The sequence below is a fragment of the Catonella sp. genome, from assembly GCF_052173895.1.
In the GTDB taxonomy this organism is placed as follows: domain Bacteria; phylum Bacillota; class Clostridia; order Lachnospirales; family Lachnospiraceae; genus Catonella.
Window position 1 is genome coordinate 1 of the sequence record NZ_JBQMXS010000006.1, and the last position, 57,671, is coordinate 57,671.

Consider the following 57,671-nt stretch of genomic DNA (forward strand, 5'->3'; position numbering starts at 1 on the left):
TAGGCTCATTAACAACAGCAGGAGTATTAAAAGTATTATCCTCAAACCACTCATATTCGTTAACAGCGAGAGTATCAACTAGTTTTTTAGAGAATTCAAAACCGGTACCCATAGGAACAACAACATCCTGCTTATTATTCTCATTAACAAAGAAAGTAACCTTAACTTTTTGTGTTATTAATCTACCGTAGTAAGTTTTCTCTGCAAGAATAGGTTCATTAACAGCCGGTTTTTTGAATTCTTCATCCTCAAACCACTCATACTCGCTAACATCAAAAGTCTTAACTAGTTTTTTAGAGAATTCAAAACCAGTACCCATAGGGACAACAACATCCTGTTTAGTATTCTTATTAACAAAGAAAGTAACCTTAACTTTTTGTGTTATTAATCTACCATAGTAGATTTTCTCTTCAAGAATAGGCTCATCAACAGCCGGTTTTGTGAATTGTTCATCCTCAAACCACTCATACTCACTTGTATCAAAACCATTCTTTACAGCTGCAGCGTTTGCATCAGTAAAAGTCTTTCCTTTTTCAATTGTAACGGTTTCATTCTTTGTGTCATTTACATAGAAAGTAACATATACTTCTTTTATCTTTAAGTCACCATAATAAATAGTATTTTCATTAATTTCTTCGGTTTCATTTACTTTATTTTGAAAATCAGATTCCTTGTACCAGTCATACTTATCAAAATCATCAAAATTCTCCAACAAACCTTTCGCATCCGTAAAAGTCTTTCCTTTTTCGATTGTAACATTTCCTTTTTCTTCACTACCTACTTGGAAAGTAACTTTTACCTTTGTTGTAGCATAGTAAGTTGTATTACTGTTTATTACTTCATCATCTACTTTATTTTCAAAATTACTATCCGTATACCAATCATACTCCATGGCATCAAACTTATTCGTAACGTACTGCTCACCCATTTTCTTCAGGTCGTTAAATCTGATGCTTTGATCATTTCTGGCATCACTGAACTTATCACCCTTGTAAATAATAACTTCTTCGGATTTATCATCTAATTTAAATGTAACGGTTACATTTTCTTTATTCTCTTCTTCCTGTTGCTCGCCATTATTTATATATTCATACTTAGCCACAAGCTTAACATTATCTGTTATAGGTTTTGTAAAATCAAATTTATCATTAGTACTTTTATCATACCAACCGATAAAGTTCTTACCCAAAATAGTTGGAGCATCCAGTTCAGGAACATTAGCATTCCAATCTAATTTTTCAGTCTTATAAAGCTGTTCCTTGCCATTTTCATCCTCAAGATAAAACTCAGCTTTTAACTTTAATTTGTATTCAAGAGAGCTGGATAAGATAATTTCATGATTAACAATTCCTGTTTTTCCTTTTGCTAATATATAATCACTTATTTTACCAAATTCATCAGGAGTAGATTCTTCCCCTGCGACAAAGTCAAACTTTACATCAGTTGAATTTTTAGAGAATACACTTGTAATCAATTTGCCAAAACGAGTCTTTTCTATACCATTACGATAAACTATAATTTCTCCATTTTTAACGGTTATTAACATTTTAGATAATCCGGTACCTGGTTCATCCTGATATCCGAGCCTTACTTTTAAGGTATATTTTTCTCCCTTGAAAAGTTCAAGCGAATCGCTTGCAGGCTTGTTACGATACCCCCCCCCGGTAATATCCACAAGAGTCATCTCTAAATTAGCTCCTGATCTTATCTGATCAGGTATTACTTCAGCATTAATAGGTGTACGATTAAAGAAGACAGATGTAAATGCTAAGACAAGCACCATCAAAAAACTTAGTCCCTTCTTCAAAAATTTCCCACTCTTTTTCATAATAATCCTCCTTAAAATATTTAATGAGGATATGGCATCCTAACATTCATAGTTCATAAGAACCTTAGATTTAGGCTTTGCGCCCTGCAGTTTCCAAACAGTTAGCTCTTTTCACTATCCTTTTAAGTAAATTTTATAATAAGTGTACTCCTTAAAGGTTACAAATTGGTTACAAAAAGGTAATAAATATACTATGAATTTCTGGGACATACAATTCCCATAAGATTTTCAATCATGCAGTGTAAGAGTCTACTTCTTTCGTTATCAGCAGCCTTATAAAACATTTCTTTGCCGTTTCTTCGACCGGTGATAAGACCACCGGCTTTTAATTGTTTTAAGTGATGGGATACGGCAGGGCTTGACATATTTACCATAGCAGAGATATTGAGTACACAGTCTTCACAGTGGCAGAGCAGCCAAAAAATACGAAGTCTACTTCCATCTCCCAGTAGTTTAAATACATCTGCAACAAGATTAAAATCATCAATAACGGCAAGTTTTGCGAGAGCGTATTCATGATGCTTGTCATGATTATGCTCATGTGGTAAATGAAATTCTGACATATATGCTCCTTAACACTGATTTAAAAATATTTTTAATTACTATAGTGATAATAAAATAGTTTACAAAAGTATAGCATATTATAAAAAAATCTACAAATAATTAAATTTCTTGACTTTCAAAAAGCGAAGTGCTATTATTTTAATAATTAAATATATACTTAATTGTTTAATAAACCTATTATGAAAGGGAGAATGATTATGAAAAAAACATATGAAATTGAAGTTGACTGTGCAAACTGTGCCAATCTTATGGAAGATGTAGCAAAGAAAACTACGGGAGTAAAAGATGCAGTAGTGAATTTTATGGCTCAGAAGATGGCTGTGGAGTTTGAAGATGGACAGGATGCAAAGGCTGTTATGAAGGAAGTATTAAAGGCTTGTAAGAAGGTTGAGCCTGACTGTGAAATAGAACTCTAAATTCACATCTTGGAAAAAGAGGCCGGTATGAACAAAAAACAGAAAAAAATGCTTATAAGAATACTAATTTCTACTGTATTGCTTATAACCTTAAATCTTATACACTTAAGGGGAATAATCAACTTAGGAACTTATTTAATAACCTATATAATAATAGGTTATGATATCCTAAAAAAAGCAGGTAAGGGAATTTTAAACAGACGAGTTTTTGATGAGAACTTTCTTATGGCAGTTGCAACCATAGGAGCTTTTGCTCTTGCACTTTATGAAAGAAGTGGAGACTATAATGAGGCGATTGCTGTTATGCTCTTTTATCAGATAGGAGAGCTGTTTCAAAGCTATGCCGTAAGAAAGAGTCGTAAAAATATAAGCGAGCTTATGGACATTCGACCTGATTATGCGAACATAGAAAAAGATGGAAAACTTGAAAAGGTTGCTCCGGACGAAGTACCCATTGGCAGCATAATTATAGTTCAGCCGGGAGAAAAAGTACCTTTAGACGGTATTGTTATAGAAGGAAGTTCTACTCTTAATACCAGTGCACTTACAGGAGAAAGCCTCCCAAGAGATGTTAGCGAAGGCAACGAGATTGTAAGTGGATGCATCAACATAAATGGATTGCTTAAGATCAAAACTACTAAAGATTTTGGAGAATCAACTGTTTCAAAGATACTTGAACTTGTGGAAAATTCGGGTGCAAGAAAATCAAAATCTGAAAAGTTCATATCCAAATTTGCGAAGTTTTATACTCCGTTTGTGTGTTACAGTGCTTTAGCTCTTGCAGTACTCCCTCCTTTAATAAGAATATTATTTATGGGGCTTAGTCCTAATTTAGATGTATGGGTGTATAGAGCACTTACCTTCCTTGTAATAAGTTGTCCCTGTGCCCTTGTAATAAGTGTGCCTCTTAGTTTCTTTGCAGGAATAGGTGGTGCAAGTAAAGAAGGTATACTAATAAAAGGTTCAAATTACCTTGAAACTCTGTCACAAGCAAAATTTATAGTTTTTGACAAGACAGGAACTCTAACAAAGGGAACATTTGAAGTAAGTGATATCCATCATAGTGAATTGAAAAAAGAAAAACTTATAGAGTATGCAGCCTTAGCTGAATGTGCCTCATCTCATCCTATAAGCAAAAGCCTTCGTACAGCATATGGCAAGGAAATTGACAGGAAACGTGTACATAATATAGAAGAAATTAGTGGACATGGGGTTAAAGCTATAGTTGATGGAAGTTTTGTCGCAGCAGGTAATGGAAAACTTATGAAAATGTTAAATATTCCTTATCAGGAGTGTCGTTCATCCGGAACAATAGTACATATGGCAATAAACGGCGAATACGCAGGACATATTGTGATATCCGATGTTATAAAGCCTGACTCCAAGCTTGCTATAACGGAATTAAAAAAAGCAGGTATTACAAAGACCATAATGTTAACAGGTGATTCTAATAAAACTGCCTGTCAGGTTGCATCTACTCTTAGTATAGATGAAGTATACAGCGAACTTCTCCCTGTAGATAAAGTGACTAAGGTTGAGGAACTGCTTTCCTCAAAGCCGGTACAGGCTAAACTTGCTTTTGTAGGGGATGGAATCAACGATGCTCCGGTTCTTACTAGAGCAGATATAGGAATTGCAATGGGGGCTATGGGTTCTGATGCAGCTATAGAGGCAGCTGATATTGTACTTATGGACGATAACCCTCTTCAGATTGCTAAGGCAATCAAAATTTCTAAAAAATGCCTCAGAATAGTGTATCAAAACATAGTATTTGCCCTTGTGATAAAGTTTGGCTGTCTGTTCTTAGGTGCGATAGGTATAGCAAATATGTGGCTTGCTATCTTTGCAGATGTGGGAGTAATGGTGATTGCTGTGTTAAATGCAATACGGGCTTTAAGAGTGAAAAATTTGTGAAATATTTGATTATTCTCCGAATTATTATTATAATAAACAATAAAGTAAAACAAGGAGATAAGAAAGAATGAAATTATTTAAATTTGTAAAACAGTCAAAAATGGTGGCAATCATCTTTGTAATGGCATTTTTTATAAGTAATGTAGGACAAACATATACTTCTTATGCATCAGAAACTATCTCAAATTATGATATACAAACTATATATAAGTTAAGAGCAGAACCGTTTTTAAATGTAATAAAGACTCAATATTACAAGCCTGTTGATACTTCTGTAATGTTGGAAGAAACTATGAAAGAGGTTAAGCAGGATACATCATTTGACCAATTTATGAAGATTTTGGTATCAAAACTCAATGATAAATATTCTGAATATTTTACAAAAGAGGAGATGAAGAGCTTTTCAACAGCACTGAGTGGTAAGTTTTATGGAATAGGTGTTGAAGTTAGCAAGGATAAGAAGACAGGTGGAATACTTGTAAATAGGGTTTTTGAGAAGAGTCCTGCTGAAACAGCCGGCCTAAGAAATAATGATGTTATAATTAAAGTGAATGGATATGATATATCTACATTAAGTCTTACAGATGTCACTACACGCATGAAGGGAGAAAAAGGAACTGAGGTAGAAATTACTGTATTAAGAGATGATGATGAAATAAAGTATACAGTTGTAAGAGATGAAATTAATGTAGAATCTGTTAAGTCAGATTTTAATAAAAAAACTAAGATAGGTTATCTACATATTAGTAGTTTTTCGGATAATACGGATGAAGTCTTTGATGAAAAAATTTCAGAATTTGAAAAAAAGGGAATGAAAGGACTTATTATAGATTTAAGAAATAATGGTGGAGGTACAGTTGATTCTTCTTACAATATGGCAAATAGAATCCTTAAAGCAGGTAAAAAAATTTACGGATTTGAATATAAAAATGGAACTAGGAAAGACTTTTTAGCTGAGGATAAGTCCGGTGAAATAGATAAGATTGTAAATATTCCAATTTATATCTTGCTAAATAGATACTCTGCAAGTGCCTCTGAACTTTTTACCGGTGCTCTTGTAGATAATAAGGTAGCTAAGACAGTGGGCGAAAAAAGTTTTGGAAAGGGCGTTGCACAGTCTATTTTTGAATCTCGTGATATTTTTAACAATATAATCAGTGGACTTAAAATAACTACTTTTAAGTACTATCTTCCTAATGGAGAAAGCATAAATGAAGTGGGAATTACACCACAGTATAAAGTTAAAAATTCTTTATCCGAAGAGGGCGTATTAAAAGAAGACAAGCAGTTGAAAAAAGCTGAGAATCTTTTACTAAAGGATATTAAAAATAATTCAAAGAAGAAAAAGAAAAAATAAGTGTAAACAGGGGCAGACAAATTATAGTCGCCCCTGTTTTTTTATCTTGATAAGAGCGAGTATTAGTATCATTATAGCATATTTATGTTACTTTTTATATTTTTTCAGAAACTGAGTAGTATGCCTATCATCAGACACTCCATTTGCCACAGATTTCCCACAGATTTCCCACACTTTTTCCTAAAACTCCTTACATTTTGAGGGAGATTTTGCCTAACTTTAAGAGTTATACTATACACAGATAAAACAACAAGACATTGTTTATCAAAATAAAAATTAAACATAAACCTAATAATGAAAGGAAGGTATTTAGTATGAACAAATTAGCAGTTTTATTTATGGTAGGAAGTTTAGTAGTTTCAGGAGCTACAATGGGCTTAAACACAGTTAAGGCAGAGGACAAAAAGCCGGCAGAAACAAAAATCATTGATAAGGATAAGGATTTAAAAGAAACAAACAAGGATTTCTTTGCTTATCCGGGAGATACTGATTTTAAGGAAGTGGATAAAAATTTCTTTGCAACTCCGGACAAAATTCTTCCAAAGACAGGTGGAGATAAATTACTTTCTCAAATTCTCAAAAAAGATAAAAAGCTTACAAAGGCAGAGAAGAAAACAGTTAAAGAGAAGTATAAAAAGATTGTAAAGACTCGTAAGGAGATTGAGGCTACAGCAAATAAGGTAGAAAAGATAACAAATAAAATCACAGATAACTGGGCTATAGAAGGTGAGCTTAATAAGATTAATAGTGAAAATCAGTCGATTTGGGATAAGCTTTATGAGAAAGCAACTGATAAAGACTTGGAAATAAAGGATATGGTAAAATTTATTCAGTCTTCAAAGGCTCTTACAGATGAAGAGAAAGCAACTCTTATAAAGCAGCAGGAAGAGCTTACCAAACTTAGTGAGGAGTATAATAAGCAGTATAAGAAAGTTCAAAAAGCTACTAAAGACTTACTAGATAAGCTTGATGGTCTGTATAAAGATATTGAGAACCTTATGGATGAAATGAAACCATTAGCAAATAAGCTAGGTAAGAAGTTTAAGGAGAATTTTGGTTTTGCTGATATGATGGCATATTAAAATAGAGTATCACCTGTAAATAAAATATATTAGGGGCTGTCGGATAAAACGGCAGCCCCATTTGTAAGAAAAATACCGATGTCCCCATATTTTAAATAAACAATAATGCAATTAACAACTTTCTATGGTAGAATGATAAACCGTAGGAAGTTTTTTATATGAAGAAGGTAAGTAAGGATTGGATGATAGAAATAGAGGAGAGAAGTAATGTCTGAAAAACAGAAAATATTAGTAGTTGATGATGATGAGGATATATCTGAACTTATATCCCTATATTTGATAAAAGAGTGTTTTGATACTAAGAGGGCAGAAGATGGTGATACGGCACTTAGACTGTTTAATGAATATAAGCCGGATTTAATTCTTTTAGATATTATGCTGCCGGGAAAAGATGGATATGATGTGTGTAGGGAAATAAGGAAGACTTCAAAAGTGCCTATAATTATGCTTTCTGCAAAGGGAGAGATTTTTGACAAGGTACTGGGACTGGAACTTGGAGCAGATGATTATATGATTAAGCCGTTTGATTCTAAGGAGCTTGTGGCAAGGGTTAAGGCAGTACTTAGAAGATTTACTCCGGATGAAACCGGTGTTCATAATGTAGAAAATACTGTAAATACAGAGGAAACAGTAAATATAAACAGAGTTCGTTATTCTGATTTGGAAATAAACCTCACCAATTATGCAGTTACTTACTATAATGAAAGGGTGGAAATGCCTCCGAAAGAGTTGGAATTATTTTACTTTTTGGCATCACACCCTAATCAGGTATTTACAAGGGAGCAGCTCCTTGATAGAATTTGGGGATATGAATATATAGGTGATACAAGGACGGTAGATGTCCATGTAAAACGCCTTAGAAAGAAGATAAATGACCATGCAGAGTGGAGGCTTTCTACGGTATGGGGAGTAGGATATAAATTTGAAACATTGACAAGGAGTTAACAAATGAAAAATTTGATTGTGGCACAGTCGGGAGGTCCGACAGCAGCTATAAATGCTACTCTTTCGGGAGTTATAAAAGAGTGGTTAAGCAATAATAATGGAGCTAAGGTTTATGGTGCAAAATTTGGAGTAGAGGGTATACTTAAGGAAAATATTATTGATTTAGGGAATCTTTCGGAAGATGAATTGGATAAACTTATGAGGACTCCGTCCTCTGCTCTTGGTTCTTGCAGATACAAACTTGCAGACCCTAAGAAAGATGAAACTGATTTTAAGAGGGTTTTAGAGGTATTTAGAAAATATGATATAGGGCATTTTGTTTACATAGGTGGTAATGATTCTATGGACACTGTATATCGCTTTTCAGAATATTTTAATGAAAATGGTATAACTGACATTACAGTAAACGGTGCTCCTAAGACTATTGATAATGATTTAAATGGAATAGACCATTGTCCGGGGTTTGGCTCTACTGCAAAATATATAGCTACGGTTTGTAGTGAACTTGCGAGAGAAGTAAGGGTTTATGATAAGGAAAATATACTTATTGTGGAGATTATGGGAAGGAATGCAGGCTGGCTTACAGCGGCAGCAGCCCTTGCAGCAGAGAAGGACGAAGAAGTTCCTTACCTTATTTATTTAAGTGAGGTTAAACTTTCGGTAGATAAATTTGTAGCCGATTTAAAAGAAGTTATGAAGAGGTCAAAGAATGTAATAGTTGCTTTAAGTGAAGGAACTGTAATTGAAACGGCAAGTGGAACGGATTCTAATGGTGAGATTGATGCGTTTGGTCACAAACAGCTTGGGGGCAATGGAAGGATTCTTGAAAAGGTGCTGAAAGAAGAGCTTAAGTACAAGGCAAGATATATAGAGTTAAGCCTTGTACAGCGTTGTGCCGGACATTGTCTTAGTGAGACGGATATACTGGAGTCGGCAGAACTAGGCAAGGTGGCAGTAAGGCTTGGACTTGAGGGAAAGTCAGGTAGGATGGCAAGGCTTACAAGAGTTTCAGACAATCCTTATAAGGTGGAATATTCATCTGTAGACATTAAAGAGGTAGCAAACAAAGAAAAAACAGTGCCTTCTGAATGGATAAATGACAACCAAAACGGTGTTACAGAAGAAATGCTTAGATATTTAAGACCACTTATTAAGGGTGAGATGAGTTGTAGATATGAGGATGGTGTGCCGGAGTTTTTTGTGATTTAAGTTGAAAAATATAAAAAATCCATAGTAAATAAAATACATGATAAACTGGGGAAAAAATGCCGCAACCCTAAAAAGGGATTGTGGCATTTTTAAGTTTAGTTTATTGAGTTATTTAGGTAAATTATAAATCGGATTTTATTTCTTTAGTTTCAATATTTTCTCTAGCAGGAGTTTCAACCTTTACATCAATAGAAGAACCAATAGCCTTACCGGTAAGAGTTGCTTTTACTAACTCTCTTATATCTATGCCCAGTCCATTAGTAACCTTATCTAATGAAGTCATAATATCACCGACCATTTTTCCGCTGTTGCCATCACCATACATTGTAATAGAATCAACATTATTAAGAGGTTCTGCAACTGCCTTTGCAATATCAGGAAGAACCTTGACAAGCATTTCAATAACTGCGGCATCTTTCATTTTAAGCATAGCCTCAGCTTTCTTATCTAAACCTTCTGCCTCTGCATTAAGCTTCAGTCTAATAGCCTCAGCTTCAGCCTTACCCTTTGCTTCAATAGCCAAAGCCTCTTGTTCGGCGGCATATTTTTTGGCTTCTGCGGTAGCCTTCATAGCTTCTGCTTCCTGTACTTTCTCATATTTCTCAGCTTCAGCCTTATTCATTTTTTCTATTTTTTCAGCTTCAGCCTGTTGCTGCCTCTTATATTTCTCAGCTTCAGCCTGTTTCTTGACTTCGGCATTAAGCATCTGTTCCTTAACACGAACTTCTCTTTCCTTAACTTCGGCTTCTTTCTCCTGCTTAACAATATTAGCCTCAGCACTCATTCTTTCGATTTCTTTTCTCTGAGTTTCTTTTTCAATAGCATAAGCAGCATCAGCCTTTGCCCGTTTAAGTTCAGCTTCAACCTTAAGCTCTGACTGTCTTATTTCAAGTTCATTATTTTTCTGAGCAATTTCAAGGTCGGCTGCAACTCTGGCATCATTAGCCGCCTTATCTGAACGTGCCTGTTGTTCAGCTATTTCCTGTGTTGCTATAGCTTTAGCTTTGGCAGCATCTTTTCTGATTTTTTCTGTATTGTCAATTCCGAGATTTGTGATAACACCATTCTCATCAACAACGGACTGAATGTTAAAGGCTACAATCTCAAGTCCCATTTCTTCAAGGTCTTTAGTAGCATTTTCCTGAACTTTTTCGGAGAACATGGCTCTTTCTTGAACTATAGCCTTAAGTTCCATCTGTCCGATAATAGCCCTAAGATGTCCTTCAAGGGTATCTCTTGTTTCATCAGCAATCTGCTCAGTCTTTTTGTATAAAAAGTTTCTTATGGCTGCGAGAAATACTTCTTGTTTACTTGTACATATACGTACTTTAACAGCGGCATCTACTTTAACATTAATAAAGTCATAAGTAGGCACATAGTCACTGGTTTTAGTATCTATGGCAACCATTTCAGCAGTCATTACATCAACTCGTTCAAATACAGGAACTTTCCAGCCGGTACGTCCATGAATTATTCGTTGTCCTCTAGGTCCTGAAACAACCTTAATTTCACTTGGACTGGCAGATACAAAACCTGCAAAGAATAAGCCTACAATACCTATAAGAACAAGTATTAAAATGATAATAGTTACAGTAAATTCAGGCATATTTTAATCTCCTTTGGTTTATTTCTACATATATTTTCTCAAAAAATTATCAAAAAATCAATATATTTTGGTAAAAAGAATAAAATATGCCACAAATCTGTAAATATAAGGATTGTGGCACATGATTATTTGGTTGAATAACAAGTTATATGAAAGCTTGTTGAATCATAATGTGACTTAATTGAGAAATTTTACTATATCAAAATAATAATTTACAATCCGACCTGTCAATTTCTTTCATAATATCAGTACCAAATTCTCCGTTAGAAACAATTATATCGAAATCGATAAAATCAGCTAACTTAAAGTACCCGTCTTTAAATTCTTTGCTGTTATCAAGAAGAAGGACTGATTTATAGGAGTTTTTAATCATTTCTTTTTTGCAGAGGGCTTGAGAATCATCTCCCTCAAATATTCCTTCATTTGTAACTGCTTTGCTTGACATAAAGGCTATATCAGCACGAAAATTGCTTATAAAAGCAGAGGCATACTCTCCAATAATGGAAAGACTGCGATTTTTAAGTACACCCGGACAAATATAGCATTTTATATTAGAATAATTGTTCAGCTGGCTGGCAATATTAATTCCGTTTGTGACTACAGTGAGGTTGCTGTAAGGCTTTAAATATGGAATAAATAAACTGACTGTTGATGATGAATCAAGGAAGATTACCATATTATCTTGTAAAAGGGTACGGGCTTTCTTGACAAGCATCAGTTTTTTATCTGTATTTTCCATTTTTCGTATGTTGATAGAATTTTCAGAAGAACTTGGAGAGATGAGGCTTATGCCTCCATGATGTCTTTTGATTATACCCTCTTCTTCAAGCATAATAAGGTCTCTGCGTAAAGTAGACCTAGATACATATAGTCTTTTGCACATATTGGTGATATCCCCAACACCATTTCCATTTGCAAGGTAAGATAAAATCTGTTTTTTCCGTTCTAAATACTTCATAAATAAATCCCCATATTATAATATATCTTTTAGTAACTATTAATAGTATAACACTTTTTCTCAATAAATAAAGAAGAAATTAAAGCTAAATGAACATTTTAGAACAAAAATGAACCAAAAAGGATACTTTTAAAAACTCAAGCCAAATTATTTTCCAAGTATAGATAAAATGTTCATAATATGATATTATCTACTCAATAAGATTTAGTTAAATATCACAAATGTTTTTTGTAAATACATATAACATTTAATAAAAATATTTAAAAAAGACTGAAAATATCTGTATATTTGTCTAAGGAGCATATATGAAAAAAGCACTGGCAATAGACATGGGAGCTACCTCAATAAGGGGAATCTTAGGATATATTGAGGATGGAGAGGTAAAACTCGAAGAGGTTATGAGGTTTTCACATGAAATAAAAAGTTCAAATGGACGCTTGCGTTGGGATTTTGATGAACTTTTGAAGAAAATTGCTCAAACTATAAAAGAGAATTCAGACGAAATTTCATCTGTAGGTATAGATACTTGGGGAGTTGATTTTGGGCTTATAGATGAAGAAGGCAAGCTTGTTGAACCCCCTGTCTGTTATAGAGACCCAAAACATCAGCAGGGCTATGATGAGGCAGTAAAGGCTCTTAGTGAAAAAGAAATCTTTGCTGAAACAGGAACTCAGATTATGAGTATAAACACTTTGTTCCAGCTTTTAGCACTTAAGAAAGTAAATCCTAAGGGATACAAAACAGCAAAGAAACTGCTTATGATGCCTGATTTAATCCAGTATCTGCTTACAGGAAATATGGTTGGAGAGGAAACAATCCTTTCTACAACTCAGATACTTAATCTTAAGACAGGAGATTATAGTGAAAAATTGCTTGAGGCTTATGGACTGGATAGAGAGAAACTTCCAAAGATAGCTAAGGCAGGAACTATAACGGGTAATGTTAAAAATGGGCTTATAAAAGAACTTAAGGATTTTGATGTTGATGTGGTTTCAGTTTGTGGACATGATACGGCAAGTGCAGTGTTGCTTACCAAAGTAATGACAGATGAAGATACAATGTTTTTAAGCTGTGGAACTTGGTCACTGTTTGGAGTAAGGACTGCAAGTCCTGATTTATCTGAAAAGGCTTATGAAAAAGGTCTTACAAATGAGTTAGGTTATGATTCTACACCACTTTTGTTCAAAAATCTTACAGGATTGTATCTGCTTGAAAAATATAAGACAGCTTATGAAAAGGTACTTGGAAAGAAACTTGGTTTTGATGAAATTACAGCCTATGTAGAGAGATCCATTCAGGAAGAAGAAACTATAAAAAATCTGATAGATATGGAAGATCCTAGATTTGGAAGTGAAGAGTCTGATGCAAAGGAAGTTATAGATGAATTCCTTAAAGAAAAAGGTTTGGAACTTCCTGAACATGATATGGATTATTTTAGGGTAATATACGAGAGTATGGTTAAAAAATACTCAGAAGTAAAGGCTGCTCTTGAGGAAATCTCAGGCAAGACCTATAAGAAAGTCCATATGATAGGAGGAGGAGCAAAATCTTCACTTCTCTGCAAGCTGATAGCTAAGAGACTTGATGTGGAGATAACAGCCGGACCTTATGAGGCGTCTGCACTTGGCAATATCTTAGTACAGCTAAAAGCACTCGGAGAAATAAAAACTATCGAAGAAGGACTTGAGGCAGCTTATAAATCACAGGAAATAAAAAAATATTAAACATATAAATATTTTCGGATTACTTATGAATATAGATTTAATTGAAACATTTTCAAAGATTTATAAATTATAGACAATTCGAGAATACACATTAAGGAGGAAAAGAATATGAGTTATCCAAAAATCGGTATCAGACCAACTATTGACGGACGCTGGGGTGGTGTTAGAGAGTCTCTTGAAGACCAGACTATGGGTATGGCTAAGAGGGCTAAAGACCTTATCGAGAGTGAACTTAGATATCCTGACGGAACACCTGTACAGTGTGTAATTTCACCTTGTACAATAGGTGGTGGCGGTGAGGCTGCTAAATGTGAGGAATATTTTTCAACTCAGAATGTAATCGGTACTCTTACAGTAACACCTTGCTGGTGCTATGGTACAGAGACTATGGACTTAAATCCTAACACAATCAAGGCTGTATGGGGCTTTAACGGAACTGAAAGACCGGGTGCCGTTTACCTTGCAGCAGTTATGGCGGCTTATGCACAGAGAGGACTTCCTGCGTTCTCAATTTATGGACATGAAGTTCAGGATAAAGATGATACAACAATTACAGAAGATGTTAAGAAGAAAATTCTTGATTTTGCAAGAGGTGCTATCGCAGTAGGTCTTATGAAGAATAAGTCTTATGTAAACCTTGGTTCAGTATCTATGGGTATTGCAGGTTCTGTAGTAAATGTGGATTTCCTTCAGAAATATCTTGGAATGAGAACTGAATGGGTAGATATGACAGAGATTTTAAGAAGAATTGAGCTTGAAATCTATGACCACGAAGAATATGAGAAGGCTCTTAAATGGGTTCGTGAGAACTGCAAAGAGGGTTATGATACAAATGCGGGTAAGGACTTCCCAGAGGTAATCAAGAAGTCCAGATGGATACCTGACGATAAGCAGTGGGAGTTCTGCGTTAAGCATGCGCTTATTGTTAGAGATATACTTAAAGGCAATCCAAAGCTTGCAGAAATCGGCTGGCACGAAGAGTCACTTGGAAGAAATGCTATAGCAGGTGGTTTCCAGGGACAGAGAATGTGGACAGACTGGCTTCCAAATGCAGACTTTACAGAGGCTATTACAGCTTCAGGCTTTGACTGGAACGGAAAGAGAGAGCCTATTCCATTTGCAACAGAAAACGACACACTTAACGGTGTATCTATGATGCTTGGATGGCTTGTAACAAATAAGGCTGCAATTTTTAGTGATGTAAGAACTTACTGGTCACCTGATGCAGTTAAGAGAGTGACAGGAAAAGAACTTACAGGTAAGGCTGCAAACGGAATTATTCATCTTATCAACTCCGGTGCAAGCTGTTTAGACGGTTCAGCTGCTGCAAAGAATGAAAAGGGCGAAGGCTGCATGAAGGAATGGTGGAATCTTACTGATGAGGATATTAAGGCTTGTGCAGATGCTACCGACTGGTGCAGAGCTAACTATGAATACTTTAGAGGAGGCGGTTTCTCATCACACTTTAAGACAGCAGCAGAAATGCCTGTAACTATGATAAGAACAAATATTGTTGAGGGTGTAGGCCCTACTTTACAGGTAATTGAGGGTTATACCTGTGTACTAGATGATGATGTACATAAGGTTCTTGATGAAAGAACAGACAGAAGTTGGCCAACAACTTGGTTCGCTCCAAATCTTACCACAAAGTCAGCAGACAGTGTTTACAATGTAATGGCTAAGTGGGGTGCTAACCACGGAGCAACAGTTTACGGTCATGTAGGTGATAGACTTATAACTCTTGCATCTATGCTTAGAATACCTGTTGCTTTCCACAATGTAACAGAAGATAGAATTTATAGACCACATTCATTCAATGGATTTGGAACTACTGATTTAGAGAGTCAGGATTTTAGAGCTTGTGCTTATTATGGACCACTTTACAGATAAAGTGTAGAAATTTGATTACAAACTGATTACAAGTTAGAAGTTGTCGCTTTCAAGTATTTAGCAAAATTGACACTCCGAATGATAACATTTCAGACTCGCTCCGGCATCCGCTTCGCTACGCCTAATGCGCTCGCTTAGAAATTTATCATTCGGAGTTGATACCTGAAAAATAAGGATAAAATAGTAAAGCCTTAAAAGATATAAAAAGAAAATAGAAGCGTCTTAACAAGACAGCGGAGGATGAGATTATGTTAATGGAAAAAGCAAGAGAGGAGCTTGTGAAATATGGTAAGAAGCTTGTAACAGCAGGACTTACCAAGGGAACAGGCGGAAATTTAAGTGTATTTGACAGAGAAAATAAAATGGTGGCTATTACACCTTCAGGAATTGACTTTTTTGAAATTCAGCCTGAAGATATCGTAATTATCGACCTTGACGGAAATACAATAGAGGGAACTCGTACTCCTTCATCAGAGTGGGAAATGCATCTCATGCCTTATAGGACAAGAACAGACATAGATGCAGTTATTCATGCTCATGTTATGTATACTACAGTTCTTGCTTGTCTTAGACAGGATCTCCCTGCAACACATTATATGATAGCTGTAGCTGGTCCTACAGTAAGATGTGCTGAGTATGCAACCTATGGTTCACATGAACTCGCTGTAAATGCGTCTAAGGCAATGGAAGACAGAAAGGCGGTTATTTTAGCAAATCATGGTGTGCTGGCAGGAGCAAATGATCTCCTTAATGCGTTTAACATAGTTGAAGAGATTGAGTATTGTTCTGAAGTATATGTAAAGGCTAAGAGTATTGGTGAGCCGGTAGTACTTCCAGATGAAGAAATGACACTTATGGCAGAGAAATTTAAGACTTATGGGCAGAAGAAGAGTATAAGAGAATAGCGTTTGCTAAGGAGTAAATATGGGTGATTTAATACTTTCAATGAAGGGAATTACCAAATCCTTTTCAGGTGTTGCTGCACTTAAAAATGCAGCACTTGACCTGAATGCAGGTGAGGTTGTAGCTCTGATGGGAGAAAATGGAGCCGGCAAATCTACTCTCATGAAGATTTTGACCGGTATTTATTCAAAGGACTCAGGCGAAATTAAGTATATGGGGCAGGAGGTCTGTTTTAAAGGACCTGCTGAGTCTGAAGAAGCAGGAATTTCCATTGTTCACCAAGAGCTGAACATGATGAACGATTTAACTGTAGCCCAGAACCTTTTTATTGGACGTGAGGAAATGAATGGATTCTTCATTGATGATAAGAAGATGAATGAGAAGGCTAAGGAATTGTTCAAGGTCTTGAAAATAGACATCAATCCGGCTGAAAAAATTGGAAATCTTACTGTAGGAAAACAGCAGATGGTAGAAATTGCGAAGGCTATTTCTTCTAAAGCCAAAGTTATTATTTTTGATGAGCCTACTGCGGCACTTACAGATTCTGAGATAGAAGAACTTTTTAAGGTAATAAGGGATTTGAGAAAGCAGGGAACTGCTATGGTTTATATCTCTCACAGAATGGATGAAATTAATGTTATTTCAGATAGAGTTATAGTAATGAGAGATGGTGAATATGTAGGAACTCTTATTACTAAAGAATGTAGTAAAGATGATATAATTAAGTTGATGGTTGGAAGAACTATCTTAGGCGAGCCTAAGATGGTTTCAAATGTAGCTAAAGATGCTCCGGTAGTACTTAAATGTGAAAATCTTAACAGAGGTAAGGCTGTTAAAAATGTAAGCTTTGAGCTGAAAAAGGGAGAAATACTTGGTTTCTCCGGACTTATGGGAGCAGGGCGTACAGAGGTAGCCAGACTTATCTTTGGTGCAGATAAGAAAGATTCAGGAAAAATATTTATAAATGGTAAAGAAGTTACTATAAATACTCCAGAGGATGCAGTAGCACATGGTATAGGCTATCTTTCCGAGGATAGAAAACGTTATGGTCTTATAGTTGAGAAGTCCATAGAGGAAAATACAGTTATTGCCTCATTAAATGACTTTGTAAAAGGAATGTTTATAGATAAGGCAAAGAGCAAGGAAGTTTCGCAGAAATATGTAGAGAGCCTTAAAACTAAGACTCCTAGCGTATCACAGCTTGTTAAGAAGCTTTCCGGCGGAAATCAGCAGAAGGTAGTTATAGCCAAATGGTTAGTAAGAAATTCAGATATCCTTATATTTGATGAGCCTACAAGAGGTATAGATGTAGGTGCAAAGAGCGAGATTTATTCACTTATGGAAAGCCTTGCTAAAGAAGGAAAATCTATAATTATGATATCGTCAGAGCTCCCAGAAGTACTTCGTATGAGCGACAGAATAGTTATTATGTGTGAAGGAAGAATAACAGGAACTCTTGATATCTCAGAAGCTAATCAGGAAGTTATTATGGAATCTGCTACAAAACGGTAAGGGAGATCAACAATGGATATTAAAAAAATATTTTCTAATCAGCGTACAATAGTTATTGCTGCATTGATTTTAATTTGTCTTGCTTTCTCGGTGATTACACCGGATAAATTTCTTCAGATAACCACATTTACCAATATTGCAAAGTCTGCTTATTATGTAGCATTTATGGCAATCGGTGTTACTTTTGTTATCGGTACCGGAGGTATCGACCTTTCTATAGGAACCATAGCCATCTGTTCAGCACTTATAGGTGGAACACTTATGGAAAAAGGTCTTCCTATGGGGCTTGTACTTCTTGTAATACTTTTAAGTGGTGCTGTATTTGGTCTTATAAATGGCTTTATGGTTGCTAAAATGGGATTGCCTGCCTTTATAGCTACCCTCGGAACGATGATGATGTCAAGAGGTCTTGGCTCAATAGTGTCAGGAACTAAGACAATTTCTTTCCCACAGGGAGATTCAGCAGGAGCATGGTTTAGAGAGTTCTTTATGATTACTAAAGATGGTGGTATATTGCCTAAGAACTTCCCAACAGGTTTTGTACTTCTTGCAGTAATAGCAGTAATTATGGCACTTGTATTAAATAAGACAAGAACAGGTCGTTATATCCTTTCGATAGGATCTAACAAGGAAGCTACAAGGCTTTCAGGTATCAATGTAGTTAAATATGAAACACTTGCTTATGTATTTTCAGGTTTTTTTGCAGCACTTGCAGGTATTGCTTATGTAGCTGTATTTACAACAGCACAGCCAAATACAGGTGGTGGTTTTGAGCTTGATGCTATTGCAGGTGTAGTTATTGGAGGAACATCACTTGCAGGTGGTGTAGGTACTATACTTGGAACCATAGTCGGTGTATTTATTATGACGGTATTAAAGATTGGTTTCCCTTATATCGGGGTACAGTCACATTATCAGCTCTTTATTACAGGTATAATCCTTATATTTGCGGTATATATGGATGTACTTAATAGAAAAAGAGGGAAATAAGTGATATAATAAAACTATAATAGTAACGAATCTGTTAATTCCAAATAGATACTCAAATATTTAGGGGTATCAAAGAATTTGGATTAATATATTAAAGGAGGAAAAACAGATGAAAACAAGGAAACTTATGGCAGCACTTCTTAGTACAGTTATGGTAGTATCTGCTCTTACAGCCTGTGGAGGTGGCTCAAAGCCAGCCAGTACACCTACTACAAAGACAAACAGCACAGCTACAACAGCTAGCACACCAGCTAGTACCCCTGCAAGCACACCTGCAAGCACACCAGCTACAACAGATGGTGGTGCAAAGCACATCGATGTTATAGCTAAGGGATTCCAGCATCAGTTCTGGAAAGCAGTAGAGCTTGGAACAAAGAAAGCTGCTGAAGAGTTTGGTGTTGATGTTACTTTCCAGGGTCCTGATAATGAGTCAGCTATCGCACAGCAGGTAGAGTATTTAAATACAGCTATAGCTAAACAGCCAACAGCTATCTGCCTTGCAGCTCTTGATACTCAGGCTAGTATTCCATCAATTCAGTCTGCAATGGAAGCAAATATTCCTATCATTGGATTTGACTCAGGTGTTCCAAATGCTCCGGAAGGTGCAATTAAGGCTAATGCGTCTACAGATAATACAGCAGCAGGAGCACTTGCAGCAGAAGAGCTTTATAAGTTAGTAGAGTCAAAAATTAAGGATGCAAAAGAGCCTGTAAGAATAGGTGTAGTAGCTCAGGAGTCTAACTCACAGTCTATAGTATCTAGAACAAAAGGTTTTGTTGACAAAATGACAGAACTTTGTGGAGTAGAGAATGTGTCTGTTGAAGGACATGATAGCTTAAAGAACGAAAAAGAAGGTGCAAAGGTTATTCTGGATGTAGGTATTCCGGCTGAGGTTAAGGATGTAGATGCTGCAGCAGTAGCGTCTTCAATACTTGAGAAGGCTGACCTCATTGCTATCTATGGTTCAAATGAGTTCGCAGCTAATGCTATAATTACAGCTAATGAAGGTCTTGATAAGGTTGGTGAAGGAAAAGTAGTTGCAGTTGGTTTTGATGCAGGTAAGAAACTTCTTGATGCAGTTAGAAGTAAACTCTTTGCAGGTGCTGTAACTCAGGATCCTGTACAGATTGGTTATCAGGCAGTTAAGCTTGCAGTAGAAGCAGCAGATGGCAAGGAAGTATCTGATGTGGATACAGGTGCTAAGTGGTACAATGCTGACAACATGGATGCAGACGATATTAAGCCTTGCTTATATGAATAATTTATCATTATAAAAGGATGATTAAGAGGCTTACGGCTTAAAATACAAATAAGCAGACGCCAGAAACAGGAGTGCCGGTACTTTAGGCACTCCATTATATAAAACATAATATGTTAAAACATTCACAAATAGAAAGAGGATGCTTATGTTAAAGAATATTCCTAAAATCTTATCTCCTGAACTTTTGGCAGCTCTTTGTGAAATGGGGCATTCAGACAGATTGGTAATCTCGGATGGAAATTTCCCTGCACATACAATGGGAAAAAATGCAAAGGTTATCAGGCTTGACGGACATGGAGTTCCTGAGGTGCTTGATGCTGTACTTCAATTATTTCCACTTGACTGCTATGTGGAGAAATCAGTTTCTCTTATGGAAAAAGTACCCGGTGATACAGTAGAGACTCCAATTTGGAAAGAGTTCGAGGAGATAGTGGCAAAACATGATGACCGTGGTGCTAAGACCATCGGTTTCATTGAGAGATTTAAATTTTATGAGGAGGCTAAGACCTCTTATCTCATAATAGCAACCTCTGAAAAAGCATTGTATGCAAATATAATGTTACAAAAGGGTGTAGTTACAGATTAAGAAAGTGAGGGTAAAAATGGCTAACAAAATTGTATTAAATGAGACTTCCTACCATGGAGCAGGAGCAATTAAGGAAATTACTACTGAGGCTAAGAACAGAGGATTTAAAAAGGCATTTGTATGTTCCGATCCTGACCTTATTAAGTTCAATGTTACAAGCAAGGTAACAGATTTACTTAAGGCTGAAAATATGGATTTTGAGATTTATTCTGAAATTCAGCCAAACCCAACTATTGAAAATGTACAGAGTGGTGTAGCTGCATTTAAGAAGGCGGCAGCAGACTATATTATAGCTATAGGTGGCGGTTCTTCTATGGATACAGCTAAGGCTATCGGTATCATCATTACAAACCCTGAGTTTGAAGATGTAAGAAGTCTTGAGGGACTTTCAGCTACAAAGAAGCCTTGTGTACCTATTTTTGCAGTTCCTACAACAGCAGGTACAGCAGCAGAGGTAACTATCAACTATGTTATTACTGATGTTGAGAAAAAGCGTAAATTTGTGTGCGTAGACCCACACGATATTCCGGTAGTAGCATTTGTTGACCCTGAGATGATGAGCTCTATGCCTAAGGGACTTACAGCGTCAACAGGTATGGATGCACTTACACACGCTATTGAGGGTTATACAACTCTTGGTGCAAATACAATTACAGATATGTTCAACTTAAAGGCTATTGAACTTATTGCAAAGAGCCTTAGGGGAGCAGTTGAGAATACAAAAGAAGGCAGAGAGGGTATGGCTCTTGGCCAGTATCTTACAGGTATGGGATTCTCTAACTGTGGTCTTGGTATAGTTCATTCTATGGCACATTCTTTAGGTGCTGTATATGATACACCACATGGTGTGGCTAATGCTATCCTCCTTCCTACAGTAATGGAGTACAATGCAGAGGCTACAGGCGAGAAATTAAAAGATGTTGCTATCGCTATGGGTGTTGAAGGTGTAGAGAAGATGAGTAAAGAAGAGTATAGAAAGGCAGCAGTTGATGCTGTTAAGAAGTTGTCTCAGGATGTAGGTATTCCTGCTGACCTTAAGGCTATAGTTAAGCCTGAGGATCTTGACTTCCTTACACAGTCTGCTATGGATGATGCTTGCAGACCTGGTAACCCAAAGGAGCCTACATTTGAGGATATCAAGAACCTTTATCTTAAGCTTATGTAATTTGGCGTAAATTGTCGTAAATGAGATGATTTAGGTTTATATGAATAATTTGTCCCCTGCTGAAATGAAATATTTCAGTGGGGGATTTTGACATGTATGGCTTATCATACTAAGTGTTTGTAAAGCATGCGTTTTTGCAAGGATTGCGGGAGGTGAAGCCGAAGAAATCCTGTATAATTGGGTGTCAAATACTTTTGACACCCACATCATATGGTGATAAAATTACGATAAGTAGACTGATTGTTAGGGAGGTGACTATGCAATTCGATTATGCACTTCTAAGTAATAAGGGAGAATTTACAATATTTCATTATGGAGACTATGTTATAAGATTTAAAGCACCATATTCATTAGAAAAATATACAGAGATAAAAGAATGGGACAGAGGATATCTGGTTGTTATGGCTAAATATAAACATAATAAAGAAAGTGAAGAAGAGTACATTGACTTGGTTCCGATACTGGAGAAACTGTATATTACACCGGATGAATTTTTAAGACCAATTAAGGGGGTGAAAATAGAAAATGCTTGATATTATCGAAATAGCAGATGAGGCAGATATGATTGTTAATGGCTATGCATTTACCAGATGTGATGAGGGCTTTATAAAGGATAATTATAAAGCTATGTATATGAAATGGTCTGAATATAGCAGAAAAGGATATTACAAAGGAAATAATTAAAGTAATTTGTCTATACCAAATCCGGACAGAAAAAAGTCCACTTTTGGTATAGATATTTTTTTGATTTACCGATAGTTATATACTTTCTTATAATATAGTGATAAACTTATGATAAATAGATGGATTATTATGGAGGTATTTATGACAGAGGATAAAAATCTTGTCATAGTTGACAATAGAGAAATACAGAGTATGATTTACACATTCAGGGGCAGGCAGGTAATGCTTGATAGTAATCTTGCAAGGTTGTATCAGGTGGAGACTAAAGTTTTTAATCAGGCGGTTAAAAGAAATATAAATAGGTTCCCAGAAAGTTTTAGATTTCAACTAACTGACTCTGAGTATGAAAACTTGAGGTCACAAATTGTGACCTCAAGTTTAAGTGGTGGTCATGGCGGTAGAAGATATATGCCTTATGTTTTTACGGAACAAGGTATTGCTATGTTATCTGCGGTGCTTAAGAGTGAGATTGCGGTAGAAGTAAGCATTAAGATTATGAATAGTTTTGTTGAAATGCGAAAGTTTCTGCTTTCCAATCAGGAGCTTTTCTCAAGGCTTGATAAAGTTGAACTTAGACAGATTGAGTTTGAGAAGAAAATTGATTCAAAGAATGCTGATACTGATAAAAAGCTGGAAGAAGTCTTTGACTACATAGCCACAACAAAAGAGGTGAAACAGAAAATCTTTTTCAACGGTCAGATATATGATGCTTTCAGCATTATGGTAGAAATTGTAGAAAAAGCAAGGGAAGAGCTTATACTGATAGACAACTATGTGGATGTAAATACCCTTAATATCCTGAGCAAGAAGAGAAAAGAAGTTGATGTGCTGATTGTCACATCTGGAAAAGGAAATCTTACAGAGAAGGATATTGCTAAGTTCAATTCACAGTATCCGAAGCTTATGGTGAAAATAAATAAGGACTTCCATGACAGATTTATTATCATAGACAGAAAAGAGGTTTATCATATAGGAGCATCTATAAAGGATGCTGGAAAGAAGAGTTTTGGAATTACAAAGCTGGATGTAGAAGATCTAACTAAAAGCCTGTTAGATAAAGTTTTGTAGGGATATAAAAGTCTGATGGGTTATATATAGGACTAAAATATAAAAACAAAGTGGACGAAATGAAACCAAGTTAGAATTATTATAACATTTTAAACTCACACATTAAAAGGTCGGTAAACTATGGATTTATATAAGATAATGTTAGTAGATGATGAAGAGGAAGTTCGTACAAGCATCATTAAGAAGATGGATTGGAGAGCGAATGGCTTTGAAGTAGTGGGTGATGCGGAAAATGGCAGGGATGCACTTGAAAAAATAGAAGTTCTAGAACCCAATGTAATCATTACGGATATAAAGATGCCTTATATGGATGGGCTTGCACTTACGGAAAGCCTAAGGCAGAAATTTCCGTCTATTAAAGTTATCATTTTTTCAGGCTTTGATGATTTTTCATATGCAAAAGAGGCTATAAGGCTCGGTGTTACAGAGTATATTTTAAAGCCTGTCAATGTAGATGAACTTACAGAAATTTTAAAAAAAGTCAGGGCAAAACTTGATGAAGAGATAGAGTCGGTAAGAAACATAGATATTTTAAGGGAGAACTACAAAGCAAGCCTTCCTGTACTTAGAGAACAGTTTTTAAATAAGCTGATTATTAAAAAGGGACTTTTTGATGAGGACTCAATAAATGCTTATCTTAGAGAATATAACATGGACATTGGTAATGCAAACAAATGGGTAGCCTGCATTGTAAACATAGAACTTGAAAATGCTAATATAAGGGGAGAACTTCTAAAAGAAAAGGAACTGATTCCTATATATGTGAAAAAATTTATAGAAGAAAAACTTACTCCTTATTATAGAAGTGTAGTCTTTGACTCCATTCAGGATACAGAGCCTGTAATAATTGTAGCGATAGATGATGAGAATAGCCAGACAGGGCTTACAGATGTGATGAGAGATGTGTGTAAGAGTGCAAAGAGGGTGCTTGGAGTAGGGATTACAGTGGGAATAGGACGCAGTAGCCAAACCCTTTCAGAGATTTCAGCCTCGTACAAGACTGCCGTAGATGCAGTAGGATATAAGAAAATAGTCGGAACAGAAGATGTAGTCTATATTCATGACATGGAGCCTGTAAGTACAGGTGTACTCAGATTTGAAGAAAAAGATGAGGAAGAACTTGTTTCGGCAATTAAGTTTGGTGGAGAAGATAGGATAGCAGAAGTAGTATCCGGTCTTGCAAATAAACTGGATGAAGTGAAGGTACATTCCAGACAGTATCAGGCATATATGCTAAGGATAGTGACCTGTATTATGGATTTAATGCAACAGTATGAAATAAGCCTTGCAGGAATTGAGAACTATATGGAAATAGTTTCCAAAATTAAAGAGGGTGACAGTTTTAAAGATTGGCTAATAGGTATATGCAATAATATTAATGAAGGTCTTCAACAAAAAAGAGAATCAACTTCAAAGCAGATTATTAATGAAGCTAAAGAATATATTTTGGAAAACTACACCAACGCAGAACTCTCTCTTGAAATTATCTGCCGTCATCTTCACCTTAGTCCTGCGTATTTTTCAAGCCTTTTTAAGAAAGAAACAGGACAAACCTATATAAATTATCTTACTGATATAAGGCTTAATAAGGCAGTAGAACTTCTAAGTACAACTGATGAAAAGACATATATGATAGCTGAGAAGGTAGGATATTTGGAACAGAATTATTTTAGCTATGTATTTAAGAAAAAATTTGGAGTATCACCGACTAAATACAGAACAGGAAAATAAAAGATGCAGGCTGAAAAAAAGAAAATTACTTACAACAGGAGTATAAGAAATTCAATATTCATTTATTTTACTATTTCTTCGCTAGTTGCAGTATTTTTGATAGTGATATCTATATATTCAAGGCTTTCTTCTCAGCTTGCGGATACCGTAAAGCAGGAGAATATAAGCCTTATTAATCGTGTAAATGCATCTATGGAAGTTTATTTAAGAAATATAATGAAACTTTCAGATACTATTTATTATGGAATAATTAAAAATGTTAATCTTTCTGAAACATCTATTAATGAGGAAATGACTCTTTTGTACAATAACAATAAGGAACAGGTGCTAAATATTGCATTGATTTCAAAGGATGGAAAGCCGATTAGTGCAGTGCCTGCATCAAGATTTAGAAAGAATTTTGAGGTGGGGCAGGAAGAGTGGTTTATAAATGCTCTTAACAAGACGGAAAACATACATTTTACCCTTCCACATGTACAAAAACTCTTTGAAAAGGGAGACAATAGTTATAGATGGGTGGTGACTATGTCAAGAGCAGTTGAAGTCACCATGGGAGGAAGTACGGAGCAGGCGGTGCTTTTAATAGATATGGCATATCAGGGACTTGATGAGGTATTAGATGAGGTTTCACTTGGAAATGGTGGTTACATTTATCTTATGGATTCAACCGGTGAAATAATCTGGCATCCGAAATTTGAACTTATTGCCTCAGGCAGGGTTAAGGAAAATAATCTGTTTGCCACAAAATATAGTGATGGAAGTATAGAAGAAGAATTTAATAATACAGCTCGGACTGTGGTAATAAAGACGGTAGGATATACAGGATGGAAACTGGTCGGTGTTATAAAGGGAACAGGAATTTCGCTAAATACTATCAAAACCAGATTGTTTATTGTATTTGTAATTTTTCTCATTATTTTCATAGTGGTACTTATAAATTCATATATTTCGTTTAGAGTGACAGACCCAATTAGAGAACTTGAAAAGTCTGTAAAAAAGCTTGAAGAGGGCAATTTGGATGCAGACATATACATGGGAGGCTCCTATGAAATCCAACATTTGGGCAAGTCTGTACAGGACATGAAACATAGGATAAAGGGGTTGATGCAGGATATTGTAACGGAGCATGAAGAGAAGAGAAAGAGCGAATTTGATTCGTTACAGGCTCAGATTAATCCACATTTTTTATACAATACACTGGATATTATAGTTTGGCAGATAGAAAATGAGAAACAGTCAGAAGCAGTACATACTGTTACTGCCCTTGCAAGATTTTTCAGGCTTTCCCTTGGAAAGGGGAAAAATATAGTTACTGTCAAAGCTGAAATAGAGCATATAAAAAACTATCTTATGATTCAGCATATGCGTTTTAAAAATAAATTCGATTATGAATTTGAGATAGAAGAGGATGTGCTGGAGCTTTCATCTCTTAAGCTTATGCTCCAACCTTTGGTTGAAAATGCTATTTATCATGGCATGGAATTTATGGATGGGGACGGACTTATCAAGATAAAGGCTTGGCGTGAAGTTGATGAACTTTATCTGTCTGTAACTGACAACGGTCTTGGTATGACAGAGGACAAGGTAAGCTTGGTGCTTTCAGGCAAAAGTAATTCCGGTAACGGCAGAGGCTCAGGCATAGGAGTTAAGAATGTAAATGAGAGGATAAAACTTTATTTTGGTGATAAGTATGGGCTAAAAATAGACTCAGAGCCGGATGTAGGTACTACTATTATTATACATTTGCCGGCGAAGGAGTATGAGGAGGAAAATATATAGAGATAAGTTTTGGACTTGTAAGTTGGGAAAAATGTTAAAATATAAAGTTTCAGACCTATAGGTCAGAAAGTTTATTAAAATGTAAAGTTTCAGACTTGGAAGTAAGAAAAAGCTTAAACTATACTGCAATTATACTTGATTAGCCTTAATAAAACATATATAATCTGAATTAGATTTTGCAAAAAATCTGCAAAATGGAGGTGATTATATGCTATTGGAATTTAGAGCAAAGAACTATAAATCATTTAAGGATGAACTTGTATTTTCGATGATACCTGCTCCTAAACAAAAGGGACTTGATTATAGTATTTTATCTGAAAAAATTAGAAAGAAAGAATATAAGGGTTTAAGTTCTGCGGTAGTGTATGGTGCTAATGCATCTGGAAAAACTAACATCATAGGGGCTATGGATACTTTTAAAAGAATAGTGCTTAGGGGAAATATCCACAATGCTGAAAATAGTTCTCCGAATATGGCGGCATATAAACTTGAACTCATTCCTAATAACAGTGATGAGTGTGAAGAGCCTGTGAGTTTTTTTATCAAATTTATTGAAGAAGGATATATCTTTGAGTATTCATTTTCAATTTATATTGGTAAATTTCTGGATTTAAGCTCTAAGAGAAAGGTGATAAAAGAATGTCTTAAAATTAATGATGTGATTTCATTTGACAGAGAAGATAGTGTATTGAAAGTAACACCAAGTCAAGACTATATAGGTAAATTTGGAGAAAATATAAAAGATATTATTGACAATATCGTTAAGAAAAACTTGAATGATGAAGAACTTTTTTTGACAAACGGTTTTAAGAATATATTTGATTCTAAAGTGGCTAATATTATAATAAATTGGTTAAACGCAGAATTTAATGTGATTTATCGGGCTGATAATATGCAGTTTATTCCACCAAAAACAGCTAAAATAGAAGAAATATCATTTATAAATGATATTATAAATGAGGGAGCAAAGCTGTTTGGTATAAATTCGAATGGGCTTATCTATGCTTCGGATGATAATGGGAAAATAAGTCTTGGTTCTTCTTTTATGGATAATAAAGGTAAAGAGGCAATAATACCGGCAGAGATATATGAATCCTATGGAACAATTCGTTTTGCCAATATATTTCCGTTAGTAATTGTGACACTTGTAACTGGAGGGGTATTGGTTGTAGATGAATTTGATGCATCAATACATCCTATGGTATTGATGAATATTATAAATATTTTTCATAATGATGAGCTAAACAAAAAACACGCTCAGTTAATATTTAATACACACAATCCTATTTTTTTGAACTCAAATTTATTTAGGCGTGATGAAATAAAATTTGTTGAAAGAGATGATGATACTCATTGCAGCACATTATATTCTTTATCAGATTTTGGGACAGCGGGTAGAGGAGGAGTGCGTAAAAATGAGGATTATATGAAAAATTATTTTGTAGACAGATATGGAGCAATAAGAGATATTGATTTTACACCCATTATTGAGCGGTTTTTGAAAGAGGAGAAAGAGGTATAAGAATGAGGAAGGAAACGAAAAAATACTATTTTTCAGTAGAAGGAGAAACTGAAAAATGGTACTTGGACTGGCTTCAAAATACAATAAACTCTGTATATGACTCAAAATATAAGGTGAAATTAGAATCTAAAGTAGAGAAAGATCCTTGCTCTTATGCTAAAAGAATAACTATTCTTGGAGAAACAAATTTAACACATATATTTGATAAAGAAAGTGAAGAGCTTAATCATAAAAAGCAGTTTAATAACACTTTAGATAGTATGAAAAAGGCTGAAAAAATTAAAACCGGAATAAGATATAAATTAGGATACAGTAATTTTACATTTGAATTATGGATGATTTTACATAAAATAAACTGTAATGGTGTAAAAACTGACCGTAGCCAATATTTGAAGGATATTAATAAAGCATATGGTGAAAAATTTAGAGATTTAAAAGAATATAAAGAAGAAAATAATTTTAAGCGTATATTGGAGAAACTTACCATTAGTGATGTGAATGAGGCTGTAAAGAGAGCTAAGTTAATTATGGATAGAAATAAGGAAAATAATAAATTGGAGAAATATAAAGGTTATAGTTTTTATAATGAAAATCCGTCACTTTCAGTAGGGGAGGTTATAGGCAATATCTTAAAGGAGTCCCTATGAATAAAAAAACAATAATTTTCTGGCTCATATATGCAGCTATTCTTATCTTCCTATACATTTTCTCTGCCACAGACCTTATCATAAAAGAAAATGAGGCAAGGGTATATCCTATATCAGTGCTTGTAGATGGAATTTCCGGAGAAAACTATGCAAACATGAAAAAGGGAATGGATGAGGCTGCTTATGAGAATAATGTAGACATGAGATTTCCTGCTGTTGCAGAGAATATAACAATGGAAGAAAAACTTGAAATAGCTGAAGATGAGATAGAGGCCGGAGCTGTGGCAATAATTATAGGCAATAGATGGAAAGATGAGATTGCAGACAAAATAAGAATGAGACATAAAGATTTTCCAGTCTTGATATTAGGGAGTTCAAAGAAAAATGAAAGCATTTACATAGATTATGATAAGATTGTGAAAAATTTATCAGAAAATATAATAAAGGTGGAAAGTAAAGATAACAAGTTATGTATTGTTTCGGAAGACTTTTCTGATGAAGACTTTGAAAATGTCAGACGAGAATTGAAAAGACAGCTTGAACCCATTGGATATAAGTTTGAGTTTGCAGAAGGAGAAGGTCCTAAGCTTGAAAAACAGCTTAAAGCTTTTGGAAAAAGCCATGTAGCTTTTGTGTCATTAGATAAAGAAAGTACCGTAAGGGTGGTTAAATATGTAAGTGACAATAATTTTAATACTGCAATCTATGCTACAGGAGCTACTACTTATCTGTTAGGTAAGCTTGAAGAGGGAGAAATAAAGGGAATTGTGGCTTGGAATGAGTATGATATGGGGTATTTTATGATAGACAAACTTATGAGAATGTTGACGGATAAAGGCAAGATAACTAAAGATGAAATAGCAGTATTTTATATTACCACTGAAGATTTAAAAAATGAAGACTATATAAAGATGCTTTATCCAATTAATGGGTAGGGAGGCATTAAAGTAATGAAGAAAGAAATGATTTGTAGGCTGATTTTAGCTATTTTTATTATTATAGTAATTATTGGGGTGATATTATTTAATAAAAATGAAAATGAAGTAGCCGAAAAAAAGAATATAAGAATAGGTGTAAGCTTATATCGTTTTAATGATACATTTATATCAAGTATTAAGAAAGAAATGGAAACTTATGTAAAGTATTATGAAAAGGGTAATGGAATAAAACTTAACATGGAAATAGTGGATGCAGGAGGAAGTCAGTTTACCCAAAACAAGCAGGTGGATCGTTTTATCTCGCTAAACTACGATGTAATATGTATCAATCCGGTTGAGAGGGCAGATGCCTCAGTTATTATAGACAAGGCTCTTGTAGCAGGTATTCCGGTAGTTTTTTTTAATAGAGAGCCTGTAGAAGATGATATGAGGCGTTCTGATAAATTCTGCTATGTAGGGGCAGATGCAAAGGAGTCGGCTATCCTGGAGGGACAGATTTTAGTGGATGCCTATAATAAGGATAATTCACTGCTAGACCTGAATGGAGATGGTGAGGTAAGTTATATTTTGCTTGAGGGAGAGGCGAGTCATCAGGACTCTATAGTAAGGACGGAATGGCTGATAAATACCTTAAAATCAGGAGGAGTTCCTATAAAAAAGCTGGCAGGCGATATTGCCAACTGGGACAGGAGTCAGGCAGCTGCCTTAATGGAAGGCTTTGTAAAAAAATATGGAGAAGAAATAGAACTGGTTTTGTCTAATAATGATGATATGGCACTGGGAGCGATAGATATAATAAAAGGTGAAGAGAAATTAAAAAATGTAAAGATAGTTGGTGTAGATGCGACAGCTCCGGCACTGGAGGCTATAAAAAAGGGAGAACTTTTTGGAAGTGTTTCAAGCGATAAGTCGGAATATGCAAGGGCAATAATTGAATTTGCAATAGCCAAGGCTACAGATAGAGAGTTGCCGGAGGATATAAAGAATAAGTCTGTAGATGAAAAATACTATAATGTAAGCCAATATGTAGTAACTGTAGAAAGCTTATCGAAAAATATACATTAAAATTGGTTAAAAAATTAAATATTTATTAATTAAATGTATAAATATTGTAACCATGATAAATTATTGTTATAATATATGTATACAATGTAGGGCTTTAGAGATACGCTCTAAAACATTGATATTATAACAGTAAAAGGAGGATGTGTATGAGAAAAAGTTTCATTTTTAGGAGAATTTGTGTTATTGCTATGGTACTTGCAATATGTTTGGTATCTTGGCAGGGGCAGTGGTGGATTACAGCAGAGGCGGCTGATAGCGGTGCAGAGGCACTTGTAAAACCGGACGATATAACAGCTAAAGTAACATTGGATGACCAAACTCCTGCAGAAGGTAAATTTACATTTGAACTGATTGATGAAAATAATAATGTGCTTGAGGAAGTTAAAAATGATGCAAATGGAAATATAAAATTTACAAAAAAGTTTTTAGCGAAGTTAGATGGCAAATACCAAATAAAACAGAAGAAAGATGAGACTGTATCTGATATTGAATATGGAGAGGATTCAAAAGCTCTTAAAATAAAGGTTGAAGAAGAAACTGTACCGGGAGATGAAGGTAAGTTTGATAATGCAATAAAGTTTGTAGGTAATGCTGATGCACATGGTAAGATAACAGTAGACTATTGGATAAATGGAGAAACAGAAAAACATCAGACAGATGCATATTGTATAAATACAGACATTGAGTTACAAGCTAATACAAAATTTGAAGATATAAAAGATCCAACTACAGAACAGCTTGCACAGTATATAGTGAAGGATTTTTATAATGCTGAAAGTGAAGTTATTAATAAGGGTAATACTTTTGTAAGACACTCTTATGAAAAGAATACAGACAGTGTTATTGATGAAATTCAATATATGTATGGCGAGGATCCTGTAAAGGTATTGAAAAAGACATTGTATTATTTAGAAAAGATTCCTCTTAATGCTGACTATACTCCATCTGGAATACATAATGGGAATGATTATAAGCAGAATGCCGTATGGGCGGCCTGTGGCGGTACTTGGGGTACAAAACGCCAGTATGTTTATAAAAGGAATGGAGAAAATGAAGAGATAACATCTAATTCATTACCACAAAAAGCCTTTGATTATATTAAAGCTAATAATAGAGTTTCTCAAATTACAGATGAGAATATAAAAAATTATCATGTAATCATATTCGTTTCTGATGGAAATTATAGCCAGCCTGTAGCCTTTGGTTATGAAACTGTATATAACGCAGATAGAAAAGTAAAGAAAACAGTAATAGAGCCAATTGAGTTTAAGAATACAACTAAGAATAAACAAGGTGTTCCTAATATAGTTCCTATACAGAGTAATGAAATACCTGAAGAACCTAAAGAAGTTCCTCAAAAGCCTGAAGAAGTAAAGGAAGAACCTAAGGAAACTCCAAAAAAGCCTGAAGAAGTAAATGAAGAACCTAAGCAGACAGATGAGACAGTAGAGAAGGACTTTGAAGAGGAGTCAGAAGAGGAGTCAGAAGAGGACTCAGAAGGAGAAAATGTTTCTGAAACAGATCCGAGGGAAACACCTGAACCGGAAGAAGTACCGGAAGTTACAGAGCCAAATAGAGAGAACAGCATTCCACAATATCCGGTAAATGCAATGCCGGATGCTAATGATCCTAACAGTCCGGATGAGTTTATAGCTGTAAATGCTGATGGAACTCCACAGGGAAAATATATAAAGAAAACATTGCCGGATGGAAGTAAGGAGTATGTGCTTGTAGATGACGATGGAGTGCCTAGAGGTGTTGCAACTTTACCTAGAACAGGTGCAAGAGATAGTATGGCTTATTATATGGGAGGGACTGTTTTGTTAGTCCTTGCGGGTTTCGTAATAAGGAAAAAATATGATTAAAAATACTATAATGTAAGCCAATATGTAGTAACTGTAGAAAGCTTATCAAAAAATACACATTAGTATAGTGAAAAATAGCTAAAAAAATCTTATAATTACAGAAAAAAATTCTATATATTAACTTAATGATTTTTGATATACTGAACGAGTGAATGATTGAGTCAAAGGACTCGTAAAAAAAGGAGGAAGTATAATCATGAAAAAGAGAGCATTATCACTTATGTTAGTTGCTGCTACAGCAATTTCATTATCAGCTTGCGGAGGCGGTGGCTCAAAGCCTGCTTCTGACACAAAGACATCAAGTGCAGCAAAGAGCAATACAGCAGCTTCTGCTTCTAAAACATCATCAGTAGCACAGACTACAGGTGAAGTAGAGAACGCAAAAAAACCTTTAGTATGGTTCAACCGCCAGCCATCAAGCTCAGCTACAGGAGAACTTGATATGGCAGCCCTTAGTTTCAATGAGAATACATACTATGTAGGTTTTAATGCTACACAGGGTGCTGAATTACAGGGTAAGATGATTAAAGATTATATCGAGAAGAATGCAGATATGATTGATCGTAATGGAGATGGAGTTATCGGTTATGTACTTGCTATCGGTGATGTTGGTCATAACGATTCTATCGCTCGTACAAGAGGTGTTCGTAGTGCACTTGGTACAGCAGTTGAGAAAGATGGCAATATCGTAAGTGATCCTGTTGGAACAAATACAGATGGTTCAGCTACAGTTGTTAAAGATGGTGAGCTTGAAGTTGGTGGAAAGAAATTTAAGGTTCGTGAGCTTGCTTCTCAGGAAATGAAAACAGCAGCAGGTGCTACTTGGGATGCTCCTACAGCAGGTAACGCAGTTGGTACTTGGTCAGCTTCTTTCGGTGAGCAGATAGATATAGTAGCTTCTAATAACGATGGTATGGGCATGGCTATGTTCAATGCTTGGTCAAAAGAGCAGAAAGTTCCTACTTTCGGATATGATGCAAACAGCGATGCAGTTGCAGCTATCGGAGATGGATACGGCGGAACTATCAGCCAGCATGCAGATGTTCAGGCTTACTTAACACTTCGTGTACTTCGTAATGCGCTTGATGGTGTAGATGTAAATACAGGTATTTCTACTGCTGATGAGGCAGGTAATGTACTTAAAGAGGGTGAGGACTATGAGTATAATGCAGAGCAGAGATCTTACTATGCATTAAACCTTGCAGTAACAGCTGATAACTATCAGAACTTCCTTGATGCAACAGTTCCTTTTGCTCCTGTTGCAAAGCAGCTTGATGCAGCTAAGAGTCCAGAGAAGAAGGTATGGCTCAATATCTACAACTCAGCTGATAACTTCTTAGGTGCTACATATCAGCCACTTCTTCAGAAGTATGACAAGTTATTAAACCTCAATGTTGAGTATATCGCCGGTGATGGACAGACTGAGTCTAACATAACAAATAGACTTGGTAACCCTAGTGAGTACGATGCATTTGCTATCAACATGGTTAAGACAGACAATGCAGCTTCTTATACAGCTCTTCTTAAATAATTTTAAGAACAGATATAAAAGCTTTAAAGCATTAGGTGGCGGCTTATGCCGTCACCTTTTTTAACAGGAAGCATACACAAGGTATTTGAATAAGATATAGCAGGGGTATTAATTATGGAAGATAAAAACAATGAGACTATCTTATCGATACGCGGCATGAGTAAGTCTTTTGGCAGGAATAGAGTTTTACAGCATATTAATTTAGATGTAAAGCGTGGCACGGTTATGGGACTTATGGGTGAGAATGGCGCAGGCAAGTCCACTATGATGAAGTGCCTCTTCGGTACTTACCAAAAGGATGATGGAGTCATTATATTAGATGGGAAAGAAGTAAACTTTTCAGGTCCCAAAGATGCACTTGAAAATGGAATAGCAATGGTTCATCAGGAGCTCAATCAGTGTCTGGAAAGAAGTGTGGTAGACAATTTATTTTTAGGCAGATGCCCTGTAAATTCGTTAGGAATAGTAGATGAAGCAAGAATGAGAAAAGAGGCGTCAGAGCTTTTTCGCAAATTAGGTATGACTATAAACCTAACTCAGCCTATGGGTAAAATGTCAGTTTCACAGCGTCAGATGTGTGAGATTGCGAAGGCTATATCCTACAATTCAAAGGTAATTGTACTTGACGAGCCTACCTCTTCGCTGAATATTCAGGAAGTAAATAAATTATTTGAGATGATGAGGATGCTGAAAGAAAAAGGTATTTCTCTTATTTACATATCTCATAAGATGGATGAGATATTTGAAATTTGTGATGAAATTTCAGTTCTTAGAGATGGTAATTTGGTTATGACTAAGCCATCAGCCGAGACAAATATGAATGAACTTATTACAGCAATGGTAGGAAGAGTGCTTGAAAACCGTTTCCCTCCTGTAGATAATGAGCCGGGTGAGCCTGTACTTTCTATTAAGAATCTTTCTACAAAGTTTAAGCCGCAGCTTCAGGATATAAGTTTTGATGTAAGAAAAGGAGAGATATTCGGACTTTATGGACTTGTAGGAGCAGGAAGAACAGAGCTTCTTGAAACTATTTTCGGTGTGAGAACCAGAGCTTCAGGTAGAGTTTATTTTAAGAATAAGCTGATGAACTTTGATAGTGCTATAGAAGCTATGGAAAGTGGTTTTGCTATGATTACTGAGGAAAGAAAGGCAAACGGACTGTTCTTAAAGGGAGATTTAACCTTTAATACAACCATAGCTAACCTTCACCAGTATATGTCAGGTGCCATCCTTTCAGACCAGAAGATGGTTAAGGCAACTGCTAAGGAAATTAAGATAATGCGCACTAAGTGTATGGGTCCATCGGACCTTATTTCCAGCCTTTCAGGAGGAAACCAGCAGAAGGTTATTTTTGGAAAATGGCTTGAACGTCAGCCACAAGTATTTATGATGGATGAGCCTACCAGAGGTATTGATGTTGGAGCAAAATATGAAATCTATGAGCTAATAATAAAGATGGCTAAAGAAGGAAAGACTGTAATAGTTGTATCTTCTGAAATGCCTGAAATCTTAGGTATTACTAACCGTATCGGAGTTATGAGTAATGGTAGACTTTCGGGTATAGTAAATACTAAAGAGACTGATCAGGAAGAGCTGCTTAGATTGAGTGCAAAATACCTATAAATGAGGGAGATTAAGGTTATGAGTAAAATATTAACAGTGGAAGAAGAGAATAAGCTGTGTAAGCCTATAGATGATTTCGTAGGTAAGATTCAGGAAAAAATCGATGCACTGAGAGCCGATGGAACTGATAAGGTTATATCTCTCCAGAGCTTGATAGAAAGTGTAAAAAGAGATAAGACCCTTTCAGCAGATGAGAGAAATAAAGAGATTTCAGAGCTTCAGGCAGAGCTTAAAAAGGCTGAGTCAGTCGAAAATGCAAATAAAGACCAGATTGCAAAATATATAAGTGAAGCAGAGGCTTATATAGATGCACATTTTGACAAAGAATACTACAAGCCTTTAGTTGCAAGCTGTGAAGAGGCTAAAAAAGAGGCAAAGGCTGAGTATCAGTCAAAACTTGGTAAATTAGCCGCAGAGCATAAGGAAAATCTATCAAAGCTTTCAGACCATCAGGAAATAAAAGATGAGAACTATGTATATAAAAATCGTCTTTTTGATGCAAAACTTGAGTATGAAAAGCATATTCAGGACATAAAGGATAGAAAGATGGAGGCATTCAGCCATAAGTACCATCTTATTGATTTACTTAGAATGTCTAAGTTTACCTTTATGCAGAATCATAAGATTAAGGTAGAGAATTATAAGTACAGTTTCAGTATTAAGAAATATCTTTTGCAGAACGGTCTGTACATCGCAATTATCCTGATATTCATAGGACTTAGTATAATTACGCCTGTGTTAAAGGGACCACAGACACACCTGCTTACTTATAACAATGTACTTAACATTTTACAGCAGGCATCTCCTAAGATGTATCTTGCTCTTGGAGTTGCAGGTCTTATCCTCCTTACCGGTACCGACCTTTCTATCGGTCGTATGATAGGTATGGGTATGACGGTGGCGACTATAATCATGCATCAGGGTGCAAATACAGGTCAGGTATTTGGCCATGCATTCGATTTTACGGGACTTCCTGTTGGAGTGAGAGTTGTACTTGCTTTAGTTGTTTGTATAATACTTTGTACTTTCTTTACGGCAATAGCAGGTTTCTTTACGGCTAAGTTTAAAATGCATCCGTTCATTTCAACAATGGCGAATATGCTTGTTATCTTCGGTTTAGCTACTTACGCTACAAAGGGTGTGTCCTTTGGTGCTATTGAGTCAAATATTCCGGATATGATTATACCTAAGTTAAACGGTTTTCCAACTATTATTCTTTGGGCAGTTGCAGCTATAGCTGTAGTTTGGTTTATTTGGAACAAGACTCCTTTTGGAAAGAATCTTTATGCTGTAGGTGGTAACCCTGAGGCAGCATCTGCATCCGGTATTTCGGTATTTGCAGTTACCCTCGGAGCATTTATCCTTGCAGGTATCCTTTATGGTTTCGGTGCTTGGCTTGAGTGTGCGAGAATGGTTGGTTCAGGCTCAGCAGCTTATGGACAGGGCTGGGAGATGGATGCTATTGCAGCCTGCGTAGTTGGTGGTATTTCCTTTACCGGTGGTATCGGTAAGATTTCAGGTGTAGTTGTGGGTGTACTTATCTTTACAGCACTTACCTACTCACTCACCATTCTTGGTATAGATACTAACTTACAGTTCGTATTTGAAGGTATCATCATACTTGTAGCTGTAACTCTTGACTGCTTAAAGTATGTACAGAAGAAGTAAATAAAAGATATTAGTTTAGCCTCCGATGTTTGGTCGGAGGCTTTAGTATTTTTGATATGTGTAGTCACATGAAAGGAGTAAAAGCACAACTTAAAAAAACATAAATTTTATAAAAATCTGTTAATATATATTGAAATTTCTAAACAATCCTATTAATATAACTAATATATAGAACAATTTATAGTTTATATATTTAATTAGGAAAGGGAATTGATTAGAGATGGAAAAATATGCGATATATGCGATAGTAATAGCAGTATTTGTAATAAGGTTGGCATTTTTGAAAATATCGAAGAAAAATGAGAAAAATATTCTTGAAAATGGTGGCAGTGAATATGGAGTAAAGAACAGTAAGAGAATTACTATTTTGCATATAATTTTTTATTTTGGAAGTCTTATTGAGGCGATTATTAGTCAAACAACTTTTGATAAGATAAGCTTTGTTGGATTATGTCTTTTAACTTTTTCAATGATAATGCTCTATACTGTTGTCAAGCTTTTGGATGGTATATGGACGGTGAAACTAATGGTTGCAAAGAATCACAAATTCAAAGATCATTGGCTTTTTAGAACAGTGAAACATCCTAATTATTTTCTCAATATAGTACCTGAACTTGTGGGAATCGCCCTGATTTGTCACAGTAAAATAGTTAGCATTGTGGTGTTGCCTCTTTATGCAATAGTGCTTTACATAAGGATAAAAGAAGAAAATATGGTATTAGAAACTATAATAAGACCTAATGGAAGTTATAAATAAAGAATTAAGTATAAGTATTTGATTTTTGAAAAGTGTAGTATTAATGTTTGATAAAATTGAAAATATGTAATAAAGTTTTGCACCTGTCGCCACAGGTGCTTTTTACATCTAGATTATTCACTTAAATTATGGTATTATTATAAGTTAGTAGTGAAACTGGAAATATTTGTACAACTATAGATTAACCTTGGAGGACGACATGGGGAGAGTAATTGCAGTAGCAAACCAAAAAGGTGGTGTGGGCAAGACAACCACAGTGATTAACCTGTCAGCCTGCCTTGCAGAAAAAGGTAAGAAGGTTCTGGTAATAGACATAGACCCACAGGGAAATACCTCAAGCGGGCTTGGAGTGGATAAAAATAATGCGGAAAATACGGTCTATGAGCTTTTGCTTGGAGAATGTGAGCTTAAGGATTGTATTATAGAAAATGTTTATGAAGGACTCTCGGTTATTCCTGCAAATGTAAATCTTGCAGGTGCAGAGATAGAACTGATAGGAATACCTGACCAGCATTATATTCTTAAGAAATATATTGAAACAGTGAGAGCAGAGTATGACTTTATTATTATAGACTGTCCGCCCTCATTAAATACACTTACAGTCAATGCTATGTCTGCAGCAGACTCGGTGCTTGTACCTATTCAGTGCGAATATTATGCTCTTGAGGGACTTAGCCAGCTTATACATACGATAGAACTTGTAAAAGCAAGAATGAATGACAGGCTTTATATAGAAGGAGTTGTATTTACTATGTATGATGCAAGAACCAACCTTTCACTTCAAGTAGTAGAAAATGTAAAGGATACACTTAAGCAGAATATATACAAGACAATAATTCCTAGAAATGTAAGGCTTGCAGAGTCGCCAAGCCATGGTGTGCCGATTAACATATATGATTCTAAGTCGGCAGGTGCAGAGGGCTATAGAGCCTTAGCAGAAGAAGTAATAGACAGTGGTGAAGACAGGTATTAGCTATAAGGAAAGAGGAAGGTTATGGCAATAAAAAAAGGTTTGGGAAAAGGTCTTGATTCAATGATTCCCGAAAACAAGACAAAGACAGAGATAAAAAGTGCCACAGATAATCCATTTGTGGAAATCCCTGTTGTAGATATTGACCCTAATTTAGGACAGCCAAGGAAGAGCTTTGATGAGGACGGTTTACTTGAACTGTCGGAGTCAATTAAGATGCATGGAGTTATTCAGCCACTGATACTCACTAAACGAGGTAAGAGGTATGAAATTATAGCAGGAGAGAGACGGTGGAGAGCATCAAAACTTGCAGGAATAAAAAAAGTTCCTGCTATAATAAGAGAATATACAGATAGAGAAATAATGGAAGTTTCCCTTATTGAAAATATTCAAAGGCAAGACTTAAATCCTATAGAAGAGGCAGAGGCTTTTAAAAATTTAATAGATGAATACAAAATGAAACAGGATGACCTTGCAGAGAGAGTTTCAAAAAGTCGTTCAGCTATAACCAATGCGTTAAGACTTCTCAAACTTGACGATAAAGTTAAGGCCATGCTTGCGGAAGGAATGATAACTACAGGTCATGCGAGAGCATTGCTTACATTAGAGGATAAGTCTAAACAGCATATGCTGGCGGTAAAGATTTTCGATGAAAAATTAAGTGTAAGAGAAATAGAAAAACTTGTACGGCAGATAATGGAAGAAACAAAGCCTAAAAAAGAAGATAAGTCTTCTGAGAAATTAATCTATAAACAGCTTGAAGACAGCCTTAAAGGTATATTGGGCAGTAAGGTAAGCATAAAAGGCAGGCAGGATGGTAAGGGAAAGATAGAAATAGACTATTATTCTGTAGATGAACTTGACAGAATAACTGAACTGCTTGCTACTATAAAGAAGTAAGCTGATGAGAGGTAAATAAGATGAATTTATTTGGATATGACTTTCAGGCAGAATATATAATCTGCGGTTTGGCAGGCGTTATTTTATTTTTGTTTATTTTTGATATAATTCAGTTTGTAAAAATTTCTAATCTCAAAAAAAGGATAGCGGCTTTAACGGAAGGAAGTGAGGGTAGCTTAGAGGATAAGATAGCTGAGAAATTTGCACAGGTTACCGAACTTAGGGAAGTACAGGCTAGAAATACTAATGATATAGATAAAATTTTTAGAAAGCTAAAAAATGCTTATCAGAAGGCAGCTGTTCATAGATATGATTCTTTGGCAGACATGGGAGGACAGTTAAGTTCTGTTATAGTTCTTTTAGATGAAAGAAATGACGGATTTCTTATAAATTCGGTACATAGTACAACAGCAGGAACATATACATATGTTAAAAAAATAACGAATGGTCTGGCGGATGTAGAACTGGCGGAAGAAGAAACCTTGGCTCTTGCAGAGGCTACGGAAAAGAAGATTTAGGAGAAAAATATGCAACCATTATTTTTAAAATCGGTATTTAAGGAAATGATATGGGGCGGAACTGCCTTAAGAGATGAGTTTAACTATGATATTCCAAGCAATAAGACAGGAGAATGTTGGGCTATAAGTGCTCATAAAAATGGAGACTGCATAGTAGAAACTAGGGAAGGCTCGGAATATTCAGGTAAAACCCTTAGTAAACTTTGGTCAAATGACAAGGAACTTTGGGGAAAGGCAGGAGAGGCAGCAGTATTTCCTCTTTTAACCAAGCTGATTTCAGCAGAAACAGACCTCTCAATTCAGGTTCACCCTAACGATGAGTATGCGAAGGCAAATGAAAACGGCTCTCTTGGCAAGACTGAGTGTTGGTATATAGTTGATGCAAAGGAAGATGCTACAATAGTTATAGGGCATAATGCAAAGGATAAGGCAGAACTTAATAAGTACATTGAGAGCAAGGATTTTTTGGGGTTGATAAGGGAAATACCCGTAAAAAAAGGTGATTTTTTCTTTATTGAACCGGGAACTGTTCATGCTATAAAGGGTGGTACAATCATACTTGAAACACAGCAGAACAGCGACATTACTTACAGGCTTTATGATTATGACAGACTTCAGGATGGCAAGCCTAGAGAACTTCATATTGATAAATGTTTGGATGTAATAGATTGCCCATTTGAAGTTAAAGAGCCTGAACATAGGAAAGTTATTGAGTTTGAGGATGGCTCATTAGTAAGAAACATGGTTATATGTTCGCTATTTGAGGTGGATTATGTAAAAATCGAAAGTAAAGTGAGATTATCGCAGAATACAGATTTTACTTTGGTAAGTGTGCTTGAAGGAAGTGGAAAGCTTAAGAGTAGGGATAACTCCGAATGGGAAATAAAAAAGGGAGAACATTTCATTCTCCCATATGGTTTTGGTGATTATGAACTGACAGGCAGTCTTGAGCTTATTGTTTCAGGAAGTCACTAAAATTAAGCAAAAAGTTTTTCAAGAATAGGAGTAAGAAGAGCTATCCCCTCTTTGTCGGCCTCGCAAAAACGCCCAAGACTTGGGCTGTCTATATCAAGTACGGCAACAACCTTGCCTGATGTATCATGGATAGGCAGGACAAGTTCGGAATTTGAGGCAGAGTCGCAGGCAATATGTCCGGCAAATTCATGCACATTTTTAACAAGCTGTATACTGTCGGTAGATACCGCAGTACCGCACACCCCCTGTCCTATAGGGATGGTTACACAGGCAGGCTTGCCTTGAAAAGGGCCAAGTATCAGAATATCGCCCTTAACAAGGTAAAAGCCTACCCAGTTAATATCTGTAAGTTCCATGTTTAAAAGAGCGGATACATTTGAAAGATTAGCAATGAGGTTATTGACATCGGAGGTGAGAGCCTCTATTTCTTTTGAAATAAGTGAATAATTTGTCATATTTTCTCCTTTTACATTAAGATAAAAACATTTTTAGGATAGCATAAATATTTTAGGCAGACAAGCAGGAGTTGCTCGGTATTTTTAGATAATAAAAATGTAAGAAAACCTTAAAGTTAGTTTACTTGTAATTGAGGAGAAATATAGTATAAAATATAGAGTATGTTTTAATTAGGTAGTGAAAGAAGGTTTACAATGAATAAAGAAGATGAGTTTATGAAGGAAGTACGCAATTCGCTTGCAAAACAGGTAGGAGAAGAAATGGGAAAAAATACAAAGGAGCAGGAACACAGACAGAGGCAATCAGGAAAAAAAAGAAAAAAGAAGAAAGGTATGAATATCTTCTTAAAAATATTAATATTTTTGATGGTGGTGTTGCTGGCAGGAGGTGCATTTCTCACACTTACAAAACCGGGTAGGAAGATAATGACAGGACTTGCGGTTAAGTATGCTTACTGGAGAATGGGAAAAACAGACGAAAAGCCTAAGAAACCTGATAAAGAGGTGTCAGGCTCTGTTATAGATACAGAGGAAGAGAAAGAACAGGGGCTTAAGGTTGGTGAGATTACAGATAATATAGATATTTCTAAAATGTCCGACACATTTAAGAATGCTCTTCATCAGGACGGAGTCTACAATATCCTCCTTCTTGGAGTAGAAGCCATAGGAAGCAATGGAGTGGCATCCGGCCGTACAGATTCAATTATGATAGCTACAATAAACACAAAGCAAAAGACTCTTGGGCTTACTTCTATAATGAGAGACAGCTATGTGGACATACCGGGGTACTATAAGACAAAGATAAATGCCGCTTTTGGAAAGGGTGGAATCAATACTGTTTATGAGACCATAGCTGAAACCTATGGAATAAGGCTTGACGGTTCTGCGATAGTAAGTTTTGAAACTTTTCAAAAGGTGATAGACGACCTTGGTGGAGTTGATATAGAGATTACTGCCGGTGAGGCACAGTACTTAAATACGAGGAACTATATATCGAAAAGGTCAAATCGTACCTTAAAACCGGGCGTAAACCATATGAATGGAAATCAGGCTCTCGGATATGCAAGAGTGAGGTACAGAGCTACTTTAGATGGATCAAACAATGATGAAGGAAGGACTTCGAGGCATAGGAGAGTTATGTCTGCCATATTTAAGAAAGTAAAGAAAAGTAATCCTATAACTTTGGTAAACATACTCGATACAATATTTTCTCAGATACAGACCGATATAAAGAAGGATAATGCAAGTTCTTATCTTGCAGAAGTATTGGAGCTTAGCATAGACGGAGTGCCGCTTGACACTTTCAGAATACCTATAGACGGCACATACCGAGAAAAAAGGCCAAATCGCATGTCTGTTGTAGACTTCGACTTGGCTCCAAACAGAGAAGCTCTTGCTAATTTTATCTTTAGCAGCCATAAGGAACCTGCCTCAGGTTCGGCTATAAAAGGTGAAAGCGCTACAAAGAATAAGTAGAAGTTGATTTTAACCGATATGGGCTGAGCCTGTGTCGGTTTTAATAAATATAGGAAAGGAGGAGCTATGGTAAATTTTTTAATGCTGGTTTCAATAGTTATTTTTGCCTGTGTAATGCTTAATAAGGTATCGGCAAAACTGGGTATGCCCATGCTCCTTGCCTTTATTTTTCTGGGAATGCTCTTTGGCTCGGACGGACTCTTCAGGATTGATTTTGAAAACTATGCATTTGCAGAGAACATATGTTCAATAGCTCTTATATTTATTATATTTTATGGAGGTTTTGGTACAGACTGGGAACAGGCAAGACCGGTAGCTATCAAGGCAGGACTTTTATCCACGCTTGGAGTAGTGCTTACGGCTTTTATAACAGGTGTTTTTTGCCATTATGTGTTTGACATGAGCTGGATAGCAGGACTTGCAATAGGTTCGATAATAGGTTCGACAGATGCAGCATCCGTATTCTCCATACTTCGTTCAAGAAAACTGAATTTAAAATATAATACAGCGTCAATGCTTGAATTAGAGAGTGGAAGTAACGATCCGATAGCCTATATGCTCACTATCTTATTTATACAGATGCTAAAAGATGAAGGAGATAGTGAAAATCCAATTCTCATGGTACTTAGTCAGTTAGGTTTTGGTGTGATAGTAGGAATTGTGATTGCCCTTGTAGCAATATGGTTTTTGCATAATATTCTTGTAGAGGCAGATGGATTTGATACAATCTTTGTATTTGGAGTAGCCGTAGTGTCTTATGCAGGGGCAGGTTTCATTGGAGGTAATGGCTATTTGAGCGCCTATATTACAGGAATTATAATGGGAAATAGCCGTATTAGGGATAAGAAGAATTTGGTGCATTTCTTCGATGGAACTACAAGTCTTATGCAGATGGTAATTTTCTTCCTTTTGGGACTTTTGTCAAGTCCGTCAAAATTGCCGGGAGTGGCAATACCTGCTGTACTGATATTCTTGTTTATGACCTTGGTGTCAAGACCGGCAGCAGTATTTACTATACTTGCACCTTTTAAGAGCAGTATAAAACAGATTATGTTGGTATCTTTTGCAGGACTTAGAGGAGCTGCATCCATAGTTTTTGCCATTATGGCTGTGCAGGGAGCAGATCTTGATGAGAATCTTTTCCACATAACTTTTTTCATAGTTCTTTTATCAATTTTGTTTCAGGGAGCATCTTTACCGAAAGTTGCTAAATCACTTGATATGATAGATAGTGGTGGGGATGTTATGAAGACGTTTACCGACTATACAGAAGAAGTACCGGTACAGTTTATACAGTTCACAATTCCTGAAGGACATTCTTGGGCAGGAAAGACTCTTATGGAGATTACTACTCCTCCGGAAACAATAATGGTTTCGGTACAAAACGAAAAGGGTACTAGAGTTCCGAATGGACAGACAATTTTGAATGTGGGTGATAAGGTAGTACTTTCTGCTGCTACCCCTGAGCAGATGACAGGCACAATGCTCAGCGAAATATATATAAATAACAAGAGTAGTTATATAGGAAAGGCTATTTCCGAAATACCGACAGATGATGATACATTAATAATTCTCATAAAAAGAGGAGACGACATCATAATTCCTAATGGGAATATAGTATTAAATGAGGGAGATATGCTTGTAATGAACAGTTTGGTAAGGTAGGCTAATTACTTTAAAATTAAAATCAACTATATATAAAAGGAAGGAAAGAGCTATGTTCAAGACAGGGTTTGATAATGACAAGTATCTGAAAATGCAGTCAGAAAAAATAATGGAGAGAATAGCAGGCTTTGGCGGCAAACTATATATGGAATTTGGCGGAAAGCTCTTTGATGATTACCATGCATCAAGGGTACTGCCCGGATTTAAGCCGGATAGTAAGATAAGGATGCTTGCAAAGATAAGGGAAGATGTGGAAGTTGTTGTAGTTATCAATTCTGCGGACATAGAAAAAAATAAGGTTAGAGGAGACCTTGGAATAACCTATGACCTAGATGTGCTTAGGCTGATTGATGCTTTTAGGAGTTATGGACTTTATGTAGGGAGTGTAGTGCTTACAAGGTTTGAAGGCCAGGAAAGTGCAATTCAGTACCAGAAGAAATTGGAGGCTCTGGGAATTAAGGTTTATAGACATTATCCTATAGCAGGCTATCCAAATGACATACCTGCAATTATAAGTGATGAAGGTTATGGTAAAAATGATTACATAGAAACCAAACATTCCCTAGTAGTTGTAACAGCACCGGGGCCGGGTAGTGGAAAGATGGCGGTATGTCTTTCGCAGCTTTATCATGACCATAAACATGGTATAAAGGCAGGTTATGCTAAGTTTGAAACCTTTCCTATATGGAATATACCGCTCTCACATCCGGTGAATCTTGCGTATGAGGCGGCCACAGCAGACCTTAACGATGTAAATATGATAGATCCTTATCACTTAGAGGCTTATGGGCTTACTACTGTAAATTATAATAGGGATGTGGCTATTTTTCCTGTATTAAATGCAATGTTTGAAAAGATATATGGATCATCTCCATACAAATCCCCTACAGATATGGGAGTAAATATGGTGGGAAACTGTATCTTTGATGATGAAGTTATAAGGGATGCTGCAAAACAGGAGATAATTAGGCGGTATTTTAAGGAGAGATGTGAGTTAAGAAAGGGTAACAGCAGGGCAGAGGTTGTAGAAAAGCTAGAACTGCTCATGAAAAAAGCAGGTACAGGAGTGCAGGACAGAAAGACAGTGGCAGCAGCAAATACTAAGTCTGAAGTTACCGGAGAACCGGCAAGTGCGATAGAGCTTGAAGACGGCAGTATAATTACCGGCAAGACTTCAGAGCTGATGGGGGCTACCTCAGCTATGCTCCTTAATGCCTTAAAAAAGCTTGCAGGTCTTTCGGATAGTTTGAGGCTTATTTCGCCAAGTGTAATTGAGCCGATTCAACAGCTTAAGATTAATCATCTTGGAAATCATAACCCCAATTTACATATAGCAGAGATGCTGATTGCTCTTACTATATGTGCAGGTACAGATGAAAATGCCGCAAAGGTAGTGGAGATGCTTGACAGATTAAAGGGATGTGAGGCTCATTCTTCAGTTATTCTTTCGAGGGAAGACCAGCGTACTTTAGCAAAACTCGGCATAAATATGACCTGTGAGCCTAAGTATCAGACAAAAAAATTATTTCATAATTAAATTTAACTTGTAATATCTTTGACATAAGTGTATGCTAGTATAGTACTATTAAACAAAATTTAGGAGGATATGAATTATGGCTACAGAATTAGGAGCAGAGAGCTTTGCACTGGATCTTGAAGTTCTTATAGGAGAATATGAAAATAAGCTTGCAGAGGCGGATACAGAGGAAGTAAAGAAAAGAGTGTCTGAACTTTTAGAGGCTTGTAAAGCTATGAATGGTAAAAGTCTTGCAGAATTACTTACAATTGTAGATACAGGAGCATTCAACAATATTATTTCAGCATATTGCATGAAGGCTATGCAGGATCTTGATAAGTCAGAGGAAGAGTGTGAAAAAGTGCTTGAGAAATTAAATGAGCTGTATAACTATGATGCGGATAGTGTTGTGGTTCCTATGCTTACAGTAGAAACTGAAGAAGATGGTGAATAATTTCTTATAATGTGAGGGTTAAATGTTTATTAACCAGTTGATAGAAGGCTGTGGGCTTAGGCTCACAGCAGTTTTTGAATCCAATACAGCAGATTTTCATTCAAAAGTGGCAGGAATATATCATCCTGCTGATAAAAGGGAAATATCAGATTTTTTAGAAAAGAATAAAATGAGATTTTCAAAATATGTAGTGGCAGAGATGTTTACCTTTAATGGGAGACCACTCAGTTTTGATAATGATGAGATAGAATGTTCTGTAATGGGGATTTTTGAATCTAAGCCTTATGAATGGATGAAGGTCAAGGTATATAGGATTAATCTCGGCAAATATGGTGCTGCCCATATCATATTGGCAGATGGTGATGTACAGCCTTTTAATAGAAGAAATAGTTTTAGGGTATCTGTGACAAATGAATGTTACGTAAAGCTTAGAAATGAGGAATCGCTTAGTAAGGCAGCGGTTAAGGACATAAGTTCGGTGGGTATAGGCTTGGTCATACCTAAGTACCTACAGATAGAGCCGGGGGATAATATTCTAATAACATTTTCGGATTATTTAAAAATATTTAAAACAAGGCAGACGAACAGCCTGCCTATGACTAGGGCTGAAAAGGATGTAGCCCGATTTAAAAAGCAGATTTCCCTTATTGAAGCCATGAATGGCGGTGGTAGTGAAGAAAAGGGAGAGAAGGTAAAACAGAAAGTCGAATTTATTATAAAAGCGGTAGTTGTAAGAGTGGTAGATACCATACAAAAAAGAACCATAGGCTGTAAATTTCTTTCTATAAATGAAGAACTAAGTAAGTATGTGAATGAAAAACAGGTGGAAAAACGCAGGGCGAAGAATAGACCCTTAAAGAATTGAATATGGAAGTATTATTAAAGTCGGTGAACTCTATGTTGACCGGCTTTTTGCATGAATAAAAATTGTACATTTTGTATAAAAAATGCTTAGAAATTCATACAAATTGACGGTGACAATATGATTGAAGTATATTACAATGTAGACGATGAAATAGGAAAATTATTTGTTCTAATATTTTTATCTATCTGATTAAATGATTCTTGTGATAATTAATCATGATTTCTCAATTATTAAAAAATGTATTGTTGTTTATTAACAGGAAAAGGAGTACAATGAAAGAAAAAGATATTGCAGAAAAAATACTTTTAAGCTTTAATGATGTCTTTGCAGATGTTGTGAATGGAACCATATTTGATGGAAGGGATGTAGTAAAGAGTGAGGACTTAGAAGAGGCCGGCACTGTCACACAGTTTAAGGATGATGAGAATGTACATCACGAACAGTTAAGAGATGTGGCTAAGCTCTGGAAGAAAAATGGAGTAATATTCTCATTTATAGGAGTTGAGAACCAGTCAGTACCGGATGAAGATCTAATACTAAGGGTGTGTGCGTATGATGGAGTCACTTATAAAAATCAGCAAGGAAGGGCGGAGATTTATCCGGTATTTACAATAGTTATTTATTGGGGAAAGACTAAGTGGAAGGCACCAATAAGTCTAAAGGAAAGAATCACTTGTCCGACGGAGCTTGAGGGGCTGATTTCAGATCATAAGTTTAAACTCGTTGAAATGGCTAGGCTTACTGATGAAGAAATAGAAAGATATAAGGGTGATTTTAATTTTATAGCAGGCATCATGGCAAAAGAAGAAAATTATGAGCCAAATCAGGAAGAAATAAGACATCCTGATGAGGTGTTAGATTTGCTTAGCCTGCTGACAAATGATGAAAGATTTGCTGAGGCAAAAAGTGAAGTTAAATCAATGAAGAAAGAAGGAGGAACAGTGGATATGTGTGGATTTTTAGATAAAATTGAAAATAGGGGAATAGAGAAAGGAATAGAGAAAGGAATAGAGCAGGGAGAGGAGATTGCAACTCTCAATATAGCCAAAAAACTGAAGGAGAGTAAAGCTGCATTAAAGTACATAATGGAGATTACAGGTTTGACCAAAGAACAGGTCGAAAGTTTATAATAATAATCAACGAGAATACAATGAATAAGTTTAAGAAATTTGACAATAATTAAGTTTCAACAACACAAAATGTGAGCTTATAGTAAAATTTCACAACAATATAAAAAATATAATATTAAATATTAATTTTTTGAATAGAAAAGCCGATAATGATATTGCAGACCTATCATTATCGGCTAAAATTATATACATTAATTTAACATATTTTCTAGTTGATAAGTGTTTTGTAACTTGATATAATTATGATAAGTATAAGTGTATTGTAATGAAAAAAAGAAAATATATCTATCTAAGAAAGGAAGATGCCTATGTGGAAGAAAATGAAATTTAGAAGAGGAGTAATTAGTCTGTTACTGATTATTGGCTTGGTACTGACTAATTTTAGATCATTCGGCTCATGGGCTGAAAAAGACTATACTGCAGAATTGAAAAAGATTCTGACTCCTGCATATGGGGATAAGTCTGAGGAAATCTCAAAGAATCTCCTTGCTATTGTAAAGGAAGATGAGTATGAGGTTCTTTTGTCCATGCTTAATAAAGAGCTTGCTGAGGTAGGAGTGGATAAAGATAAAACTTCATCAAAGCCGGATGAAGAGAAAGTGAAGAATAAAGAAGGCTCAGAGAAGAAAGATTCTACAGAGCTTGATAAGAAAGATAAAGATGAAGTTTCTCCATCATCAGAAGAAACTGTAAGTACATTAGAAGTACCGGCTATACCTAATCCGGGTGCAGAACCTATATCGGTAGAAAAGAAGGCTTTTAATGGATTTAGTGGCAATTTTCTTGAAGGGCTTATGAAAATTGTTAAATTAGATGCTGAGATTGAGAAAGTTAGGGCTACGCTTAATGCATTAAAGGCAGAGAGTGTTGCTGAGGATGCAATAGAGAAATTAGTAGCAGATTTTAATGAAAAGAAAGTTGCAAATAACACAAACACAACCATGTCTTCTAAGACACTTGATTGGAAGAGCAACTATTTTAAAACTAAGACAGTTGAGCAGGAAAGTAAAATTGTAGATGTAGATAGTGACAAAATAGATCCTAATAAAGATCTTAAGATTAAGGCGATAGTGACACTTCCGGTTAACCCTATAGGAGGAGCAAATAGGGAATATCTTAGGAAGGGTGATAAGATACTGGTTCCTTTAGGAACAGGTATAAAACTTCATAAAGATAATCTGACTTTTGATAAAAACTTACCTGCTAAATATAAAGACGGAGAAGAGCCTTTAAAAGATGTATTTCATGCAAAAACAGTAATTCAAGGAGATACTATCTTTATGGAGATGACTCTCCTTAAGGACAATGCTGAACTTAAAGGTGCTATTGATATGGAGGCTGAGATAGTTCTTAAGGTTACTGTAAATACAGGTAAGATTGAAAACGATGATAAGGGCAAATATGTAGTAGTTTTAGAAAAAACATATAGATTTGAAAAAGCAGTTGAAGCTAAAGTACGGATGGAGAAGTCCGGTAAGATAGACTTCAACAAAGGAAATATTGACTGGGAAGTTAGAATAGAAAAAATAGGAGAAAATGGTACATTACTGCCACTTGACAGTGATTATAAATTTGAAGACCCTCTTAAGAATGTTGGTAAATTTGTAAACGATAGCTTTTCTATTCATGAGATAAATGGAGATGGAACTATTGGAAATCAACTTAATGTAGATGCCAATACTTTTAAATTACTGCCAAGTACTACAGATTCCAGTAATGAGGCTCTTACCTATATCTTCCCTAATGATACACCGGGAAAGGTAATTGTTAAATTTAGTACAAGCCTACAGGATGGCGAGAATGCTAAAAGCTTCAGCCGTCTTTGTGAGGATAAAAAAGGCTTTGATATAACCAACATAGCATATTTATACAAAAAAGAAGGGAATAGCTATGGCAAAGAGCTTACTAGGGCTAGCAAAAATATAAAATGGAGCGGCAGATGGGGTGCCAAGTATCATGGAACAAGCATTAAAAAGGGAGTAATAGGAGATCTTATCAATAATGAGCTTAAAGAGCAGCAATCTAATATAACTGATATCAAAACTATTGCCGATGGAGACTCTAGCTCCAAAGGTTATATTGATGGTGATAAGTATAAGGTACAGTGGAATATAGTATTTGATGCTACAGGTAAGAACTTAAAAAATGTTAGGATTGAAGATAAGTTCCCTATAAAAGGTCATAATAGTGAAAAATATTTGAAGATTACAAAGGCAACTATACGCTATTGGAATAGTGTTAACAAGACTTGGGAAAAAACTAAAGATATAACAGAGTTTTTTAGTAAAGATCCATATGTATATAATATAGGCGATCTTAATACATTAATAAAAGTTACTGTTTGGTCTGAAATAGATAAGTCTGAGATTGTAGGCAGTGTCAGGTTTGGTAATGCTGCATTTATTACATGGAATGATGGGAAACAAGTTAAACTCGAGGATAATCTTGATTTGGGAACCAGTTTAATATATAAAAGACCTGATGATGCAGTGTCATATCAGAATAACCTGCTTATAGATGCTAATCCGACTTGGTACATAAAAGTTAAAAAGGACTTTGTGAAAGAAAATAAAGCTAAAGGCGGAGCATATGTATATGATGCCGTAATTTACGGTAATGATAGAGAAGGTCTTACTGTAGATAAAGAATATCTTACTGATAAAGGAAAACTTGTATCTTCTAAGATTGCTTTGGCTGAGGTACTTAAAGATGCCAGTGACCGTAAAATGGTATATGAGATGGGTTCACAGAAGGGTATAGGTGAGCCTAAGATTTATACATTAAAATCTAATGGAAAGCCTGTTGGTGACCTGCTTGAGTTTGATTTGTCTACATTAGATGGTAAGGTTACAGATTGGACTGATTATTATCGTTTTTCATTTAGAACTCACTTGGTTGATGGATATAGGATAACAGGAGGGCCTAAGAACGGTGCCAACGGTAATCAGCCTAATCAGATTAAGAATCTGGCTTGGCTTGTTAAGGGGGCAGAGCCGGGTAAAGACGGAGCTGAACCAAAGCTTGCTGAAAGTATTCAGTCTGCTGATTCTTGGCCTGAATATAACTATAGGATGATACAAAAAGATGCCCTTACAAGCGAGGCTGCAGAGAAGATTATAGAGGGTAAGTACGATGTAGCTAATGCTAACTCTGTAATAGGACATGAGAAAAAAGATGGAGCTTATGTTAAGAATTATAAGTCCATAATTTATAGGCTCAGTGTGAATGCAGCAGGTGTAAAGAGTTTTATTAATAATAAAAACTACATGAATGCTCTTATTGAGGATAGTATAGACAAGAAGTTTGAGAGAGTTAAGATTAGCGATACGAGTGACCTTGAATATATAGTATATTCAGGAGAGGCAAGAACTAAAACAATACCTTCGGATGATGCCTTTGTAAATGCAGTAGGTGATAGTTATAGTAAGGATGAAGTTGATGGACTACTTTTTAAACCAGAAACAGCTACAACACCAGAAAAGTCCAATGCAAAACTTACATTCAAGAAACTTGAAAAGCCTTATGTAATTCTTTACAGGGTAAAACTTGCAGATAGCGAAGTAAAGAAAAATACAGATAAGAATACTACTGTCCATAATACTGCTGAATTTAGTGCTTGGAATGAAAAAGGAAAAGAAGGCAAATATAAGATGTCAAGCAGTAAGATAGTTGATTATGATTCAAGATTTTTAGGTAAAGATTATACCACTGAAGAAGGTGGAATTATAAGATGGACTATAAATTATAAGCCATCCGTAATGGATAAGGATACCAATGAAAAATTAAATAGTGCTACGGGTGACATAGAGCTCTATGATGAGCTTGGTAAAGGCTTAAGTGTCTTTGTTGATAAAACAACAAATAAGCCGGTACTAAACGGTGTTGCCTATGTACTTAACAAAGTCGATGATAAAGGTAAAGTTATTCATTCTTATACTAATGATGAGCTTAATAGTATGCTTACATATAAGAAAGATGGTGATAACGATAGCATTACACTTAAGATTCCTAATGCAGACAAGAAGAGTAATTTTATCTTCAGCTACAGTACGACTTTAGATGATAGTAAGGCTATCGAACCTAAAAATACTGTTAAGCTTAGAATAAATAATTCTAAATCGATAGCAGAAGGAAGTAAAAAGTATACAGTAGATGTAAGTGTTAATGTAAGGGCAAAGTTCCTTACAGGAAATAAAGTAAATATTGTACTTAAGAAAATTGATGAAGATACTAAAGAGGCTCTCAGTGGAGTTAAGTTTAAACTTGAAAAGCGCAATACTAAAACAAATAATTTGATTGGAGATCCTGTTGAGGAAGTTACTGACCCAAATGGTCGTATTGTGTTTAAGGGTCTGACTGAAACTAAAGCTGATGAAGTATATGCCATAACTGAGCTTACTCCTAAGGAAGGCTATATAAATGATGGAAGTGAATACACATTCACCTTGGGATATGGTCAGGTAGCTGGTGGCATAGGTCTTATGATCAACAAGGCTGTTCAGAAAGATGGAAAAGAAGTTAATGGTATTTTACAATCTGACAGCAGAACCATAGTTGTGACAAATAAAAAGGCTAACAATAATTTAGTTTCTATTAAACTTATTAAGGCTGATGCAAAAGATTATGATAAAGACCTTAATAAGATTGATAAGTTGTCTGGTGCAGAGTTTAGCTTAACATCTAAGAATGATACAACATTGTCTTACAAAGCAGTATCGGATAATAACGGTGGACTTATCTTTGAGAATGTAAAAGCAGGAAGTTATTTATTAAAAGAGACAAAGGCACCGGATAATTATGTTGGCTTAGGTGATAAAACTTATGAAGTACAGGTAACACCTACAGCTACAAAGGGTAATAAAATTACTCTTGTAAATAAAGCTGATGCTGATAAGTCAGTTAAGGTGGTTGAGGATACTGTAGTGGTATTTAACCAAAAGAAGGATGGAGATAAATTCACACTGAATGTATATAAGAGTAATTTTAGATACCGTTTCTTGGGAGGTGCACAGGATAATAAGGATACCAAAATAAAGGCTGATTTGCTTGCAGGAGCTAAGTTTAAGTTAACAAAAGAGGGCAGTAACCAAGAATTTAGTTTTGTACATAACGAAGGGAAGTATACTGTGGCAGATCTTGAGGGAGGTAATTATATCCTAGAAGAGATTGATGCTCCTAGACATTTTGAACTGAATAAGGACATTAAGTATTATCTTAAGATTAATCCAAAAGCTGAGGCTGGTAAGAAACTCGAAATTACAAAAGTTATGAAGGGTAATGCTGTAGTGGATAGATATAGTGATGAGTATTACACTTTCCATCAAACTGACAAAAATGATGAGTTAGTAATCTTAGATAAAAAGAAGAAAGGTATACTGTTTGTCAAAGCAAATTTAAAGGACAATAGTGACTTGCTTAAAGACGAGACAGTCTTAGCATCAAAGATTAAGACAACACTTTCAGATGCAATATTTGAGGTATCTAGGTATGATGAAACAAAAAAAGCTTGGGAGAAATCAGATGATATAAAGACCGAGGCAGGAGGCATACTTTTAGATTGGCAACCTGGAAAATATAAGCTGATAGAAAAAACAGCTCCAAAAGATTACATTAAGAACAGTTTTGAATATGAGGTAGAGGTAACAGAACCTAAAACTAATGATAAAGGTGAAGAGCTTGAGCCGTCTCAAATTAGGATTTTGAAAGAAGATAAAACTATCAAGCTTATTGCTGACACATTTAGTGATGGTTTTGTAATCTTCAACGAAAAAGATGAGACTGTTAAAGAAACCTACGACCTTAAACTTCTTAAAGCAGATATAGTTGATAACGCAGCTACTACTCTTGGAGCAATAAAGACACCACTTGATGGTGCTAAGTTTAGTCTTGTTTCTGTAGAAAATCAGAATGTATCTTATAGTGCAATAACAGGTGAGAAAGTCACATCAAAGGGAGGTATAGTATTTAAGGGACTTAAGTCGGGTAAGTATGTGCTTAAGGAAGAAATAGCCCCTAATAATTATACAGCTCTTATAAAGAGTTATACAGTAGTTGTAACTGCAAGTGCAGTAAGTCCTGAGTTTAAGATAATAGATGCTAACAATACAGAAATAAAGGAAATAGAGAAGACAGTTGTAGTATTTAATAAGAAGAACGATGTACCAAATGGAGGTGGAACTACTCCAGGAGGCGGTGGCGGAACTACTCCGGGAGGAGGTGGTGGAACTACTCCGGGAGGTGGAGGTGGCGTTACCCCTGGAGGAGGCACTCCTATTGTTCCGGGGCCAAACTCAACACCAAGTACTAATCCAACACCAAATCCAACACCAAATCCAACACCAAACCCAACTCCGGTATCAGAACTTCCTAGGTATTCTGAAAATACTCTTCCGGATCCTAATGATCCGGATAGTCCGGATGAGTTTGTAGCAGTTGATGAAGAAGGAACTCCACAGGGTCGTTTTGTAAAGCAGAAGACTCCTGATGGAAAGAATGAGTATGTTGAAGTTAATGATGATGGAACTCCTAAGGGGCCTAGCAAGGCAAAGAGGGTACTTCCAAAGACAGGTGGAACTGGCAATGTAGTATATTATGCAGGTGGAGCTATGCTTTTATTGCTTGCAGCAGGTGTACTGGTAGTAAGAAGAAAGAAATATAAAGAGAACTAATTTATAGTTAAATGAGAGCTGTGTTTTGACATATGATGCCGATCCACAGCTCTTTTTTGTAATACACTACTACGAATACGCAAAATTATGCAAAAATCTGAAAATTAAGAATATAGCTTATATTGTCATTAAAAAAGGATTGTCGGAACAAAAAATAATGGATATAATGTATAATTATACAACAACACATTTAAAAATATGGAGGTAACATATGTGGAAAAAACACAAATACGCACTACTTAGTTTGATACTTATGGTAGGAATTTTTCTTACCGGTGTAAGACTGCCACAGTTTGCAGAGGCAGCATCGCCTGCAACTAAAAATAGGACTAATGATTCATCGGTAGTAAAAGCACATGAGATAGTTTTTACACAGAATGGTCAGCAATTAAATTTCGGAGCAACCCCTGCACCTAAGATTGATTTAACAAATGAATTGACTGTTACAATAAAGGATAAATTTAATTTTGATAAAAGTGATTTAGCAGGTCATATAGATGATGATTCATATGTAGAATATGAATTAGGTCAGTATTTTGATATTATAAATATAAATCACGAAGAGTATACAAAGCCTGATCCACGCACAACACCTGATGACCTTAAAGATAAAACAATTTGTAAAACCAGCTTTACTAAGGACACTAATGGGAAAATAAAAGTAAGATTTGATTTTTCATTTGCAGATTCTGAAATGTTTAATCAGAATGAAATTAGTGTTAATGCTGTAGTTAAGTTACAGGTAAATAAAGAAGATATAAATAAAACAGAGGCTGGTGGCAAGGTTAAGATTTTAGGAAATCCCTATGATGTAGAAAGCTCTGAAGAAGAATTTACTGTTAAAAAAGAGGGTAAACTTAATTTAAATAATGGCACCGTAGACTGGACTGTAGATGTATTGAGAAAGAAAAAAGGTACAGATGAACAGCTTAGTCTTGAAGGGTATGTGTTTAATGATATTCTTAAAGATGTTGTAGGAGAATATGAATTCAATACATTTAAGATTAATGGAAATCAAAAAAATCTAGACAATGGAAATCGTACAAATCTTACATATACAATTAAAAACGATGATTGTACAGCACCCAATATTGGAACAGCAAAAATAGAGTTTAGTACTTTAATTACTCAGGGTGATTTGATTAGAGGTAAGACTTATAAGAACAAGGCAAAGGTTTCTAAAGGAGATTCAGTCAAAGAATCTAATGAAGCTGAAGTTGTGTTAAAAAAGTTTGGAACAAAGAAAGGTGAGCCTGACAAAGAAAGTACTCCTAATGCAAAGCCATATATA

Annotated in this window: 45 protein-coding genes and 1 riboswitch (1 of these 46 running past the window's edge); of the genes, 40 read left to right on the top strand and 5 right to left on the bottom strand. The window is 35.7% G+C overall.

Annotation, left to right across the window (positions count from 1 at the left end):
* The coding region (locus ACTTG8_RS02320; RefSeq protein ID WP_442560510.1) for an InlB B-repeat-containing protein at positions 1-1,828 on the bottom strand (1,828 nt) is incomplete at its 3' end.
* A 30-nt stretch (positions 1,829-1,858) separates the two neighbouring features.
* Positions 1,859-1,945, bottom strand: a riboswitch (cyclic di-GMP riboswitch).
* A gap of 74 nt (positions 1,946-2,019) precedes the next feature.
* Positions 2,020-2,391, bottom strand: a complete 372-nt coding sequence (locus tag ACTTG8_RS02325; protein ID WP_442560511.1) for an ArsR/SmtB family transcription factor — start codon at positions 2,389-2,391, stop codon at positions 2,020-2,022.
* Between the two features lie 198 nt (positions 2,392-2,589).
* On the opposite strand from ACTTG8_RS02325, the gene ACTTG8_RS02330 reads away from it, so the two are divergent.
* The 6 genes from ACTTG8_RS02330 (at position 2,590) to ACTTG8_RS02355 (ending at position 9,315) form a co-directional block, all read left to right on the top strand.
* A complete protein-coding gene (locus tag ACTTG8_RS02330; RefSeq protein WP_442560512.1) occupies positions 2,590-2,808 on the top strand; it encodes a cation transporter in 219 nt (72 codons plus the stop codon).
* Positions 2,809-2,835: 27 nt separating this feature from the next.
* Positions 2,836-4,722, top strand: coding sequence for a heavy metal translocating P-type ATPase (locus ACTTG8_RS02335; RefSeq protein WP_442560513.1), 1,887 nt, complete (start codon positions 2,836-2,838; stop codon positions 4,720-4,722).
* 67 nt (positions 4,723-4,789) lie between these two features.
* A complete protein-coding gene (locus ACTTG8_RS02340) occupies positions 4,790-6,079 on the top strand; it encodes a S41 family peptidase (protein WP_442560514.1) in 1,290 nt (429 codons plus the stop codon).
* 314 nt (positions 6,080-6,393) lie between these two features.
* Positions 6,394-7,161, top strand: a complete 768-nt coding sequence (locus tag ACTTG8_RS02345) for a hypothetical protein (RefSeq protein WP_442560515.1) — start codon at positions 6,394-6,396, stop codon at positions 7,159-7,161.
* 207 nt (positions 7,162-7,368) lie between these two features.
* Complete coding sequence (locus tag ACTTG8_RS02350) at positions 7,369-8,106, top strand: response regulator (RefSeq protein ID WP_442560516.1); 738 nt, start codon at positions 7,369-7,371, stop codon at positions 8,104-8,106.
* Positions 8,107-8,109: 3 nt separating this feature from the next.
* Positions 8,110-9,315 (top strand): 6-phosphofructokinase, encoded by a 1,206-nt coding sequence (locus ACTTG8_RS02355; RefSeq protein ID WP_442560517.1) that lies wholly within the window; start codon positions 8,110-8,112, stop codon positions 9,313-9,315.
* Positions 9,316-9,436: 121 nt separating this feature from the next.
* On the opposite strand, the gene ACTTG8_RS02360 is transcribed toward ACTTG8_RS02355, so the two are convergent.
* Together ACTTG8_RS02360 and ACTTG8_RS02365 are read right to left on the bottom strand one after the other, a co-directional pair.
* A complete protein-coding gene (locus tag ACTTG8_RS02360; protein WP_442560518.1) occupies positions 9,437-10,921 on the bottom strand; it encodes a flotillin family protein in 1,485 nt (494 codons plus the stop codon).
* 199 nt (positions 10,922-11,120) lie between these two features.
* Positions 11,121-11,879 (bottom strand): DeoR/GlpR family DNA-binding transcription regulator, encoded by a 759-nt coding sequence (locus tag ACTTG8_RS02365; RefSeq protein WP_442560519.1) that lies wholly within the window; start codon positions 11,877-11,879, stop codon positions 11,121-11,123.
* A 305-nt stretch (positions 11,880-12,184) separates the two neighbouring features.
* Here ACTTG8_RS02365 and ACTTG8_RS02370 point away from each other — a divergent pair, with 305 nt between their 5' ends.
* From ACTTG8_RS02370 to manA, 26 genes are all read left to right on the top strand, one after another.
* Positions 12,185-13,603, top strand: a complete 1,419-nt coding sequence (locus ACTTG8_RS02370) for a rhamnulokinase (protein ID WP_442560520.1) — start codon at positions 12,185-12,187, stop codon at positions 13,601-13,603.
* A gap of 108 nt (positions 13,604-13,711) precedes the next feature.
* Positions 13,712-15,493: an L-fucose isomerase gene (locus tag ACTTG8_RS02375; RefSeq protein ID WP_442560521.1), complete on the top strand. Its 1,782-nt coding sequence runs from the start codon at positions 13,712-13,714 to the stop codon at positions 15,491-15,493.
* Between the two features lie 248 nt (positions 15,494-15,741).
* Positions 15,742-16,398: an L-fuculose-phosphate aldolase gene (locus tag ACTTG8_RS02380; protein ID WP_442560522.1), complete on the top strand. Its 657-nt coding sequence runs from the start codon at positions 15,742-15,744 to the stop codon at positions 16,396-16,398.
* 19 nt (positions 16,399-16,417) lie between these two features.
* Positions 16,418-17,908: a sugar ABC transporter ATP-binding protein gene (locus tag ACTTG8_RS02385; protein WP_442560523.1), complete on the top strand. Its 1,491-nt coding sequence runs from the start codon at positions 16,418-16,420 to the stop codon at positions 17,906-17,908.
* Positions 17,909-17,920: 12 nt separating this feature from the next.
* Positions 17,921-18,898, top strand: a complete 978-nt coding sequence (locus ACTTG8_RS02390; RefSeq protein ID WP_442560524.1) for an ABC transporter permease — start codon at positions 17,921-17,923, stop codon at positions 18,896-18,898.
* 109 nt (positions 18,899-19,007) lie between these two features.
* Complete coding sequence (locus tag ACTTG8_RS02395) at positions 19,008-20,159, top strand: ABC transporter substrate-binding protein (RefSeq protein ID WP_442560525.1); 1,152 nt, start codon at positions 19,008-19,010, stop codon at positions 20,157-20,159.
* A gap of 145 nt (positions 20,160-20,304) precedes the next feature.
* Positions 20,305-20,745 (top strand): RbsD/FucU family protein, encoded by a 441-nt coding sequence (locus ACTTG8_RS02400; protein ID WP_442560526.1) that lies wholly within the window; start codon positions 20,305-20,307, stop codon positions 20,743-20,745.
* A 16-nt stretch (positions 20,746-20,761) separates the two neighbouring features.
* Entirely contained in the window at positions 20,762-21,910 is a 1,149-nt protein-coding gene (fucO, locus tag ACTTG8_RS02405; protein WP_442560527.1) for a lactaldehyde reductase, read from the top strand.
* A gap of 257 nt (positions 21,911-22,167) precedes the next feature.
* Positions 22,168-22,443: a DUF7724 family protein gene (locus ACTTG8_RS02410; RefSeq protein WP_442560528.1), complete on the top strand. Its 276-nt coding sequence runs from the start codon at positions 22,168-22,170 to the stop codon at positions 22,441-22,443.
* Positions 22,436-22,594, top strand: coding sequence for a DUF7723 family protein (locus ACTTG8_RS02415; RefSeq protein WP_442560529.1), 159 nt, complete (start codon positions 22,436-22,438; stop codon positions 22,592-22,594). The genes ACTTG8_RS02410 and ACTTG8_RS02415 overlap by 8 nt, the downstream gene beginning before the upstream one ends.
* 141 nt (positions 22,595-22,735) lie before the next feature.
* Positions 22,736-23,662, top strand: a complete 927-nt coding sequence (locus tag ACTTG8_RS02420; RefSeq protein ID WP_442560530.1) for an ORF6N domain-containing protein — start codon at positions 22,736-22,738, stop codon at positions 23,660-23,662.
* A gap of 120 nt (positions 23,663-23,782) precedes the next feature.
* Positions 23,783-25,393, top strand: coding sequence for a response regulator (locus tag ACTTG8_RS02425; protein ID WP_442560531.1), 1,611 nt, complete (start codon positions 23,783-23,785; stop codon positions 25,391-25,393).
* A gap of 3 nt (positions 25,394-25,396) precedes the next feature.
* Positions 25,397-27,172: a histidine kinase gene (locus ACTTG8_RS02430; RefSeq protein ID WP_442560532.1), complete on the top strand. Its 1,776-nt coding sequence runs from the start codon at positions 25,397-25,399 to the stop codon at positions 27,170-27,172.
* A 208-nt stretch (positions 27,173-27,380) separates the two neighbouring features.
* The gene (locus tag ACTTG8_RS02435) at positions 27,381-28,694 is read left to right on the top strand and encodes an AAA family ATPase (protein WP_442560533.1); all 1,314 of its coding nucleotides are present in this window, start codon (positions 27,381-27,383) and stop codon (positions 28,692-28,694) included.
* 2 nt (positions 28,695-28,696) lie between these two features.
* Entirely contained in the window at positions 28,697-29,341 is a 645-nt protein-coding gene (locus tag ACTTG8_RS02440) for an RloB domain-containing protein (RefSeq protein WP_442560534.1), read from the top strand.
* Positions 29,338-30,276 carry a hypothetical protein gene (locus ACTTG8_RS02445; protein WP_442560535.1) on the top strand — a complete coding sequence of 313 codons (939 nt, stop codon included), beginning with the start codon at positions 29,338-29,340 and terminating at the stop codon, positions 30,274-30,276. The genes ACTTG8_RS02440 and ACTTG8_RS02445 overlap by 4 nt, the downstream gene beginning before the upstream one ends.
* 15 nt (positions 30,277-30,291) lie before the next feature.
* The gene (locus tag ACTTG8_RS02450) at positions 30,292-31,344 is read left to right on the top strand and encodes a galactose ABC transporter substrate-binding protein (protein ID WP_442560536.1); all 1,053 of its coding nucleotides are present in this window, start codon (positions 30,292-30,294) and stop codon (positions 31,342-31,344) included.
* A 146-nt stretch (positions 31,345-31,490) separates the two neighbouring features.
* Positions 31,491-33,209, top strand: a complete 1,719-nt coding sequence (locus ACTTG8_RS02455; RefSeq protein ID WP_442560537.1) for an LPXTG cell wall anchor domain-containing protein — start codon at positions 31,491-31,493, stop codon at positions 33,207-33,209.
* Between the two features lie 196 nt (positions 33,210-33,405).
* Positions 33,406-34,740, top strand: coding sequence for a substrate-binding domain-containing protein (locus ACTTG8_RS02460; protein ID WP_442560538.1), 1,335 nt, complete (start codon positions 33,406-33,408; stop codon positions 34,738-34,740).
* Between the two features lie 114 nt (positions 34,741-34,854).
* Positions 34,855-36,363: a sugar ABC transporter ATP-binding protein gene (locus ACTTG8_RS02465; protein ID WP_442553298.1), complete on the top strand. Its 1,509-nt coding sequence runs from the start codon at positions 34,855-34,857 to the stop codon at positions 36,361-36,363.
* Positions 36,364-38,031: an ABC transporter permease subunit gene (locus ACTTG8_RS02470; RefSeq protein WP_442560539.1), complete on the top strand. Its 1,668-nt coding sequence runs from the start codon at positions 36,364-36,366 to the stop codon at positions 38,029-38,031. It abuts the gene before it with no gap.
* A 220-nt stretch (positions 38,032-38,251) separates the two neighbouring features.
* Complete coding sequence (locus ACTTG8_RS02475; protein WP_442560540.1) at positions 38,252-38,788, top strand: isoprenylcysteine carboxyl methyltransferase family protein; 537 nt, start codon at positions 38,252-38,254, stop codon at positions 38,786-38,788.
* A gap of 199 nt (positions 38,789-38,987) precedes the next feature.
* Positions 38,988-39,761, top strand: a complete 774-nt coding sequence (locus ACTTG8_RS02480) for a ParA family protein (RefSeq protein ID WP_442560541.1) — start codon at positions 38,988-38,990, stop codon at positions 39,759-39,761.
* A gap of 21 nt (positions 39,762-39,782) precedes the next feature.
* Positions 39,783-40,658, top strand: a complete 876-nt coding sequence (locus ACTTG8_RS02485) for a ParB/RepB/Spo0J family partition protein (protein WP_442560542.1) — start codon at positions 39,783-39,785, stop codon at positions 40,656-40,658.
* Positions 40,659-40,678: 20 nt separating this feature from the next.
* Positions 40,679-41,176 carry a DUF4446 family protein gene (locus ACTTG8_RS02490; RefSeq protein WP_442560543.1) on the top strand — a complete coding sequence of 166 codons (498 nt, stop codon included), beginning with the start codon at positions 40,679-40,681 and terminating at the stop codon, positions 41,174-41,176.
* 9 nt (positions 41,177-41,185) lie between these two features.
* Positions 41,186-42,151: a mannose-6-phosphate isomerase, class I gene (gene manA, locus ACTTG8_RS02495; protein ID WP_442560544.1), complete on the top strand. Its 966-nt coding sequence runs from the start codon at positions 41,186-41,188 to the stop codon at positions 42,149-42,151.
* Positions 42,152-42,153: 2 nt separating this feature from the next.
* On the opposite strand, the gene ACTTG8_RS02500 is transcribed toward manA, so the two are convergent.
* On the bottom strand, positions 42,154-42,606 hold the full coding sequence (locus ACTTG8_RS02500; RefSeq protein ID WP_442560545.1) for a GAF domain-containing protein: 453 nt from the start codon (positions 42,604-42,606) through the stop codon (positions 42,154-42,156).
* Between the two features lie 195 nt (positions 42,607-42,801).
* Here ACTTG8_RS02500 and ACTTG8_RS02505 point away from each other — a divergent pair, with 195 nt between their 5' ends.
* The 8 genes from ACTTG8_RS02505 to ACTTG8_RS02540 form a co-directional block, all read left to right on the top strand.
* Complete coding sequence (locus ACTTG8_RS02505; RefSeq protein WP_442560546.1) at positions 42,802-44,082, top strand: LCP family protein; 1,281 nt, start codon at positions 42,802-42,804, stop codon at positions 44,080-44,082.
* Positions 44,083-44,148: 66 nt separating this feature from the next.
* Complete coding sequence (locus ACTTG8_RS02510; RefSeq protein WP_442560547.1) at positions 44,149-45,747, top strand: potassium/proton antiporter; 1,599 nt, start codon at positions 44,149-44,151, stop codon at positions 45,745-45,747.
* A gap of 52 nt (positions 45,748-45,799) precedes the next feature.
* A complete protein-coding gene (locus ACTTG8_RS02515) occupies positions 45,800-47,284 on the top strand; it encodes a DUF1846 domain-containing protein (protein WP_442560548.1) in 1,485 nt (494 codons plus the stop codon).
* 76 nt (positions 47,285-47,360) lie between these two features.
* Positions 47,361-47,717, top strand: coding sequence for a hypothetical protein (locus ACTTG8_RS02520; RefSeq protein WP_442560549.1), 357 nt, complete (start codon positions 47,361-47,363; stop codon positions 47,715-47,717).
* 22 nt (positions 47,718-47,739) lie between these two features.
* A complete protein-coding gene (locus tag ACTTG8_RS02525) occupies positions 47,740-48,582 on the top strand; it encodes a PilZ domain-containing protein (RefSeq protein WP_442560550.1) in 843 nt (280 codons plus the stop codon).
* A gap of 272 nt (positions 48,583-48,854) precedes the next feature.
* Complete coding sequence (locus tag ACTTG8_RS02530; protein WP_442560551.1) at positions 48,855-49,712, top strand: Rpn family recombination-promoting nuclease/putative transposase; 858 nt, start codon at positions 48,855-48,857, stop codon at positions 49,710-49,712.
* Positions 49,713-50,020: 308 nt separating this feature from the next.
* A complete protein-coding gene (locus ACTTG8_RS02535) occupies positions 50,021-56,380 on the top strand; it encodes an MSCRAMM family protein (protein WP_442560552.1) in 6,360 nt (2,119 codons plus the stop codon).
* 211 nt (positions 56,381-56,591) lie between these two features.
* Positions 56,592-57,671, top strand: partial view of an MSCRAMM family protein gene (locus ACTTG8_RS02540; protein WP_442560553.1) — the beginning only. It continues 3,717 nt past the right edge of the window; only the first 1,080 of its 4,797 coding nucleotides appear in the window; it begins with the start codon at positions 56,592-56,594; its stop codon lies off the right edge, out of view.

Coding starts and splice junctions, on each gene's coding strand:
- ACTTG8_RS02325 (WP_442560511.1), bottom strand. CDS start 2,391: ATGTCAGAATTTCATTTACCACATGAGCATAATCATGACAAGCATCAT.
- ACTTG8_RS02330 (WP_442560512.1), top strand. CDS start 2,590: ATGAAAAAAACATATGAAATTGAAGTTGACTGTGCAAACTGTGCCAAT.
- ACTTG8_RS02335 (WP_442560513.1), top strand. CDS start 2,836: ATGAACAAAAAACAGAAAAAAATGCTTATAAGAATACTAATTTCTACT.
- ACTTG8_RS02340 (WP_442560514.1), top strand. CDS start 4,790: ATGAAATTATTTAAATTTGTAAAACAGTCAAAAATGGTGGCAATCATC.
- ACTTG8_RS02345 (WP_442560515.1), top strand. CDS start 6,394: ATGAACAAATTAGCAGTTTTATTTATGGTAGGAAGTTTAGTAGTTTCA.
- ACTTG8_RS02350 (WP_442560516.1), top strand. CDS start 7,369: ATGTCTGAAAAACAGAAAATATTAGTAGTTGATGATGATGAGGATATA.
- ACTTG8_RS02355 (WP_442560517.1), top strand. CDS start 8,110: ATGAAAAATTTGATTGTGGCACAGTCGGGAGGTCCGACAGCAGCTATA.
- ACTTG8_RS02360 (WP_442560518.1), bottom strand. CDS start 10,921: ATGCCTGAATTTACTGTAACTATTATCATTTTAATACTTGTTCTTATA.
- ACTTG8_RS02365 (WP_442560519.1), bottom strand. CDS start 11,879: ATGAAGTATTTAGAACGGAAAAAACAGATTTTATCTTACCTTGCAAAT.
- ACTTG8_RS02370 (WP_442560520.1), top strand. CDS start 12,185: ATGAAAAAAGCACTGGCAATAGACATGGGAGCTACCTCAATAAGGGGA.
- ACTTG8_RS02375 (WP_442560521.1), top strand. CDS start 13,712: ATGAGTTATCCAAAAATCGGTATCAGACCAACTATTGACGGACGCTGG.
- ACTTG8_RS02380 (WP_442560522.1), top strand. CDS start 15,742: ATGTTAATGGAAAAAGCAAGAGAGGAGCTTGTGAAATATGGTAAGAAG.
- ACTTG8_RS02385 (WP_442560523.1), top strand. CDS start 16,418: ATGGGTGATTTAATACTTTCAATGAAGGGAATTACCAAATCCTTTTCA.
- ACTTG8_RS02390 (WP_442560524.1), top strand. CDS start 17,921: ATGGATATTAAAAAAATATTTTCTAATCAGCGTACAATAGTTATTGCT.
- ACTTG8_RS02395 (WP_442560525.1), top strand. CDS start 19,008: ATGAAAACAAGGAAACTTATGGCAGCACTTCTTAGTACAGTTATGGTA.
- ACTTG8_RS02400 (WP_442560526.1), top strand. CDS start 20,305: ATGTTAAAGAATATTCCTAAAATCTTATCTCCTGAACTTTTGGCAGCT.
- fucO (WP_442560527.1), top strand. CDS start 20,762: ATGGCTAACAAAATTGTATTAAATGAGACTTCCTACCATGGAGCAGGA.
- ACTTG8_RS02410 (WP_442560528.1), top strand. CDS start 22,168: ATGCAATTCGATTATGCACTTCTAAGTAATAAGGGAGAATTTACAATA.
- ACTTG8_RS02415 (WP_442560529.1), top strand. CDS start 22,436: ATGCTTGATATTATCGAAATAGCAGATGAGGCAGATATGATTGTTAAT.
- ACTTG8_RS02420 (WP_442560530.1), top strand. CDS start 22,736: ATGACAGAGGATAAAAATCTTGTCATAGTTGACAATAGAGAAATACAG.
- ACTTG8_RS02425 (WP_442560531.1), top strand. CDS start 23,783: ATGGATTTATATAAGATAATGTTAGTAGATGATGAAGAGGAAGTTCGT.
- ACTTG8_RS02430 (WP_442560532.1), top strand. CDS start 25,397: ATGCAGGCTGAAAAAAAGAAAATTACTTACAACAGGAGTATAAGAAAT.
- ACTTG8_RS02435 (WP_442560533.1), top strand. CDS start 27,381: ATGCTATTGGAATTTAGAGCAAAGAACTATAAATCATTTAAGGATGAA.
- ACTTG8_RS02440 (WP_442560534.1), top strand. CDS start 28,697: ATGAGGAAGGAAACGAAAAAATACTATTTTTCAGTAGAAGGAGAAACT.
- ACTTG8_RS02445 (WP_442560535.1), top strand. CDS start 29,338: ATGAATAAAAAAACAATAATTTTCTGGCTCATATATGCAGCTATTCTT.
- ACTTG8_RS02450 (WP_442560536.1), top strand. CDS start 30,292: ATGAAGAAAGAAATGATTTGTAGGCTGATTTTAGCTATTTTTATTATT.
- ACTTG8_RS02455 (WP_442560537.1), top strand. CDS start 31,491: ATGAGAAAAAGTTTCATTTTTAGGAGAATTTGTGTTATTGCTATGGTA.
- ACTTG8_RS02460 (WP_442560538.1), top strand. CDS start 33,406: ATGAAAAAGAGAGCATTATCACTTATGTTAGTTGCTGCTACAGCAATT.
- ACTTG8_RS02465 (WP_442553298.1), top strand. CDS start 34,855: ATGGAAGATAAAAACAATGAGACTATCTTATCGATACGCGGCATGAGT.
- ACTTG8_RS02470 (WP_442560539.1), top strand. CDS start 36,364: ATGAGGGAGATTAAGGTTATGAGTAAAATATTAACAGTGGAAGAAGAG.
- ACTTG8_RS02475 (WP_442560540.1), top strand. CDS start 38,252: ATGGAAAAATATGCGATATATGCGATAGTAATAGCAGTATTTGTAATA.
- ACTTG8_RS02480 (WP_442560541.1), top strand. CDS start 38,988: ATGGGGAGAGTAATTGCAGTAGCAAACCAAAAAGGTGGTGTGGGCAAG.
- ACTTG8_RS02485 (WP_442560542.1), top strand. CDS start 39,783: ATGGCAATAAAAAAAGGTTTGGGAAAAGGTCTTGATTCAATGATTCCC.
- ACTTG8_RS02490 (WP_442560543.1), top strand. CDS start 40,679: ATGAATTTATTTGGATATGACTTTCAGGCAGAATATATAATCTGCGGT.
- manA (WP_442560544.1), top strand. CDS start 41,186: ATGCAACCATTATTTTTAAAATCGGTATTTAAGGAAATGATATGGGGC.
- ACTTG8_RS02500 (WP_442560545.1), bottom strand. CDS start 42,606: ATGACAAATTATTCACTTATTTCAAAAGAAATAGAGGCTCTCACCTCC.
- ACTTG8_RS02505 (WP_442560546.1), top strand. CDS start 42,802: ATGAATAAAGAAGATGAGTTTATGAAGGAAGTACGCAATTCGCTTGCA.
- ACTTG8_RS02510 (WP_442560547.1), top strand. CDS start 44,149: ATGGTAAATTTTTTAATGCTGGTTTCAATAGTTATTTTTGCCTGTGTA.
- ACTTG8_RS02515 (WP_442560548.1), top strand. CDS start 45,800: ATGTTCAAGACAGGGTTTGATAATGACAAGTATCTGAAAATGCAGTCA.
- ACTTG8_RS02520 (WP_442560549.1), top strand. CDS start 47,361: ATGGCTACAGAATTAGGAGCAGAGAGCTTTGCACTGGATCTTGAAGTT.
- ACTTG8_RS02525 (WP_442560550.1), top strand. CDS start 47,740: ATGTTTATTAACCAGTTGATAGAAGGCTGTGGGCTTAGGCTCACAGCA.
- ACTTG8_RS02530 (WP_442560551.1), top strand. CDS start 48,855: ATGAAAGAAAAAGATATTGCAGAAAAAATACTTTTAAGCTTTAATGAT.
- ACTTG8_RS02535 (WP_442560552.1), top strand. CDS start 50,021: ATGTGGAAGAAAATGAAATTTAGAAGAGGAGTAATTAGTCTGTTACTG.